This is a genomic window from Pseudomonas fluvialis (assembly GCF_002234375.1).
GTDB classification, from domain to species: Bacteria; Pseudomonadota; Gammaproteobacteria; order Pseudomonadales; family Pseudomonadaceae; genus Aquipseudomonas; species Aquipseudomonas fluvialis.
Map to the genome: position 1 here is coordinate 1 of NZ_NMQV01000022.1, position 53,351 is coordinate 53,351.

Genomic DNA, 53,351 nt, shown 5'->3' on the forward strand with positions numbered 1-53,351 from the left:
CCGGGTTTGTGTTGTGGTTGTTTTTCTGGTGGTTCCGGGCCCAGGCGGTTTGGGGTTTTTGCTCGGCGGGGTGGTGTGGGGCGAAAAGGGAAAAAGGAGGGGGGGCGGCGGAGGTTGGGGGGGGGGGGGAGGTCTGGGTAGCGGCCTGTTCGGTGGGGCCAGGCGGAGTGGAGCGGGGCATGGGCGCGTCCTGTAACAGCCAACAAAGGCGCGCATTATACGCGTAGCAATGGCTGCTGGCAGCGTATTGCCGTTGCGTCGTGCTGACGCAACGGCAAGTGCGCTTCAGTCCTGACGGCTGGTGACTTCCAGCAGGTGGTAGCCAAACTGGGTGCGCACCGGACCCTGCACAGTATTCAGCGGTGCGCTGAAAACCACGGTGTCGAACTCTTTGACCATCTGGCCGCGGCCAAAGGTGCCCAGATCGCCACCGTCACGGGACGAGGGACAGGTGGAGTGCTGACGGGCGATTTCGGCGAAGTCGGCACCGCCTTCGATGGCGGCTTTCAGTTCGTTGCAGCGTGCTTCACTGGCAACCAGGATATGACGGGCGCTGGCGCGGGCCATAAGGTTATTCCTTGAATAGTGGGTGAATGAGGGCTAACGCGCTCGCCACGTCAGAGGACGGGCGAGCCTCTGGGTCAGCGCTTGGCGACCAGGTCTTCCAGATGCTCAAGGGCATCCTGCGGCTTGAGTACCAGTACATCGCTTTCCAGGGCGTCCAGCACGACTTCCGCGGTGTTGCCGATCAGTGCACCGGACAGTCCGGTCCGCGCCACGGTGCCCAGTACGGTTACCACGGCCTTGATCTGGCTGGCTACATGGGGGATCAGTACGTCTGCCGGGCCTTCGGCGATGTGCAGTTGGCTATCGCTGAGCGCGTACTGCTCCTGGAAGCTCTTGCAGCTTTCGCGGTAGCGGCTTTCGATGGTGTCCTTGAGCTGGAAGGTCGGATCGGCTGCAGAGAGCATGGGCGAGGGGTGCGCGCATACCACGTGCAACTGGCCTTTGGCCATGTCGGCCATGTCGTTGCAGTGGCTGACAATGCTCGCATGCAAGGTACGGTGCTCGCTGTCACTGTTGCCAACATCCACGGCCGCGAGGAAGTTGCCTCCGGTCCAGGGCGTGTCGGTCTTGACCATCAATACCGGAGCTGGGCAGTAGCGCAGCAGTTTCCAGTCCTCCGGAGTCAGCAGGGCTTTCTTGAGGGGGTTATCCGGGTAGTGCTGCTTGATGACCAGTCCGCAGCCTTCGGCCTGCTGGGCGGCAATGATGGTTTGGTACTGGTTTTCCAGCCAGGACTGCTGGCTGCTCACTGAGTAGCCCTCCTCGCTCAGGCCGGCGCACAACTCGGCAAGATAGGCCGCATGGTCATGCTTCTTCTCGCAGACCAGCAAATGCAGGTGCGACTGGGTCACGCCGGCGATCAGCTTGGCACGCTTGAGCGCCAGGCCTTCCGGACGGTCGGGCTCCATTACCACCAGAATGCTGCGGATGGCATGCATATTCCTATCTCCTTAATTACGAATGGCTTATAGCTGTATCCAATATAGGCAGTGAGCATCGCAGGCAGGTTGATATATATCAAGCCAGTGAAGCTGCCGCGGCCAACTACTGACCGTATAATGCGCTGCCTTTGTGAAGCCTGCCACTTCACTGTGTTATCGAGTGTAAACGCTGGGTTTTAGTGCAACGGCCCAGTCGCTGGAGGAGACCTGCGTGATGCCCCCCGAGACAGCAGCAAGCCCCATGCTTGAGGAGATTTTGCAGTTCCTTGGCGGCCTGGCGACTCCGCCAGCCTGGATTGAACGTGCGCTGGTCGAGCAGGAAACGCTACTCCTGGATCATCGGACGCTGGAGTTCAAGGCGGCACAAACGGCCTTGAGCCTGATGGGCCGCTACCTGACGCGCAGCGAACTGGCTGCGCGGATGTCGCGTCTGGCACGCGAAGAATTGGTGCATTTCGAGCAGGTCACGCGGATTATTCGCCGGCGCGGTATTGAGTTGCGCCATGTGACGGCATCACGCTATGCGTCGGGCCTGCGTGAACAGGTACGCAAGAACGAGCCGGAGCGATTGGTGGATACGCTAATCGTCGGTGCCTTTATCGAGGCGCGTTCCTGTGAACGTTTTGCCGCGCTGGTGCCGCATCTGGATAACGAACTGGCTAAGTTCTATGCCGGGCTGCTGGAGAGCGAGGGGCGTCACTACCAGGGCTATTTGCAGCTGGCTTTGCTGTATGGCGATGCGGGTGATGTGGCGCAGCGCATCGAAGTGATCCGCCAGGTCGAAAATCACTTGATTGCCAGCGTTGATGAGCAGTTTCGTTTCCATAGCGGTTTGCCCGCCTGAACAAGAAGACTCGCTCAATAAAAAAGCCGACCTGGTTACCCAGGTCGGCTTTTTTTATAGCCGGGAGGCTATTACTTGCGGCTGGCTTTTTCCAGCATACGCAGAGCGCGCTCGTTGGCTTCGTCAGCAGTTTGCTGAGCCTTCTGAGCAGCGGCCAGAGCGTCGTCGGCCTTGCGGTAGGCTTCGTCGGCACGAGCTTGAGCGCGGGCAGCGGCGTCTTCGGTAGCGGTCAGGCGAGCTTCTGCTTCTTTGGACAGGCTGCTGCAGCCAGTAGCCAGAACGGCAGCCAGAGCCAGGGCGGACAGTTTCAGAGCGTTGTTCATCGTTTTCCCCTTAAGGTGGTCTTTCCATATGGGTAATTTCTCCATATGGAGAAATCAGCCGGCGTACATGCTACCTGTTTCTTTTAGTAAGTAAACGGAGCCAAGGCAAGCCGTGCAGGTTTTTTTCTTAAATTTCTCGATTGCCGGAGTTGACTGGCGCCAGTAAGTCGGTGTTCTACAATGGCGATAGCTCGCAGTGCGTAAAACAAGGAGATCATGACGAACATGGCAAGGCGTTTTGACATTACCCACGATCTGGCTGCCCATCAGTTTGAAACGCAGCTCGATGGTCATCGCGCTTACCTGGCCTACATGGATCTGGGTAAGGCAACACTGGATATCTACCGGACTTTTGTGCCGGATGCCTTGCGTGGTCAGGGGGTCGCCGCTGCATTGGCTGAAGCGGCGTTGAACTATGCCGAGAGCAGCGGCTATACGGTGATCCCTTCCTGTTCCTATATCGAGCGCTACCTGCAGCGGCGCCAGCGTTCGCGTCATCTCGAGTAGGGCAGGCACATCGCGCCTGCCCTGTCAGGGATCAATCACGCTGCCGCTTGGGCAGTACATCCTTCAGCTTGTGATGCATGCTGCGGATGCTCTTCTCGGTGGTGTCCCAGTCGATGCAGGCATCAGTAATCGAAACGCCGTACTTGAGTTGACAAAGATCCTTGGGAATTGACTGGTTGCCCCAGCCCAGGTGACTTTCCACCATCAGGCCGACAATCGACTGGTTGCCTTCGGCAATCTGGTTGGCCACGTTATCCATGACCAGCGGTTGCAGGGCAGGGTCCTTGTTGGAGTTGGCATGGCTGCAATCGACCATGATGTTCGGGCGAATGCCGGCCTTGGTCAGTTCCTGTTCGCACAGGGCAACGCTCACCGAATCGTAGTTGGGCTTGCCATTGCCGCCACGCAGTACCACGTGACCATAAGCGTTGCCCTTGGTGGTGACGATGGAAACACCGCCCTGCTGGTTGATGCCCAGGAAACGATGTGGGCTGGATACCGACTGCAGGGCATTGATGGCCACGGTCAGGCCGCCGTCGGTGCCGTTCTTGAAGCCGACGGCCGAAGACAGGCCGGAGGCCATTTCACGGTGGGTTTGCGATTCGGTGGTGCGTGCACCGATGGCTGACCAGCTAATCAGGTCCTGCAGGTATTGCGGGGAAATCGGGTCGAGCGCTTCGGTGGCTGTCGGCAGGCCCATTTCGGCGAGGTCGCGCAGCAGTTGGCGGCCGATGTGCAGGCCATCCTGGATTTTGAAAGAGTCATCCAGGTAGGGGTCGTTGATCAGGCCTTTCCAGCCCACGGTAGTGCGCGGCTTTTCGAAATATACGCGCATGACCAGAAAGAGCGTGTCGGCTACTTCAGCGGCCAACGCCTTGAGGCGCTCGGCATACTCATGGGCGGCCTTGATATCGTGGATCGAGCAGGGACCAATGACCACGAACAGTCGATGGTCCTTGCCATCGAGGATGTTGCGGACGACTTCACGACCATGCGCGACAGTCTGCAGGGCCGCCGGCGTGAGGGGAATCTCGCGCTTGAGCTGCTCGGGGGTGATCAGGGTTTCATTGGAGGCGACGTTCAGGTCATCTATCGGTAAATCAGCCATCGTGCTCATCATCTGGTCAGGGTCGTCGAGGGGCTCTTGCACGCGGAGGTTGTGATTGGGCAGCACTGGTAAAGGTGTTAGGGCAGGCTGGATGTTGCAGAAAACGGCATGCGCAAAACGACGTGTGGCAGTGAGGCCGATAGGACAACCCATGATGTGCAAGTAGCTCAAGCGTTGTGCTGGCACAGCGCCAGGCTGGAAGCCAGCCAAGCCTGAACCTTAGCGCGTCGCAGGCGTGCTCGACAATGACCAAAATGTACCTGGCGATGGCCTGGCAGGGCTTAGTTGAACAATGGGTCAGATAAAGCTGGCGCGGGCGAACTCAGCGGCGTGTCGAGTGATCCACTCGTGGGCCATGCTCTCGCTATCGAGTGGTTGGCCGCGTAGCTGCTCCTGCTCACGCCGATAATGTTCGATCTGGCAGATCTGCTCGACCATGCGGGCACGAAACAGGGTGTCTTCGTCGAGGAAGGCGATGCCAACCAGAAAGGCGTCAGCCTGGCGTCTGCACCAGGCTACTACGCCACGGTAGCGAGCCTGTTCGCCGAGTGCCGGAATACGTAGCTCTACGGCGCTGCCGCGTCGAAAGCGTCGCGAGCTGTTGCAGGCCAGACCGCCTAGGCTGATGTTGCAGAGTTGTTGGCGACTGATCGGTGGCAGACGCCGCAGGCGCAGTTCTACCGGCATATCGCTGGGGTGGCGCAGGTAAGTACGCATGCTCATACCCTCCCATTTGAGCCAGTTATCGGCCTGGGATGTCTGCAGTTTAGTGGATGGATGCGCAAGCGGCTGTTGCACTTTGGTCGAGCCGCCTTGGTCTGCTGTGGCAGACTAGTTGTTGCTTGCCCGCAACGCATTGCCGAGGCATGCAACGAAATGGCGAGACTGAAGGGGACACTGATGAGTGAACAGGCAGGGCCGCGCATCGGCATTGTCGGGGCAGGGGCCATTGGCGGCTTCTACGGGCTGTTATTGGCGCGTGCCGGTTTCGATGTGCACTTTTTGTTGCGCAGTGATTACCCGGTTGTGCGCGAGCAGGGATGGCATCTGGAGAGTTGCAGCCTGGGCACGCTCTGCCAGCCGGTCAAGGTGTATGAGGATGCGGCAGCCATGCCACGTTGTGACTGGCTGTTGCTGGCCTGCAAGACCACCAGCAATGCCGAACTGGCGCCGCTGCTGGCACAGGTTGCGGCGGACAATGCCCGGGTCGTCTTGCTGCAGAACGGCCTGGGTGTCGAAGAGGCTGTGCGTCCTCTGTTGCCTGATTCGTTGCACCTGTTGGGCGGGCTGTGTTTTATCTGCGTGCACCGCGCCGCTCCAGGCAAGCTGGTGCATCAGGCCCAGGGCAGCATAAGTCTGGGTTATCACAGCGGGCCGGGTGAGCAGGGTGCGGCGGTGCTTGCTGAAGGTGTGGCGCTGTTGCGTGCGGCAGGTATTGATGCGCGTGGTGTTGCTGATCTGCAGCAGGCGCGTTGGCAGAAGTTGGTCTGGAATGTGCCTTTCAATGGCCTGTCGGTGGTGCTCAATGCCCACACCGGAATGCTGCTGGGTAATCCGACAACCCGAGAACTGGTGCAGACGTTGATGGAGGAGGTCATTGCGGCCGCTGTCAGCGCCGGATGCACATTGCCTGCCGGCTATGCGCAGACGCTACTCAAGGTGACGGAGAACATGCCGGACTACTGGCCGAGCATGCACCATGATTATCGTCATGCTCGCCCGCTGGAGTTGGCGGCCATCTATGCGCAACCGCTACAGCGGGCCCGCGCCATGGCGGTGGAGATGCCCGCGACGCGCATGTTGTACCAGCAGCTGGAATTTCTTCAGGAGGGCGCCGTCGATGGCCAGCCTTGATGAGCAACTGGTGTTGGCGATTTCTTCACGGGCGCTTTTTGATCTGAGTGAAAGCCATCGGATCTATGAGTCGCAGGGCGTTGAAGCCTATCGCCAGTATCAGATCGACAACGAGGAGCAGGTATTGGCGCCCGGCGAGGCATTTCCTCTGGTGCACAAGCTCCTGGCGCTCAACAAGCGTCTTGGGCGGCAGCGTGTCGAGGTCATTCTGGTGTCGCGCAACAGTGCCGATACCGGGCTGCGTATCTTCAACTCCATCGAGCACTATGGTCTGGGGATCAGTCGGGCAGCCTTTGTGGGAGGGCGTAGCCCTTATCCCTATCTGGCGGCCTTCGGCTGTCACTTGTTTTTATCCAGTCATGCAGAGGATGTTCGCAGTGCGCTGGATGCCGGTTTTGCGGCGGCGACACTGTTGCCCGGAGGCGTACGGCGAGCCGAGAGTCATGAGTTGCGTATTGCCTTCGATGGCGACGCCGTGCTGTTTACCGATGCCTCGGAGCGCGTCTTTCAGCAGGATGGCCTGGCCGCTTTCCAGGCGCATGAGCGCACTGCGGCAAGACAGCCCCTGGAGGGCGGTCCTTTCAAGGCCTTTCTGGCGGCACTGAACCAGTTACAGCAGGAGTTTTCCGCTGAGGACTGTCCGATTCGTACGGCCTTGGTCACGGCGCGGTCCGCACCGGCCCATGAACGGGTCATTCGTACATTACGGGCCTGGGATATTCGCCTGGATGAGTCGCTGTTTCTTGGCGGCTTGGAAAAATCGGCGTTTCTCGAGGCATTTGCCGCCGATCTGTTTTTCGATGACCAGACCGGCCATTGCCTGAAGGCCAGTCAGGTGGTGGCGACGGGGCATGTACCGCATGGCGTGAGCAACCCGCCGCAACCCTGACTAAGCTATCTGACAGGCCAGTCAGGATGTCGAGGAGGCCAGATGGTTCGCTCTATTCTCTATGCCACGGACCTAGGGCTTTACGCACCCTACGTATTGCAGCATGCGCTGAGCCTGGCGCATGCCTATCGTGCCGAATTGTACGTAGTGCATGCGGTGGAGCCGATGGGGTTGTTTGCCGAGTCGGTGCTGCAGACCTACCTTGATCAGGAGCGCCTGCAGGATCTGCGTGGTGGTGGGTTGCATACCGTGATGTGCAACATCGAGCAGCGTGTGCTGGAGGCTTTCCGCGAGGAAATGGCCGAAGCGGTACAGGACATGTCGATGATCAGTGCGGTGCATGTGCTGCAGGGTGATCCACCGCAGGTGATTCTTGATGAAGCGCATAAGCTGGGCGCTGACTTGCTGGTGCTGGGCAGCCACAGCCATGGTGCGCGCCTGGATATACCGCTGGGACGTACCGCAGCGCGTGTTCTGCAGTTGTCCGAGGTGCCGGTGTATCTGGTGCCGATGTTGCAGCATCGCGGGCGTGGTGAGCTGTAAGCGTTTTGCTCAGGAACTTTGTCGGTATGTGGCTCTCCATGCAGGCATGGTTGTACGGAATCATCGCGACGATAAGGATTAAATCGTCTAAATTGTCTTTTTAAACCAATTCAAAGGTTATAAAAGAGCGGCGCCGCCAGCAGGCGGCCGCGTCCGTTCTGTTGCCGAGGGATGCACATGAAACTGCAGCAATTGCGCTATATCTGGGAAGTGGCCCATCACGACCTCAACGTGTCGGCTACAGCGCAGAGCCTGTTCACATCGCAACCGGGAATCAGCAAGCAGATTCGCCTGCTGGAAGATGAGCTGGGCGTGGAGGTTTTTGCGCGCAGTGGCAAACACTTGACCCGGGTGACCCCGGCGGGCGAGCGGATCATCACTACCGCCGGAGAAATCCTGCGCAAGGTGGAAAGTATCAAGCAGATTGCCCAGGAGTTTTCCAACGAGAAGCGCGGCACACTGTCGATCGCCACCGCGCATACCCAGGCGCGTTATGCGTTGCCTCCGGTGATCAGCAGTTTCATTCGGCAGTACCCTGAGGTGACCTTGCACATGAACCAGGGGACGCCCATGCAGATTGCCGAGATGGCTGCCGATGGCACTGTCGATTTCGCCATTGCCACCGAAGCGCTGGAGCTGTTTGGCGATCTGGTAATGATGCCTTGCTATCGCTGGAACCGCTGCGTGATCGTCCCGCAGGGACATCCACTGGCCAGTTTGCCCAAGCTGACCCTGGCTGACCTGGCTGAGCATCCTCTGGTGACGTATGTGTTTGGCTTCACCGGGCGTTCCAAGCTGGATGACGCCTTCGCCCGTGAGGGGCTTACGCCAAAGGTAGTGTTTACCGCAGCGGACGCCGACGTGATCAAGACCTACGTACGTCTGGGGCTGGGCGTGGGCATCGTGGCGGGTATGTCTGTGGATGCCAAGCTCGACAGTGACCTGGTGGTGTTGGATGCCAGTGAGTTGTTCGAGGCCAGTGTCACCAAGATTGGCTTTCGCCGTGGGACTTTCCTGCGCGGTTTCATGTATGACTTCATCGAGGCTTTTGCACCGCACCTGACGCGCGAGCGGGTGAATCAGGCGGTGCAGTGCCATAGCAAAGCGGAAGTCGACGAGTTGTTCGCGACCGTCAAGCTACCGGTGCACTGAGTGCTACAGGCACAAAAAAACCCGGCGAGCCGGGTTTTTTTGTGTTGCTGACGTCTCCCGAAGGAGACGTCGAACCTGTTCTTAGTGGAACTGGTTCATGGTGTTGTCTTTACCGCTTGCCTTCAGAGCCGCTTCGCCAGCGAAGTACTCTTTGTGGTTGTCGCCGATGTCGGAGCCAGCCATGTTCTGGTGCTTGACGCAGGCGATACCCTGACGCAGTTCCTGACGCTGAACGCCTTTCACGTAGGCCAGCATGCCCTGGTCGGCGAAGTAGCCTTTGGCCAGGTTGTCGGTCGACAGAGCGGCAGTGTGGTAGGTCGGCAGGGTGATCAGGTGGTGGAAGATGCCGGCGTGAGCAGAACCGTCACGCTGGAAGGTACGGATCTTCTCGTCAGCGATCTGAGCCAGTTCAGTCTCGTCGTACTCGACGCTCATCAGCTTGGCGCGGTCGTAGGCGGAAACGTCCTTGCCTTCGGCGACCATGGCATCGAATACCTGCTGGCGGAAGTTCAGGGTCCAGTTGAAGGACGGGCTGTTGTTGTAAACCAGCTTGGCGTTCGGGATGACTTCGCGGATGCGGTCAACCATGCCCTTGATCTGGCCAACGTGCGGCTTCTCGGTTTCGATCCACAGCAGGTCGGCACCGTTCTGCAGCGAGGTGATGCAGTCCAGTACGCAGCGGTCTTCGCCAGTGCCAGCGCGGAACTGGAACAGGTTGGACGGCAGACGCTTCGGACGCAGCAGCTTGCCACCGCGGTTGATCACGACGTCACCGTTGCCCAGGTCGGAGGCGGCAACTTCTTCGCAATCCAGGAAGGAGTTGTACAGGTCGCCCAGGTCGCCCGGCTCTTTGGTCACGGCGATCTGCTTGGTCAGGCCAGCACCCAGGGAGTCGGTACGCGCAACGATTACACCGTTGTCGATGCCCAGCTCGAGGAAGGCGTAGCGAACGGCAGCGATCTTGGCCAGGAAGTCAGCGTGCGGAACGGTGACTTTACCGTCTTGGTGACCGCACTGCTTCTCGTCGGAAACCTGGTTTTCGATCTGGATGCAGCAAGCGCCTGCTTCGATCATGCGCTTGGCCAGCAGGTAGGTGGCTTCCGGGTTACCGAAACCAGCGTCGATGTCGGCGATGATCGGGACGATGTGGGTTTCGTAGTTGTCGATCTGGTTCTGGATCTCGGCAGCCTTGGCGTTGTCGCCGGCAGCGCGGGCAGCGTCCAGAGCGGTGAACAGCAGGTCCAGTTCGCGGCTGTCAGCCTGACGCAGGAAGGTGTACAGCTCTTCGATCAGGTCGGAGACGGCAGTCTTCTCGTGCATCGACTGGTCCGGCAGCGGGCCGAAGTCGGAACGCAGCGCAGCAACCATCCAGCCGGACAGGTACAGGTAGCGCTTGTTGGTGGTGCCCAGGTGCTTCTTGATGGCGATCAGCTTCTGCTGGCCAATGAAGCCGTGCCAGCAGCCCAGCGACTGGGTGTACTTGGACGAGTCGGCGTCGTACTCGGCCATGTCCTTGCGCATGATGTCGGCGGTGTACTGAGCGATTTCCAGACCGGTCTTGAAGCGGTTCTGAGCGCGCATGCGGGCGACAGATTCCGGGTTGATAGCGCTCCAGCTGCTGCCAGCGGCTTCTTTCAGCGCGGCAACGGCCTTGATGTCGTTTTGATATGCGGACATGGTCAATCCTTCAGAAAATATGTTTGGTTGAGCACCGACTACCCAGGCACGCGGCAACAGGGCTGCTGTGTAGGGCGGCTTCCGCGGATCGAAGAGGGGACAACCTGAACCTGGCTGGCGCTGACAAGGAGGGGGACGAACAGTATCGAGCGCGGATTTTGATTGTTCAGAAAAACTTGCCGGCTCGTGGGTGCCGTTGGGTGTAGCTGAACTTTACCGTGCATCGGGCTGATACGTGATGACGCTTCCCCGTCCCTCAGGACAACTTGGTTCCAGTCGCAACCTCGTCGAACGGCCTTGTGGGCTGTGTCAGACACGAATCGGCAAACCAGTACGGCAGACCGATCTGGAGGTTCCTGACGGAAACCCCAGGCTAGCGGGAGCGGCGCAATGATGCGCCTCTGTGCGCGCTCAGTCAAACCTTTTGTAGTGCCTTTGGTCGCTGCACTACAAGTGCGCAGTGGCCGTGCCAGGGCCCTGCAGGTCAGTCGAGTGCTTCGACCTTGATGCGCAGCCCCATGTCCTGGCTGCCCTGGGTGCTGTGCTGGCGCAGGAAGGCCGAGTCATTGCCGCTGCGCTGCTCACTGATACCGCCCAGGGTGATCCACTCGCCGAGACGACCGCTGATGCGTGTGTCGGTCAGCTGCGTGTCGATGCTCCCAGGGTGTTGCTGGCTGAGGCGGTCGTTGTGACTGCTCAGGGTAATGTGCACCAGCTCGCCGCTCAGCGTTGCGGTCACGTAGATGCCGCGGGTGACATTGCGGTATTCGGTGCTTTGGTAAACCTGTCCGTAGGGGCCTGTGCCGCGTTGCTGCAGCGGCATGCTCTGGCCAGTCTGGATCAGTGCCGGATACCCCTCGCTGGCCTGGATCTGCTGCAGGCCGCCACTGCGGCTTTGCGTGCTGCGGTTGATGATACGCACCTGATCATTGCCGTGACGTTCGCCGCGCCCGCTGATGACCTCGACATCGCCGATGCGCGCGCTGCCATCGACCCGATAGCCCTGGTCGTGCTGCTGCAGGCTGTCCTGCGTATCGACGCTGATCAGCAGGCGGCGAGCCGGGCGGTCCAGTTGTTGCAGCAGACTTTTCAGCTCTTCGATGCGCTCACTGGGCGCATTGACGATCAGCTGGTTGCCGTAGGCGGTGACGCGCCCCTCATGGCCGAGTACCGAACGGGCAACTTCAATGACATCCTCGGCCATGCGGTTGTTAAGGCTGATGGCTTCGGTGGCCGCCAGACTCAGGCTGCTGGCAAAGGTCAGGAACAGGGCGAGCAGGCCAGCTTTCACAGTAGAAAACTCCGCAGTTCAGGATCGCTTTGGCTGGTGTTCCAGGCCTGCTCGAATTGCAACAGGCGCTGGCGAACACGTGCCGGTTCGTTGTATTGCACATAGCCGGTCGGCAGGTTGGGCTGAGGGCGGGTCAGCAGGCCGCAATCATCGACCAGTAGGAAGCAAATGTCTTCGGCAGGATAGTCCGGGTGCACGCGGCGAATCTGCAGGTTACTCGACAGGCGGCGTGCAAGGTTGAGCAAGCGGTGGCCTTGTTTGACGATCAGGCTGCTGTCGCGCAACAGGATGCGCAGGCTGTTCTTCGGGCTGGCCAACAGGAAGGCCTTGCAGGCTTCCTGCACGTTGCGGTGATCGTACAGCCAGGGCTCCAGATTGTGGCTGTACAGGCACAGGCGAAAACGTGCCTGCTGGAGCAGAGTCAGCGCATGCTGGCAGGCCTGCTCGGGACTGCTGAAACGTTCCAGCCCCGCTGGCAGAGCTGGCTGTGCACTACTGCCGCTGGCGGGCAGACCAGGGGGTGCCGGACTTGCAGGGTTGTGGATGCTGAAGCGTCCGGGTGATTGGAAGTCGATAGCCGGCAGTTCCGGGCTTTCGGCGTCCTGCGGGCTAGCGTCTTCTTCGTGCATGGCGGGGCCTCAGTGGCTTTCGCGCAGCATATCCACATGGGGGATGCCGGCTTCCAGGTATTCATCGCTGACTATCCGAAAGCCTAGTCGTTCGTAGAACGCTGTGGCGTGAACCTGAGCACTGAGGTGTTGCTGGCGCAGGCCGCGCTGTTCGGCCTCGGCAATGGCGGCCTGCATGAGTCGCTCGCCGACCTTGAGGCCGCGCCAGTCGCGGAGTACCGAAACCCGGCCGATATGCCCATCGCTGAGCAGGCGTGCGGTGCCTATCGGGTAGTCATCCTCAAGCGCCAGGAAATGGATGGCCTGGCTGTCCTCGCTGTCCCATTCCAGTTCGGGGGCCACACTCTGTTCGTTGATGAAGACTGCCTCGCGGATGCGTCGCAGTGCGGCATTATCCTTGTGCCAGTCGGCCAGGCGTACGTGAACTTTACTCATCGGCAAACTCCAGGCTGCCTTGCTTGATCAGTTCCAGAAGCAGGGTATGGGCTTCTTCCTGCTGCAACCATGGCGCCAGGTTGTCGGCGTGCAGCGCCGGAGCCTGACAGAGTAGCTGGAGCAGTTCGCGCAGCTCACCACCCAGCAGGCGGCCCTGGCCGCTGGCGAACAGCATCAGCTCGTCACCCAGTTCCGCCCAGGCCAGGCGCGCGCTGGGATTGCGCACCAGCATGGCGCCTTCATCCAGTGCCTGCTGCAGTTGCGAGGCTTGCAGGTCCTCGCCCTGCAGCAGTTCCGGGTAGCGCGGCTCGGTCATGAACTGGCCGAACCAGGCCATCAGCAGGCGGTCATCCTGCAAGTGCTGATTGAGCAGGCCACGCAGGCGCTGCAGTGCGTCAGCCTGGATTTTCTGGGGCTCGCCGCCAGGTTGCAGGTCGGCGTCGGCATAGCGCTCTTCGTCGGGGAGGAACTGCGCGACGAAATCGGTGAAGTGCACCAGCACTTCGCTGGCACTGGGGGCGCGGAAGCCTACCGAATAGGTCATGCAGTCATCTTCGGCGATACCGTAATGCGCCAGTCGCGGGGGTAGGTAGAGCATGTCGCCGGGCGCCAGCAGCCATTCGTCGGTTTGCTGGAAGTCGGCCAGGATGCGCAGGTCCGGATGATCGAGCAGCGCGCTGTCGCTGTCGCACATCTGGCCAATCCGCCAGCGGCGATGGCCGTGACCTTGGAGGAGGAATACGTCGTAGTTATCGAAGTGTGGTCCGACCCCGCCACCCGGTGCGGCGTAGCTGATCATCACGTCGTCGATACGCCAGCTGGGCAGGAAGCGGAAGTGCTCAAGCAGTTCGGCCACTTCCGGCACGAACTGGTCGACCGCCTGTACCAGCAGGGTCCAGTCGCGTTCGGGAAGCTGGCTGAAACTGTCTTCGGCAAACGGTCCGCGGCGCAACTCCCAGGGTTGCGCGCCATGCTCGATGATCAGGCGTGATTCGACGCAGTCTTCCAGGGACAGTCCGGCCAATTCATCGGGGCTTAACGGGCTTTCGAAGTCCGGGAACGCCTGGCGCACCAGCAGCGGCTTTTTCTGCCAGTAGTCGCGCAGGAACTGGCGAGGCGTCAGGCCGCCGAGAAGTTGCAGGGGTGTGTCGGCATTCATGTCGGTGTCCTTGAAGAAAGACGCCCGGTATTGCCGGGCGTAGCGCGTGACGACAGGCTGAGCACCTGGCCTTGTTGGTCAAGGTCAGGTGTTGTCAGGGTCACGGCAGGCTCAGATGCGCTTGGCCTGGGCGATAGCGTTGCCGATGTAGCGCGCTGGGGTGAGCTCCTTGAGCTCCTCCTTGGCAGCGGTCGGCATGTCCAGGTCGTCGATGAAGGTCAGCAGCGCGTCGGGGCTGATGCCCTTGCCACGGGTCAGTTCCTTGAGCTTCTCGTAGGGGTTCTCGATGGCGTAGCGGCGCATCACGGTCTGGATCGGCTCGGCCAGGACTTCCCAGCAGGCGTCCAGGTCTTCGGCGATGCGCGCTTCGTTCAGCTCCAGCTTGCCGATACCCTTGAGGCTGGCCTCGTAGGCAATGACGCTGTGGGCGAAGCCGACACCCAGGTTGCGCAGCACGGTGGAGTCGGTCAGGTCGCGCTGCCAGCGGGAGATCGGCAGCTTGCTGGCCAGGTGCTGGAAGATCGCGTTGGCGATGCCCAGGTTGCCTTCGGAGTTCTCGAAGTCGATCGGGTTGACCTTGTGCGGCATGGTCGAGGAGCCGATTTCACCCGCCACGGTCTTCTGCTTGAAGTAGCCGAGGGAGATGTAGCCCCACACATCACGGTCGAAGTCGATGAGGATGGTATTGAAGCGGGCGATGGCGTCGAACAGCTCGGCGATGTAGTCGTGCGGCTCGATCTGCGTGGTGTAGGGGTTCCACTGCAGGCCCAGGTCGTCCTCGATGAACTGCTTGGCGTTGGCTTCCCAGTCGATCTGCGGGTAGGCGGACAGGTGGGCGTTGTAGTTGCCTACGGCGCCGTTGATCTTGCCCAGCAGCGGTACGGCGGCTACCTGGGCGACCTGGCGCTCCAGGCGGTAGACCACGTTGGCCAGTTCCTTGCCCAGAGTGGTCGGCGAGGCCGGCTGGCCATGGGTGCGCGAGAGCATGGGGACGCTGGCGAACTTGACAGCCAATGCGCGGATGGCGTCGGCGATCTGTTTCATCAGCGGCAGCAGAACGGTGTCGCGGCCTTCGCGCAGCATCAGGGCGTGGGACAGGTTGTTGATGTCCTCGCTGGTGCAGGCGAAGTGGATAAATTCGCTGACCGCGGCCAGTTCCGGCAGTTTGGCGGCCTGCTCCTTGAGCAGGTATTCCACGGCCTTGACGTCGTGGTTGGTGGTGCGCTCGATCTCTTTCACACGCTCGGCGTGTTCGATGGCGAAGTTCTCCGCCAGCTCGTTGAGCAGGGCGTTGGCTGCGGCGGAGAAGGGCGCCACTTCGGCGATGCCTTCATGGGCGGCCAGGCGTTGCAGCCAGCGGACTTCGACCAGAACGCGATTACGGATCAGGCCGTACTCACTGAAGATCGGGCGCAACGCTGCAGTTTTGCCGGCATAGCGGCCATCGACGGGGGAAACGGCGGTGAGCGAGGAAAGCTGCATGGGTCGTTCTCGGCAGTGGGTCGGCGAAAAGGGCGCGCATTATACCTGAAACTCGAGGTGGCGAGCTTAGCGGGTGGTGCGGCTCCGCCAGAGGCTTAGCAGGCTGGCAGTGAAAATCAGTGCGGCACCGAGCAGCGAACTGCTGTCCGGTGTTTCGCCCCAGCGCCACCAGGCGATCAGCCCGGCGAAAACAATCGCCAGATAGGCGAAGGGACCTATGCGTCCGGGAGGGGCCAGCGAGTAGGCCTTGGACATGATGATCTGGCTGACCGTCGCCAACAGGCCAACGCCTAGCAGTAGCCATAGTTGCTGGGCCTGCAGGGGCTGCCAGGCCCAGGTCATGGGAATCGCGGAGAGCAGGGTGCTGAACAGAGCGAAGTAAAACACCATGCGAAAAGCCGGTTCGCTGTCGCTCATTTCACGGATCGAGACGAAGGCAAAGGCGGCCAGAATGCTGGCTGCCAGGCCGACCAGTGCCTGGCCTTGCAGTAGGGCGCCGGATGGCTTGGCGACCAGTAGTACGCCGACCAGGCCGATCAGGCTGGCCAGCAGCATGCGCGCATTGAGGGGTTCCTTCAGCCACCACCAGGCAATCAGTGGGGTAAACAGGGGGGCTGAGTAGGTGAACAGCATGGCGTCAGCCAGCGGGAGGTGGGCGATTGCATAGAAGAAGCAGTACATCGCCGCCAGGCCGTAGGTGGTGCGCCACAGATGCGACTTCAGGCGTGTGGTTCGCAGAGGGGCAAGCCCCTTGAAAAGCAGCAGGGGCAGAAAGAACAGGACGCCAATCAGATTGCGGAAGAACACCACCGACTCGTTGTTCACGCTGCTGGAGGCTTCGCGGATCAATACGCCCATCAGAGCAAACAGCAGTGCCGACAGGGTCAGCAGCGCCGCGCCATGCAAGGGGCGAACGCTGCGTGTGGTGGTTTCCTTCATGCCTGGTCGCGCAGCCGTGGGTAGATTGCCTGCAGCAGTTTCTGGCGACTGAACACCAGTTGCCAGCGATGGCCGCCGAGCTGTCGCCACAGTCGGGCGCAGCGAATGCCGGCCAGTAACAAGGCGCGAATGCGTGCGGCATTGTCCGGTTGCTGCAGGAAGCGCATATCACCGTGTACCTGGATACGCTGGCGGAATGTACTGATGGTGTCCTGATATAGACCGCCGCATGCGGCGATTACATTGGCATGGGTCAGCCCGAAGTGTCCCACCTGTTGTTCGATCTGTTGCAGGCGCTGGCCAATGATCTGCAGCAGGTCGTCACGCTTGGCCAGTTGGCGCTCCAGCATCAGCAGGGCCAGGGCGTAGCGCAGCGGTTCACGTTGCAGGCTGCTGCTGTTGCGCTCCAAAGCGCCAGCCAGGGCTTTGTAGCCTTCGCGCAGGTTGAGGTCGTCGCCGCCAAAGACTTCCAGGGTGTTTTGCGGGTCGCGTACCAGCAGGCTGCCTAGCAGGCAGCTGAGTTGTGCTTCCGGTGCCTGGCCGGTGCGCGCAATGCGATCGGCCAGTGCGGCGGCAGTAAACACCCCGCCCAGCGCGAGCAGTTGTTCGTCAAGACGATTCATGCTGGGCGCCCCGAGCCAGGCAAAGGTTCGGCATATTCGATGACGCCGCCGCCCAGGCACAGCTCGCCGTCGTAGAACACCACCGACTGGCCGGGTGTTACGGCACGCTGTGGCTGATCAAAGACTACCCGGTAACCCTCTGCGCTCTGCTGCAGTGTGCAGGCCTGGTCGGCCTGGCGGTAGCGCACCTTGGCAGTCAGGCGGCGTGGCTCGTTCAGGTGCAGCGGGTTGATCCAATAGATCTGCGAGGCAGTCAGCGCCGGCGAATACAGCCAGGGATGTTCGTTGCCCTGGCCGACGACCAGCACATTGCGCGTCAGGTCCTTGTGCAGCACGTACCAGGGCTCATCGCTGGCGTTCTTCATGCCGCCGATGCCCAGCCCCTGGCGCTGGCCGATGGTGTGGTACATCAAACCGTGGTGGCGGCCGATGACCTGGCCGTCGGTGGTTTCGATGTCGCCCGGCTGGGCCGGCAGGTATTGCTTGAGGAAGTCGCTGAAGCGTCGCTCGCCGATGAAGCAGATGCCGGTGGAGTCCTTCTTCTTGGCAGTGGCCAGTTGGTACTTCTCGGCGATGGCGCGTACCTGGGGCTTTTCCAGTTCGCCTACCGGGAATAGCGTGCGGCCGATCTGTTCGCCGCCCACTGCATGCAGGAAGTAACTCTGGTCCTTGTTCGGGTCGAGGCCTTTGAGCAGTTCACTGCGTCCTTCGACGTCGCGGCGCCGCACGTAGTGGCCGGTGGCGATCAGGTCAGCGCCGAGGCCCAGGGCATAGTCGAGGAAGGCTTTGAACTTGATCTCGCGGTTGCACAGGATGTCCGGGTTTGGTGTCCGCCCGGCCCTGTATTCGGCGAGGAAGTGTTCGAAGACGTTGTCCCAGTACTCTGCGGCGAAATTGGCGGTATGCAGCTTGATACCGATCCGCTCGCATACGGCCTGGGCGTCGGCCAGGTCATCCATGGCGGTGCAGTATTCGGTGCCGTCGTCTTCCTCCCAGTTCTTCATGAACAGGCCTTCGACCTGATAGCCCTGTTCCAGCAGGAGCAGGGCCGAGACGGAGGAGTCGACACCGCCGGACATGCCGACGATGACTCGGGTATTGGCTGGTACGGACATGGCAAGGGCACGCTTGGATCAAAGGTGCCGATTCTAACAGAAGGGGGGCGCCGGGTTGCCAGCCGCGTGCGCTCAGCGGATCAGGCTGAGCGGATGACGATGCCCGCTGAGGTAGTCATCGATGCAGCGCAGTACCAGTTCGCTACGCCAACGCTCCGCTTCGCCAAGTAGTTGTTCGCGGGTCATCCAGCACGGCCCGACAATGCCGTCGTCCAGTTGGCGTTCCGGATGGTGTCTGCGGGGTTTGGCGGCAAAACAGACGCGTTGATAGGTCACGCCATTGCTGGGTGCGGTGTACAGATAAATGCCCACTACGGCAAAGGGTTCGACTTCCCAGCCGGTTTCCTCCAGGGTTTCGCGGATGGCTGCCTGGATCAGACCTTCGTCGGCTTCCAAATGCCCGGCAGGTTGGTTTAGAACGATACGCTGGTTGGCCTGCTCTTCGACCATAAGGAACAGGCCGTCGTTTTCAACGATGGTGGCAACGGTGACGTGAGGGGTAAAGCGCATGGGTATCTCCCGAACTGGGCGCCCAGTGTGATGTATCGGGCGAGGGACGTGCGGCGATGAATTTTGCAACTATTCTGCAGGAGGCGTGGTCATCGTCAGCAGGATTTTGCTTTTCATTATCTTCAGGCTGTTGCCCGGCGACGATGACCAAAAGCAAAAAAGTCGGCCTGTATTGATGGGTTTTTGTAGGTTCTCTGTAGTTTGACTACAAAACCTTGCAAGGCCCGTTTTTCACGCAGGCGAGCAGTAGGGAGGTGGGCGTTGGCGCGTAAAAGTGCGTGACTTTCTGTAGAAAAACTACAAGAATGCAGTGCCTTTCCGAGACCCATAAATTCAGCCTTCATGCCATCCGCATGAAGGTATGTCAGACCAGAAAACAACGGAGTCCAGCATGGGATACCAAAAGATCCAGGTGCCTGCAGTCGGTGACAAAATCACCGTCAATGCCGACATGTCCTTGAACGTACCGAACAATCCGATCATTCCCTACATCGAGGGTGACGGTATCGGTGTCGACATCAGTCCGGTGATGATCAAGGTGGTCGATGCCGCCGTTGAGAAGGCCTACGCGGGCCAGCGCAAGATCGCCTGGATGGAAGTCTATGCTGGCGAGAAAGCCACCCAGGTCTATGACCAGGACACCTGGCTGCCCAAGGAAACCCTCGAAGCCGTGCGCGACTACGTGGTGTCGATCAAGGGCCCGCTGACCACGCCGGTAGGGGGTGGTATCCGTTCGCTGAACGTCGCGCTGCGTCAGGAGCTTGACCTGTATGTCTGCCAGCGTCCGGTGCGCTGGTTCACTGGCGTGCCCAGCCCGGTCAAGAAGCCGGGCGATGTCGACATGGTGATCTTCCGCGAGAACTCCGAAGATATCTACGCGGGTGTCGAGTGGAAGGCTGGCAGCCCTGAGGCCGAGAAGGTCATCAAGTTCCTCACCGAGGAAATGGGCGTCAAGAAAATTCGCTTCACCGAGAATTGCGGTATCGGCATCAAGCCGGTTTCCCTCGAGGGCACCAAGCGCCTGATGCGCAAGGCACTGCAGTATGCGGTAGATAACAACCGCAGCTCAGTGACCATCGTGCACAAAGGCAACATCATGAAGTTCACCGAAGGTGCCTTCAAAGAGTGGGGCTACGAGGTAGCGCGTGACGAGTTTGGTGCCGAGCTGCTGGATGGCGGCCCGTGGATGCAGTTCAAGAACCCCAATACCGGCAAGAATATTGTGGTTAAAGACGCGATTGCTGACGCCATGTTGCAGCAGATCCTGCTGCGTCCGGCCGAGTACGACGTGATCGCCACCCTGAACCTCAATGGTGACTACCTGTCCGACGCCCTGGCGGCTGAAGTCGGTGGTATCGGTATTGCTCCGGGTGCCAACCTCTCGGATACCGTAGCCATGTTCGAGGCTACTCATGGTACTGCGCCGAAGTATGCCGGTCTCGACAAGGTCAACCCGGGTTCGCTGATTCTTTCTGCCGAGATGATGCTGCGTCACATGGGCTGGACCGAAGCGGCTGATCTGATCATCAAGGGCACCGAAGGCGCCATCGCGGCCAAGACCGTGACCTACGACTTCGAGCGTCTGATGGAAGATGCCAAGCTGCTGTCCTGCTCCGAATTCGGTGATGCGACCATCGCGCACATGTAATTCGCTTGCTGGTAAACAACAAGGCCGCTGATTTCAGCGGCCTTGTTGTTTATGCGTTACTTCAGGCTTCGGCGGTATGGCGCAAAGGTGCGGTGGTCTGTGCTTCGCCGCTGCTGGTAACGGCGCGGATATTGACCGCATGCAGGCCCTTGGGGCCCTGAATGATTTCGAACTGAACCGGCTGTCCGGCCTTGAGGGTCTTGTATCCGTCCATTTCGATGGCGGAATAGTGTGCGAACAGGTCCTCATCGCGACCTTCGGCGAGGACGAAGCCATAGCCTTTGGCGTTGTTGAACCACTTGACCTTACCACTGAGCATGCTGTCATCCCTCTGCAAAGGACCCCATGGCTGGGGTATCATCCACCCTGAATCCGATCTGGCGTGGTCACGCTGTGCCTGGATCGAACCCTGCACTACCCGGTCACGGGTATGCACTGTTTTTATCATTCTTTTGACGTTAGTCAAGGCGCTATGCTGTGCCTGTGCGCAGGCGCGCAAACCTGACGGCCATTCGCAGGCGGTTTTCTCGAAATGAGTACAACCTTTCAATTTCGCCCATTGCGCGCGCAGGGGCCGCAACAGCCGGCCGAGCATGACGCCGACGACCTGTTGCTGGAGGAGGCTCGGCCGAGCCTGCAAGCGCCCCCCATGTACAAGGTGGTCATGCTCAACGATGACTACACGCCAATGGATTTTGTCGTGGAAGTTCTCGAAACATTTTTTGGCCTGCAGCGTGAGGCGGCAACGCGCATCATGCTGGCAGTGCATACCGAAGGGCGGGCGGTATGCGGACTGTTTACCCGCGATGTGGCAGAAACCAAGGCCATGCTGGTGAATCAGTACGCGCGCGAATGCCAGCATCCGCTACTCTGTGAAATAGAGAAAGACGGCTAGCAGCGGCCTGTGGTCAGGCTGAGCTGATGGTCGAGCAGGCTTGGGTCGGGACGATGAGGTGAAGTTATGTTGAATCGTGAGCTGGAAGTCACCCTCAATCTCGCTTTCAAGGCGGCGCGTGCCAAGCGCCATGAATTCATGACGGTCGAGCATTTGCTCCTGGCGTTGCTCGACAATGATGCCGCGATGCACGTACTGCGTGCCTGTGGGGTCAATCTGGAGCGCCTGCGTCGTGAGTTGCAGGAGTTCATCGACTCCACGACGCCGTTGATTCCCACGCAGGATGAAGAGCGCGAAACGCAGCCCACCTTGGGTTTCCAGCGCGTGCTGCAGCGCGCGGTGTTTCATGTACAGAGTTCGGGCAAGCGGGAGGTGACCGGCGCCAATGTGCTGGTGGCCATCTTCAGCGAGCAGGAGAGCCAGGCGGTATTTCTGCTCAAGCAGCAGAACGTGGCGCGTATCGATGTGGTCAATTTCATTGCTCATGGCATTTCCAAGGTGCAGGGGCCTCATGAGCAGCCGGATGCCGAACAGGAAAGCCAGGATGAAGAGGGTGGTGAGGCGGTCAGCGCGAGTAATCCGCTGGAAGCCTATGCGTCCAACCTCAATGAGCAAGCGCGTCAGGGGCGGATTGATCCGTTGGTTGGCCGTGAGCCTGAAGTGGAGCGCGTAGCGCAGATCCTGGCGCGTCGGCGTAAGAACAACCCATTGCTGGTGGGAGAGGCCGGTGTGGGTAAGACGGCCATCGCCGAAGGCCTGGCCAAGCGCATTGTCGATAGTCAGGTGCCGGACTTGCTGACTGACAGCGTGGTCTATTCCCTTGATCTCGGCGCTTTGTTGGCGGGCACCAAGTACCGTGGTGACTTCGAGAAGCGCTTCAAGGCCTTGCTCAACGAGTTGCGCAAGCGCCCACAGGCCATCCTGTTCATCGACGAGATCCACACCATCATTGGTGCTGGTGCTGCGTCCGGGGGCGTCATGGATGCCTCCAACCTGCTCAAGCCACTGCTCTCCTCGGGGGAGATTCGCTGCATTGGTTCGACGACCTTTCAGGAGTTTCGTGGGATTTTCGAGAAGGATCGTGCCTTGGCGCGGCGCTTCCAGAAGGTCGATGTGGTTGAGCCGTCGGTCGAGGATACGGTGGGCATCCTGCGCGGCCTGAAGGCGCGTTTCGAGGAGCATCACCATATCCAGTACAGCGACGAAGCCCTGCGTGCGGCTGCTGAGCTGGCGGCGCGCTATATCAATGACCGGCATATGCCGGACAAGGCGATCGACGTGATTGACGAGGCGGGCGCCTATCAGCGCCTGCAGCCGGAAGACAAGCGAGCCAAGTGCATCGATGTCGCTCAGGTCGAGGATATCGTGGCGAAGATCGCGCGAATTCCGCCGAAGCATGTCAGCAGCTCGGACAAGGAGTTGCTGCGCAATCTGGAGCGTGACTTGCGCCTGACGGTGTTTGGTCAGGACGAGGCGATCGACTCGCTGGCTACCGCCATCAAGTTGTCGCGGGCTGGGCTCAAGTCGCCTGACAAGCCGGTGGGTTCTTTCCTGTTTGCCGGCCCCACCGGGGTGGGCAAGACCGAGGTGGCGCGGCAGCTAGCCAAGTCACTGGGTGTGGAGTTGCTGCGCTTCGACATGTCTGAATACATGGAGCGGCATACGGTGTCGCGGTTGATTGGTGCGCCGCCTGGCTACGTTGGCTTCGACCAGGGTGGCTTGCTTACCGAGGCAATCAGCAAACAGCCGCATTGTGTATTGCTGCTCGATGAGATCGAGAAGGCTCATCCCGAAGTCTTCAACCTGTTGCTGCAGGTAATGGATCACGGCACCTTGACCGATAACAACGGGCGTAAGGCCGACTTGCGCAACGTGATTCTGGTGATGACCACCAATGCCGGGGCAGAAACCGCCGCACGTGCTTCCATGGGCTTTACCCAGCAGGATCACTCCTCGGATGCCATGGAGGTGATCAAGAAGGGGTTCACTCCAGAGTTTCGCAACCGCCTGGATGCAATCATCCAGTTTGGTCGCCTGAGCCACCAGGTTATCAAGAACATCGTCGACAAGTTCCTGGTGGAGCTGCAGGCGCAGCTTGAGGATAAGCATGTGCAGCTGGATGTCAGCGAAGCGGCGCGTGACTGGCTGGCCGAACACGGTTATGACCCGCAGATGGGGGCGCGGCCGATGGCACGACTGATCCAGGACAAGATCAAGCGGCCCTTGGCCGAGGAGATCCTGTTTGGTGAGTTGGCAGAAGGCGGCGGGTTGGTGCGGTTCGAGCTGGAGGGCGAGAGCCTGGCCTTTCATATCGAAAGCACGCTGCCACAGCCAGCCTGAGGTTGTTGTACGCAACGCAAAACGCCCGGCTTGACCGGGCGTTTTGTTGACTGCCTGAGATCAGCGGGCGCGGTAGGTAATGCGGCCTTTGCTCAGGTCATAGGGCGTCAGCTCCACGCGGACCTTGTCGCCAGTCAGAATGCGGATGTAGTTCTTGCGCATCTTTCCGGAGATATGCGCGGTAACGACGTGCCCGTTTTCCAACTCCACGCGGAACATGGTGTTGGGCAGGGTGTCGACGACAGTGCCTTCCATTTCGAAGCTGTCTTCTTTCGACATGCAGTAAAGCCCTCGGTAACCAATGAGTGGCCTGGCGCATGGCGCGACAGGCAAAAACGGCGTGCATTGTGCACGAAATAAGGGTAGGACGCCAAGGGGCATCAGTTGGCTTGCAGCCATTGCTGGCGAATCAGCAATTGCAGCGGGCGGTATTCGCTCTTGTAGTTCATCTTGCGGCAGTTCTTGATCCAGTAGCCCAGGTACAGGGCTTCCAGGCCCAGGCGGCGGCACTCTTCGATCTGCCAGAGAATGGCAAAGCGTCCCAGGCTGCGTGCTGCCTGGTCGGGGTCGAAAAAGGTATAGACCGCTGAGAGGCCGTTGGGCAGGACGTCGGTTACGGCTAGGGCCAGTAACTCGCCTTGCAGACGAAACTCATAAAAACGCAGGAAATCCAGGTTGCGAACCAGGAAGCTATGGAACTGCTCGGGGCTTGGGGGGTACATGTCACCGTCGGCGTGTCGGCTGTCGATGTAGCGTGCATACAGGCGGTAATACTCCTCGCTGAAGATGGGGAGTGCTGCTTGTACCTGCAGGTCGCGATTGCGTTGCAGGATTCTCCGCTGGCTGCGGTTGGCGCGAAACTGGGCGGCCGGGATACGTGCCGCCACGCAAGCCTGGCAGTGTTGGCAGTGAGGGCGATACAGGTGATCGCCGCTGCGCCGGAAACCTCGCTCGGAGAGCGCCGCATAGAGTTCGGCAGACATTGGCAGGCTGGGGTCAAGGAAAAGCGTAGTGGCCTGTTGCTCCGGCAGGTAGCTGCAGGGGTGTGGCTGGGTGGCGTAGAACTTCAGTTCGCTCAGCTCGGTCATGCGCGCCTCGTACATGGCGGGTGGCCGGTGGGTCAGGTGGCCTGCGAGGGCCTGTGTTCAGTGTATGTCAGTGACTGTTGTTTGTCGGCGTGGCCTGCCAGCAATCCGGCTGATCGAGACAATCCTGTAGGTGCTGGGCGAAGCGCTGCCGGGAAATTTCTTCGGCGCCGAGGCTGTGCAGGTGTGCCGTGCTCATCTGACAGTCGATCAGCTGGCAACCGCCCGCGGCAAGGCGCTGCACCAGATGGACAAAGGCAATCTTGGACGCGTTGGTGCAGTGGCTGAACATCGATTCGCCGAAGAACAGCTGTCCCATGGCCAGGCCATACAGACCGCCGACCAGTTGGTCGTCCAGGCGCACTTCCACGGAGTGGGCAATGCCGCGCTGGTGCAGTTGCAGGTAGGCGGCCTGCATGCGCTCGGTAATCCAGGTGCCGTCGGCGTCGCGCCGTGGCCCCGCGCAAGCGCTGAGTACGGCGGCGAAGTCCTGGTCGAAGGTCACGCGGAAACGCTGTTGGCGGAGCAGCTTGGCCAGGCTGCGCGAAACGTGCAGATGCTGGGGGAGCAGCACGCAGCGCGGGTCGGGCGACCACCAGAGGAGCGGCTGGCCCTGCTGGTACCAGGGAAAGCAGCCGTGCCGGTAGGCGGCAATCAGCCGTTCCACCGAGAGATCACCGCCCGCTGCCAGCAGGCCGTTGGGCTCGCGCCAGGCCTGCGACAGGGGAGGGAAGTGCAGTGACTCGCGATCGAGCCAGGTCAGGGTCGGCACTGATCAGTGATCGTCGAGGTACTTTTCGGCATCCAGTGCGGCCATGCAGCCGGCTCCGGCGGAAGTGATCGCCTGGCGATAGACCTGGTCAGCCACGTCGCCGGCGGCAAACACGCCTTCGATACTGGTGGCGGTGGCGTTGCCCTGATTGCCGCCCTGGATCAGCAGGTAACCGTCGTTCATCTCCAGTTGGCCCTTGAACAGATCGGTATTGGGTTTGTGGCCGATGGCGATGAATACGCCGGCCAGGGCCAGCTCGCTGAGGCTGTTGTCCTGGGTGCTTTTCAAGCGTACCCCGGTCACCCCGCTGGCATCACCCAGCACCTCATCGAGGGTGGTGTTCCAGTGCAGGCGTACATTGCCGTTGGCGGCGCGCTCAAGCAGCTTGTCCTGGAGGATTTTCTCGCAGCGCAGCTTGTCGCGACGGTGGATCAGGTGCACTTCCTTGGCGATGTTGGCCAGGTAGAGCGCTTCTTCGACGGCGGTGTTGCCGCCGCCGACCACGCAGACCACCTGGTTGCGGTAGAAGAATCCATCGCAGGTAGCGCAAGCGGATACGCCCTTGCCCATGAAGGCTTCTTCGGAAGGTAGGCCCAGGTACTGAGCGCTGGCGCCGGTGGCGATGATCAGCGCGTCGCAGCTATAGCTGCCGCTGTCACCCTTGAGCAGGAACGGCTTGCTGCCCAGTTCGGCGGTATGGATGTGATCGAAGAGGATCTCGGTATCGAAGCGCTCGGCGTGCTTTTGCATGCGTTCCATCAGCGCCGGACCGGTCAGGCCTTCGACATCACCAGGCCAGTTATCGACTTCGGTGGTGGTGGTCAGCTGGCCGCCGGGCTGAATGCCGGTGATCACCAGCGGCTTGAGGTTGGCGCGCGCAGCATACACGGCAGCGGTGTAGCCCGCGGGGCCGGAGCCCAGGATGATCAGACGTGAATGCTTGACTTCGCTCATAGAAAAACCTCATAAGTCTTTGTCGCAAAAGGAAAAGCGTGCGCGTATCGCGCGCCGCGCGAAAAACTGTCGGGTATGCTACACCGAAGCGGCCGAGCTGCGGGAGCTTGTCTGGAACTGCGCGTGGCGCTGCTGGTCGAACGGCAGCGCATGGCAAGCGTCCGGCAAACCCGTACAATGCCGGCCAGGTATTGTGTTTCAGGCGTCCCTGCGCACCCAAGGAATCGTTGCGTTTTGAAGAGCACCCCGAAAACCCAGGCGCTGCCGCAATGGCGGCAACAGTTGCACTACCGGCTCAAGGAGGGCGCCTTGATCGCCTTCGTCGCCTTGTGCCTGTTCCTCTTGATGACCTTGATGACCTACAGCATCAATGATCCGGGCTGGGATCATAATGTGCGTGTGGCGCAGATCCAGAATGCCGGTGGCGCCATCGGTGCGTGGATTTCCAGCATCCTGTTCATGGCGCTGGGCTATTTTGCCTTTCTCTTTCCGCTGCTGCTGGGGATCAAGGCTTGGCAGGTATTTCGCCAGCGCCACCAGCCGTTCCAATGGAGTGGCTGGCTGATTTCCTGGCGGGGCATTGGCCTGGTGCTGTTGGTGATTTCCGGCTCGGCGCTGGCCTATATCCATTTCCAGAGCAACAGTGAATTGCCGGCTTCGGCGGGGGGGGCGCTGGGGGAAAGCATTGGCCAGCTGGGCATCCAGATGCTCAACGTGCAGGGCAGTACGTTGCTGTTCCTCGCGGTGTTCCTGTTCGGCTTGACCGTGTTTGCCGATTTCTCCTGGTTTCGCCTGATGGACCTGACCGGCAAAATCACCCTCGACCTGATCGAGCTGGTACACAGCCTGATTACCCGCTGGTGGGAGGCGCGTCTGGAACGCAAGGCGCAGCAGGCCCAGTTGCGTGAGCTGGACTCGGTAGTCGCCGAGGTGGCCGCGCCGGTACTCAGCGACAAGCGTGAGCAGGCTCGGGTCAAGGAACGCCTGCTGGAACGCGAGGAAGCCCTGACCAAGCACATGCACAGCCAGGAAAGCCGCGCACCGGTGGTGATTGCCCCGCCCGTGGAAAGCAAGCCGGCGGCGCCGAGCAAGCGTGTGCTCAAGGAAAAGCAGGCCCCGCTGTTTGTCGACAGCGCCGTCGAAGGTACCCTGCCGCCGATTTCCATCCTCGATCGTGCCGAGAAAAAGCAAAAGAGCTTCTCGCCTGAGTCGCTGGAGGCCATGTCGCGCCTGCTGGAGATCAAGCTCAAGGAGTTCGGCGTTGAGGTGGTGGTCGAGTCGGTGCATCCGGGGCCGGTGATCACCCGCTTCGAGATCCAGCCGGGCGTGGGCGTCAAGGTCAGCCGGATTTCCAACCTGGCCAAGGATCTGGCGCGTTCGCTGGCGGTGATCAGTGTGCGCGTGGTTGAGGTGATTCCCGGCAAAACCACGGTGGGCATCGAGATTCCCAACGAGGACCGGCAGATCGTCCGCTTCTCCGAAGTGCTGGAGTCCAGCGAGTACGACGATGCCAAATCGCCGGTGACCCTGGCACTGGGTCACGATATCGGCGGGCGTCCGGTGATTGCCGACCTGGCGCGTATGCCGCACCTGCTGGTGGCCGGTACCACCGGCTCCGGAAAGTCGGTGGGGGTCAATGCGATGATCCTGTCGATCCTCTTCAAGTCCACGCCGGAAGAGGCGCGGCTGATCATGATCGACCCGAAGATGCTTGAACTGTCCATCTACGAGGGCATTCCCCACCTGTTGTGTCCGGTGGTGACTGATATGAAGGAGGCCGCCAACGCCCTGCGCTGGTCGGTGGCCGAGATGGAACGGCGCTACAAGCTGATGGCAGCAATGGGCGTGCGTAACCTGGCCGGCTTCAACCGCAAGGTCAAGGATGCCCAGGAGGCCGGTCAGCCGCTGCATGACCCGCTGTACAAGCGCGAATCGATGGATGACGAGCCGCCTTACCTGAAGACCTTGCCGACCATCGTGGTGGTGGTGGATGAATTCGCCGACATGATGATGATCGTCGGCAAGAAGGTCGAAGAGCTGATCGCGCGCATCGCCCAGAAGGCACGTGCCGCCGGTATCCACCTGATCCTCGCCACCCAGCGCCCGTCGGTGGATGTGATCACCGGCCTGATCAAGGCCAACATCCCCACGCGCATGGCGTTCCAGGTGTCGAGCAAGATCGACTCACGAACCATCCTCGACCAGGGCGGTGCCGAACAGCTGCTTGGCCACGGCGACATGCTTTACCTGCCGCCGGGCACCGGCCTGCCGATCCGCGTACACGGCGCCTTCGTCTCCGACGACGAGGTGCACCGCGTGGTGGAAGCCTGGAAACTGCGCGGCGCGCCGGACTATATCGAGGACATCCTCGCCGGGGTCGAAGAGGCTGGCAGCGGCTTTGAAGCCGGCAGTGGCGAGGGCAGCGAAGGCAGCGAGGAAGATCCGCTGTATGACGAGGCGGTGGCATTCGTCCTGGAAAGCCGCCGCGCGTCCATTTCGGCCGTGCAGCGCAAGCTGAAGATCGGCTACAACCGGGCGGCACGCATGATCGAGGCCATGGAAATGGCCGGCGTGGTCAGCTCGATGAATACCAACGGCTCGCGCGAGGTGCTGGCACCCGCGTCGATGCGTGACTGATGTGCTGACGAGGAAGCCCATGCGCCTGATCCTGACTGCTGTTGTTGCCCTGACCTGGCTGTTTGCCGGCCAGGCTTATGCCGATGCGGCGAGTGCCCGTCTCAGCGATCTGCTTGGCAAGGCAGAAACCCTCAGCGGGCGCTTTTCCCAGTTGACCCTGGATGCCTCGGGCACCCACCTGCAGGAGGCCACCGGGCAGATGGAGCTCAAGCGCCCCGGACTGTTCCGTTGGCACACCGATGCGCCGCTGGAGCAGTTACTGGTCAGCAACGGCCAGCAGGTCTGGCTGTATGACCCGGATCTGGAGCAGGTAACCATTCAGCAGCTCGATCAGCGCCTGACCCATACCCCGGCGCTGCTGCTGTCCGGCGATGTGTCGAAGATTGGTGAGAACTTCACCATCGAGTTCAAGGAAGCCGGCGATGTGGTGGACTTCATCCTGCGTCCGAAAGCCCGCGATACGCTGTTCGACACGCTGCGTCTGTCGTTTCGCGGTGGGCTGATCAACGACATGCAGCTGATCGACAGCGTAGGGCAGCGCACCAATATCCTGTTCATGGGCGTGCAGCTGAATCAGCCGCTGGCTGCCGAGCGTTTCACCTTCGAGATCCCGGCCGGGGTCGATGTGATCCAGCAGTAAGCCATGCAGCTGTTTGCCCCGGCCGCGCCGCCACAGCCCCTGGCTGCGCGCATGCGCGCCAGCTGCCTGGATGAATATGTCGGCCAGCAGCACCTGCTGGCGCCGGGCAAGCCGCTGCGCGAAGCGCTGGAACACGGCGCGCTGCACTCGATGATCTTCTGGGGGCCGCCCGGGGTGGGCAAGACCACCCTGGCGCGCCTGCTTGCACAGGTCAGTGATGCGCACTTCGAAACGCTCTCGGCGGTGCTGGCCGGGGTCAAGGAAATCCGCCAGGCCGTGGAAGTGGCTCGCCAGCAGGCGGCCATGGGGCGGCGCACCATCCTCTTCGTCGATGAAGTGCACCGTTTCAACAAGAGCCAGCAGGATGCCTTTCTGCCCTACGTGGAAGACGGCACCGTGCTGTTCATCGGCGCGACCACGGAAAACCCTTCGTTCGAGTTGAACAATGCCTTGCTCTCGCGGGCGCGGGTCTATGTGTTGCAGAGCCTGGATGAGGCCGCGATGCAGCAGCTATTGCAGCGTGCACTCAGTGAGTCGCGTGGGCTGGGCGATCGCCATTTGCGCCTGGGCGATGCGGCTGCGCAGTTGTTGATCAGCGCGGCCGATGGCGATGGCCGTCGCCTGCTCAACCTTTTGGAAAATGCCGCCGACCTGCTGGAGGACGGTGGGGAAATCGACCCGGCGCTGTTGCAGGGCCTGCTGGGCGATGGCCGGCGACGCTTCGACAAGGGTGGCGAGGCCTTCTACGACCAGATTTCCGCGTTGCACAAGTCGGTGCGTGGCTCCAATCCCGATGCGGCGTTGTATTGGTACGCGCGCATGCTCGATGGCGGCTGCGATCCGCTGTACCTGGCGCGGCGTGTGGTGCGTATGGCCAGCGAGGACATCGGTAATGCCGATCCGCGTGCGCTGACCCTGTGCCTGAATGCCTGGGATGTACAGGAGCGCCTGGGCAGCCCCGAGGGCGAGTTGGCGGTGGCGCAGGCGATTGTCTACCTGGCCTGTGCGCCAAAGAGCAATGCCGTGTACATGGCCTTCAAGGCAGCGATGCGCGATGCTGCCGACTTGGGCTCGCTGGAAGTGCCGCTGCACCTGCGTAACGCCCCCACCAAGCTGATGCGAGAACTGGGTTACGGCGAGGAATACCGCTACGCGCATGACGAACCGGACGCCTATGCCGCGGGTGAGGATTATTTCCCCGAAACGATGGCACCGCGTCGTTACTACGCACCTGTGCCGCGCGGATTGGAAGTGAAGATCCGCGACAAATTGGCCCACCTGGCTGCGCTGGATGCGGCAAGTGTGCGACAAAGGAGAAAACCGTGATCAAGGTTCTGCTGGCGGTCGCGGCAGGTGGCGCGTTGGGTTCCAGCCTGCGCTTCCTGGTCAGTGCCTGGGTGGTGGCGAACTGGCCGCGGCACTATTACCTGGCGACCCTGGGGGTCAATCTGCTCGGCTGTTTTGCCATCGGTTTTCTGGCCACCCTGTTTGTCCTGCGTAGCGACCTGCCACTGCCTTTGCGCACGGGCCTGCTGGCCGGGGTGCTGGGTGGCCTGACGACGTTTTCCAGCTTCAGCCTGGAGTTGCTCAAGCTGGCCGAGAGCGGCCAGTACGCAGTGGCTGCCGGCTATTTGCTGGGTAGTGTGGCGGGGGGCTTGCTGGCCGCCTGGCTGGGCATGTGCCTGGCACGCTGCTGAGGAAAAACGCTGGCTTGCGCCGGCAGACTCCGTAAACTGCCGGGCATGGCGCCTGGCGCGCATTTATCTGATTGACCTGTTTTGAGATAGCCAACCATGCTCGATTCCAAACTCGTACGTTCGCAGCTCTCTGATGTGGCCGCACGCCTGGCCACCCGTGGCTTCCAGCTCGACGTCGCGCGTTTCGAAGCGCTCGAGGCGCAGCGCAAGACCGTGCAGACCCGCACCGAACAACTGCAGGCCGAGCGCAATACTCGCTCCAAGGCCATTGGTCAGGCCAAGGCGCGTGGCGAAGATATCGCCCCGTTGCTCGCCGAAGTCGACCAGATGGGCAGTGACCTGGAATCTGCCAAGCGCGAGCTGGAAACCATCCAGGCCGAACTGGACAACCTGCTGCTGAACATCCCCAACCTGCCGCACGAGTCGGTGCCGGTCGGCGAGGATGAAGACGGCAATGTCGAGATCTCGCGCTGGGGCACCCCGCGTAACTTCGACTTTGCGATCAAGGATCACGTTGCCCTCGGCGAGCAGCACGGCTGGCTGGACTTCGAGACGGCCGCCAAGCTCTCCGGCGCGCGTTTCGCTCTGCTGCGTGGGCCGATTGCCCGCCTGCACCGCGCCCTCGCGCAGTTCATGATCAACCTGCACACCGGCGAGCATGGCTATGAAGAAGCCTACACGCCTTACCTGGTGCAGGCCCCGGCCCTGCAGGGTACCGGCCAGCTGCCGAAGTTCGAGGAAGACCTGTTCAAGATCAGCCGCGAAGGCGAGGCGGACTTCTACTTGATCCCGACCGCCGAAGTGTCGCTGACCAACATCGTTTCCGGCGAGATCCTCGACGCCAAGCAACTGCCGCTGAAGTTCGTCGCCCATACCCCGTGCTTCCGTAGCGAAGCCGGTGCCTCCGGTCGCGACACCCGCGGGATGATCCGCCAGCACCAGTTCGACAAGGTCGAGATGGTGCAGATTGTCGAGCCGAGCAAGTCCTTCGAGGCGCTGGAGAGCATGACCGGCAACGCCGAGCGCGTGCTGCAGTTGCTCGAACTGCCGTACCGCAAACTGGCCCTGTGCACCGGCGACATGGGTTTCTCCGCCGTGAAGACCTACGACCTGGAAGTCTGGGTGCCGAGCCAGGACAAGTACCGGGAGATTTCCTCCTGTTCCAACTGTGGCGACTTCCAGGCGCGGCGCATGCAGGCGCGCTACCGCAACCCGGAAACCGGCAAGCCGGAGCTGGTGCACACCCTGAATGGCTCGGGACTGGCCGTGGGCCGCACCCTGGTTGCCGTGCTGGAAAACTATCAGCAGGCCGATGGGCGCATTCGCGTGCCGGAGGTGCTCAAGCCCTACATGGGCGGTGTGGAGTTGATCTGAGTTGCTCGCGGAATGCTGTGCATGACGCGCGCCATGCGCCATCAGCCCGCCAAGTCCGTAGCAGGTACGTCGTCGGCGTGGCTCGCCGGTATCGAATTCGTTAACTGAGGCTGTCGTCATGGATTACCTTCCGCTGTTTCACAATCTGCGCGGGCGCACCGTTTTGGTGGTCGGCGGTGGCGAAGTCGCGCTACGCAAGGCGCGTCTGCTCGCCGATGCGGGTGCCTGCCTGCGTGTGGTGGCACCCGAGGTGCGTGAGGAGCTGCAACAGTTGGCCGCCGAGAAGGGTGGTCAGGTGCTGTTGCGCGGCTACGCCGACGAAGACCTGGCGGATATCGGCCTGATCATTGCGGCGACCGATGACGAGCCGCTGAATGCGCGGATTTCCGCCCAGGCGCAGGCGTGTGGCATCCCGGTCAATGTGGTGGATGCCCCGGCGCTGTGTAGCGTGATTTTCCCGGCGATCGTCGATCGTTCGCCGTTGATTGTCGCGGTGACCAGCGGCGGCGATGCACCGGTGCTGGCACGCCTGATCCGCGCCAAGATCGAAACCTGGATTCCCTCGACCTATGGTCAGCTGGCCGGCCTGGCCAAGCGTTTCCGTCAGCAGGTCAAGGCGCTGTTCCCCGATGTGCAGCAGCGTCGCATGTTCTGGGAAGATGTGTTCCAGGGGCCGATTGCCGAGAGTGTGTTTGCCGGCAAGCAGCAAGAAGCGGAACGCCTGCTGGCCGAACGCGTGGCCGGTGCCACGGCGCAGCAGGTCGGTGAGGTCTACCTGGTGGGCGCTGGCCCGGGCGACCCCGACTTGCTGACCTTCCGCGCCCTGCGCCTGATGCAGCAGGCTGACGTGGTGCTTTACGACCGCCTGGTGGCACCGCCGATCATCGAGCTATGCCGACGCGATGCCGAGCGTATCTATGTCGGCAAGCAACGTTCCGATCACACCCTGCCGCAGCAGCAGATCAACCAGTTGCTGGTCGAGCTGGCCCGCGAGGGTAAGCGCGTGTTGCGCCTGAAAGGCGGCGACCCGTTCATTTTCGGGCGGGGTGGTGAAGAAATCGAAGAGCTGGCGGCACAGGGTATTCCCTTCCAAGTGGTGCCGGGGATTACCGCGGCTTCTGGCTGCGCGGCCTATGCCGGTATTCCGCTGACCCACCGTGATCATGCGCAATCGGTGCGTTTCGTTACCGGGCACCTCAAGGAAGGGCATTGCGACCTGCCCTGGGCAGAACTGGTCGCACCCGGTCAGACGCTGGTGTTCTACATGGGGCTGGTGGCCCTGGAGCAGATTTGCAGCCAGTTGATCGCCCATGGCCGTGCCGCCGATACGCCGGTGGCGCTGGTGCAGCAAGGCACTACGGCCGAGCAGCGCGTCTATAGCGGTACATTGGCCGACTTGCCGCAGCGTTTGCAGGGTCAGCCGGTGAAGGCGCCTACCCTGGTGATCGTCGGTGAGGTGGTTAGCCTGCGCGACAAGCTGGCCTGGTTCGAAGGTGCCGATGGCTGAAAAAAACCGGCAGCGCTGGGTTATTCAGCCGTCTGGGCGCCCCGCAAGGTACAGGCGGGGCGCATTGCTGCGTGGGTTAGCGCGGGCGTTGCTGCCATAGCTCGGCGGCACGTTGCAGCGCCTCTTCACGTTGCATGCCGAGACCACGCAGGGCCAGCGCCATGCTGCCGAGCACCGCTTGCTCGCCGTAGTCATTGTGCTGTTCACCCCGCCAGAAACTAACTAACTGGCTGACCTCCAGGTGTGCGGGCTTGACATGCCGCTGGCTGGCCATGGCCGGCCACTGCTCATCCCAGGCCAGACCGTCGGTGGTGCCGAACAGCTGGCAGGGGCTGTCCGGGTTCACTTCGATCTCGCCGCCTTCGCCCTTGATCACCAGTGCACAATCGCCAAGCAGGCGGCTGGCCTCGCGGTGGCTCTCCTGGTAACCCGGATGAAAGATGCTTTGCAGGCCACAGCGTGCGCCCAGCGGGTTGATCAACCGGGCCAGCGAGTGAATCGGCGAGCGCAGGCCGAGAATATTGCGCAAGTCGATCATCTGCTGCAGCGGTGCACACCAGTCGCCCAGCGGCATGAAGGCCGGCTGGCGGTTGTCCAGCGCCTGCGCTACGGCCTGCCAGTCATGGCACAGGGGAATTTCCAGCAGTTCCAGCAGCTGTTCGCTGTACAGGCGTCCGGCGGTATGCATGCCGCCACCGTGCATGAACAGGCGCACGCCACCGGCCGCCAGGGCCTTGGCGGCCAGCAGGTACCAGGGCAGGTGGCGTTTCTTGCCGGCATAGCTGGGCCAGTCGATGTCCACCTGCAGGTCGGGTACGTTCAGGCTGGCGCGCACCGCTTCGGTAAAGCCGGCGAGTTCCGCCGGGCTTTCTTCCTTGTGGCGCAGCAGCATGAGAAAGGCGCCCAGCTGGCTGTCCAGCGCCTGCCCGCTGAGCAGCAGGTGCATCGCCTCACGGGCTTCCTCGCGGGTCAGGTCGCGGGCGCCTTGCTTGCCCTTGCCGAGAATGCGCACGAAGGGGGCGAAGGGATGTTCCACCGGCATGGCAGGTTTCATAGGCAGTTACTCGGTTTGGGCAGGCCGGCCAGCTTGGCGGCCAGTTTGGCGGGCGTGCCCTTGAACAGGCGGTTGAGATACAGGCTGTTGCCTTTGTCCGGGCCCAGCTGCTGGGCCACGTAGCGCACCAGCGCACGGTTGGCCGGCGACAGTTGAAACTGGGCGTAGAAGGCCCGCAGCAGATTGAGGATTTCCCAATGCGCCTCACTGAGCTGGAGGTCTTCGCGGGCGGCCAGTTGTTCGGCGACGGTGCACGACCAGTCGTCCAGATTGCACAGGTAACCGTCCTGATCCAGCGGCGGCATGCTCATAACCAGCTGTTGCTCCGCGCATAGTCGAGGGTCAGCGCCACGAAGGCCGGGTAGTCGACCACCTGCAGACGGGCCGGCCAGTCGTGCAGGCCGCGTGCGTCGAGGTCTTCCTGCAACGCGTAGAGGGCGATCTGTTCCGGCATCAGCTCGAGGGCCTGGCGGGGCGCGCAGTCGGGGTTGAGGGCGTATACCGCATCGCCACACAGCAACAGGCCGTCACCTGGGCTGAGCAGGCGCAGGCAACTGGCCAGGCGCTGGTCGGCAAACGGCGAAGTACTGAGGATATGCAAGGTCGTCACAGGGTCACCAGCAGGTCATGGCTCGCCAACAGCTGGCGTACCTCGTCGTCATCCAGTCGCTGTACCGGCAGGCCGAGTTCAGCGTGTTGCAGACCGCGCTCGGTGAGGCTGCGCTGGCTGGCATACAACTGCTCGATGCCGAACAGCGGCAAGGCCTGCAGGTTGGCGCCGAGGTCTTTTTGCTGAAGCTGCTGCGGCTGCTGGCCGCTGGTCAGTTGCAGCACGCCGTCATCGAGAAATAGCAGGCTAAGCGGCAGGTCGAACGCTCCGCCAGCCAGTGCCAGGTCGAGCGCCTCGCGCGCGGCGGGGCCAGCCCAGGGCGCCTGGCGGCTGATCAGTAGCATGGAACGGGCCATCAGTCGCCTCCAAAACAGACCAGGCGGTCGGCCTGCTGCGCCGCTTCATGCAGCTGGCCCAAACCGGACAGGCAATAGCCGGATGCCAGCGTGGCAGCCGGGCGCCCATAGCGCTGGGCTTCCTGGCTGTCCAGCAAACCGCGGCGCAGCGCGGCGGCAATGCACACCACGGCATCCAGCTGGTGGCGTTCGATGAACTCGCGCCAGGCGGCCGGCAGGTCGAATTCGTCCTGGGCCTGCACCTGGCTGTTATTGGCGATGCTCACGGCATCCTGATAGAAAAACAGCCGGTTGATCTGGTGGCCGCCGGCCAGTGCCGCCTCGGCAAAGCGCAGGGCACGCCGGGCGCTGGGCTGGTGGCTGGCAGCAAAAAGGGCTATCACGAACTGCATGGTGGCTCCCGCGAAATCAGCTGGCAATCATACCCAGACAGGCATGAAAAAGCCCGCGCTGCAGGGCAGGGCGGGCTTTGCCAGCGGTGGGCTGATCAGTCGTCGCCACCGGCCAGGCCGACCAGTTGCAGCAGGCTGACGAACAGGTTGTAGATCGATACATACAGGCTGATGGTGGCCATGATGTAGTTGCGCTCGCCGCCGTGGATGATCGCGCTGGTCTGGTAGAGGATGCACACCGAGGAAAACAGCACGAAGCCGGCGCTGATGGCCAGTTGCAGACCGCTGATCTGGAAGAAGAAGCTGGCCACCACGGCACCCAGCAGGACAAAGAAACCCGCGGTGATGAAGCCGGAGAGGAAGCTCATGTCCTTGCGGGTGGTCAGTACGTAGGCCGACAGACTGCAGAATACCAGGGCAGTCATGGCAAATGCCGCGCTGATCACTTCGCCGCCGTTGGCCATGCCCAGGTAGCGGTTGAGGATCGGGCCGAGGGTGTAGCCCATGAAGCCGGTCAGGGCGAAGGTGGACAGCAGGCCCCAGGCCGAATCACGCAGCTTGACGGTGAGGAAGAACAAGCCATAGAAGCCGATCAACACCACGAAGATGCTCGGATAGGCGACCTGCATTTGCTGGGCGATGAACGCCACCAGGCCGCTGAAAGCCAGGGTCATGGCCAGCAGGGCATAGGTGTTGCGCAGCACACGGCTGACATCCTGTTGTTCGACCAGTGCCTGGTCGAGAGTAAATTCGCGTTCTTGCATGGTGGGCATCTCCTTGTCAGTGCTCAGGCCTGGCGGCCGGGCAGGGGCCGGCGGCAAGGGTTGCAGCGATCATAGCAAAGCCTGCTGACAGGCCAATGCCGAGTGTTTGTCGATGTGTTGCATATCGCGCTCAGTCAAGCCTTTGCCGCGCCACAAGTTTGCGGTAGGATTGCGCCCCGTTCGCGACAGCGTCGCAACGACCTACCTATTGGAAGCGTGGCCGAGTGGTTTAAGGCAGCGGTCTTGAAAACCGCCGACGGGCAACTGTCCTAGAGTTCGAATCTCTACGCTTCCGCCATTTACAAAAAAGCCCTGCACATGCAGGGCTTTTTTATTCAGTGCTGTTTTTCGCAAGTCAGGCAGGCTGGCGCGGCAAGCTGACACGGACTTGCAAGCCACCCAGCGGGGAGTCGAGCAGTGCGATGTCGGCGCCGTGCAGTTCGGCGATTCGCGCGACAATCGACAGGCCCAGGCCGGCCCCTTGTCCTGTACCGAGGCGGAAGAAACGCTCAAACAGTTGCGCGCGGCTTTCGGCGGGAATTCCCGGCCCGCTGTCGGCCACCTCCAGAATCAGGCGGTCTTCAAGGGCCTGCAGGCGGACCATGATCTGTCCGTCGGCGGGTGTGTACTGCAGGGCATTGCCCACCAGGTTTTGCAGCAATATCGCCAGGCTGGCGACATCTGCATAAAGCTGCATGTCGGCCTGCTCGTCAGCTTCCAGTGACAGTTCCTGGCCTTGCGAGAGGGCCAGGGGGATGAGCTCGGCGAGTGTTTCCCGGGTCAGGGTCAGCAGGTTGCACGGTGCCGCATGATGTTGCTGGGCGTTGGGTTCCAGGCGCGCCAGGGTGAGCAGTTGCGAGACGATCCGCGTAGCGCGGTCTACGCCATGCAGCAACTGGTCCAGCGCTTCATCGCGCACGTTGCTGCTGGTGGCTTGCAAGGCGTTCTGTGCGTGGATGCGCAAGACCGCCAGGGGCGTGCGTAGCTCATGAGCCGCATCGGCGATGAAGCGTTTTTCCCGGTCTAGCAACTGATTGACCTGCAGCAGCAGGCGGTTGAGCGAGGCCGCGACCGGCTCCAGTTCCAGGGGCAGCGGCGGCAGGCGCAGCGGTGCCAGGTTGTCAGGATCACGCTGCTTGAGCAGGCGTGCCATGTCGGCCAGTGGGCGCAGTCCCCAGCCGACCGCCAGCCAGATCAATAGGGCCAGCAGCGGCAAGCCCAGCAAGTCAGGAAGCAGACTGCGCCGGGCAATCTTGCTGACCAGCTCGCCACGCACATCCTCCCGTTCACTGACCAGAATCCACAGGTCGTCAACGGCGTCGTGCAACACGAACAGGCGCCAGCCCCGGCCATCCAGCATGACATTGTGATAGCCGTCAGCCAGGGACGTGGCGTGCCTAGCCTGGCCGGCACGGCGCAGTGCTGACAGGGCGCCGGCAGGGGCGCCGGCAGATTGCAGCAGCGTACCGGCGCTGAGGCTGACTACCTGAAAGCCCAGCTTGCTTTCGTAATCGTGCCCGGGCATGTCGTGGCGACGCTGCGTATGCACGGCCTGGTCGAGTGCCGCCTGCAGCGCCTGGCGGGTGGGCTGATCCATGTCGTGGCCTACCAGGCCTTGCACCAGGCGTGCGCTTTGCGCCAGCTGTGCATCAAACAGTTCCTCGATCTCATGCTGGGCGTCCTGGTAGCTGCGCCAGGACATCAGCCCCAGAGAGATCAGCAGGATGCTCAGCAGCAGGGCCAGGGTACGCTGGCGTATGGAGCGCATCAGCATTTGTCCACCAGATAGCCGACACCGCGCACCGTGCGAATCAGCTCGGGGAAGAACTTCTTGCGCAGATGGTGGATGTGCACTTCGAGGGCATTGCTTTCGACTTCTTCTTCCCAGCCATAGAGCGCCTGTTGCAGGCGGTCACGGGTCATGACCCGCCCGGGCTGGGCAAGCAACTCGTGGAGCAGGGCAAACTCCTTGCGGGGCAGGGGGACAGGGGTGCCCTGGTAGCTAACCTGCTGGTTGGCCGGATCAAGCACGATACCGCGGTATTCTAGGGTGGGTTCGGGTCGATTGAAGCGCCGCCTGAGCAAGGCACGCAGGCGCGCCTTGAGTTCGTCGACATCGAACGGCTTGACCAGATAATCGTCCGCTCCGGCATCCAGCCCGGCAATGCGGTCTGTGGTGGCATCGCGGGCGGTCAGTACCAGAACAGGTACGGCATTGGCAGCGGCGCGCAGGCGCTTGAGCACTTCCAGACCATCCAGTCTGGGCAGGCCGAGGTCGAGAATGGCCAGGTCGAAGCTCTCATGGCTGAGTGCATGCAGGGCACTGGCGCCATCCTGCAGCCAGTCAACCGTATAGCCTTCAGGCTTGAGTGCGGTACGGATGCCTTCGCCCAGCGGGCGATCATCCTCAACCAGCAAAATGCGCATAGGTGACCTCGTGGCCTGTCTGGCCGCCGTAACAGGCGGCGGTTATTTCATTTTTTCCTGGACTTGTGCAAGCAGCGCGCGTGCTTCGGCACGGCGTCCGGCATCAGCCAGCTGCCGTCCTGGTCGGTCGGCGGCTGCCAGTGCCTTGCTCAGTGCAGCGTGGGCTGCTGCGTAGCGCTTCTGGCGCAGCAGGAAGTCACCGTAAAAATAGTTGGGATCCAGCCCTTGGGGATTGATGCGCAGCGCATGCTGGAACAGTTCGGCAGCACGTTGCTCATCACCAAAGCCAATCGGCCAGCCCGGCACCTGGTAGTACAGGCTGGCCAGACTGGTATAGGCCGAACCCTGCAGTGCCTGGTCATCTTCCTGCAGCGCTTGCTCCAGTTCCCCCTTGGCCTGTTTGACCAGGCTCAGCGCACCCAGCCCACCCTTGGCCCCGGCCCAGGTGCTCAGCACGATGGCATGCCAGATGCGCAGTTCAGTGGCCGCGGGGCTGGCCTGCAGCGCACGTTCAGTGTCGCTTGCCAGCCGGGCAAACGCCTGCTCACGTTGCGCGGCCGGCAACTGGTAGTTGATCTCTGCCCAGCGCGTCTGGATCTGTTGCAGTTGTGCCTGTTGCTCTGCGCTTAGAGCGAAAACGGGCAGGGTAAGCAGCGCGAGCAGCAGGCCGCTCAGTAAACGGAGGCTTTTCATCGGTTTCTCCTCGGTAAGACAGGATTGGGGCGGATTCAGGTGCGGCCCGCAAAGCGTTTGATGGTCATCAGTTGGCCGCGCACGGCCTTGTCAACCAGCCTCGGCAACAGGCTGTTGAGGCGCACGAAGAGTTTTTCCGGCCAGCCCAGGTAGCGTTCAGGCTGTTCATGAATGATCGCCTGGCAGATCTGTCGGGCGACCTGCTGGGGCTCATCCATGCTGACCTGCAAGGCTTCATTCATGGCCTGTACCCGGGCACTGTTCATGGTTGTGCGTGTGGCGCGTGGCGCCAGGTAGAGGACCCTGACAGGGCTGTCCGCGAGTTCACGACGCAAGGCTTCAGAAAAACCGCGCAAGGCGAACTTGCTGGCGCAATAGGTGCTAAACCCGGCGTGGCCGATGGAGCCAAAAATGGAGCCCAGGTTGACGATCAGCGCCTGCGGCTGGGCCTGCAGCAGCGGTAACAGTTGCCGGGTCAGTTGCAAGGGAGCGCTGACATTGAGCGTAATCAAGCGATCGATGGCCTGTTCATCCTGCTCGGCAAAGAGGCAGAACTGGTTGATCCCGGCGGCATTGATCAGGCAGTTGAGGGGGGCAAACGCCCGGGCGGCATGCACCACCTGGGCACGGCCGTCAGCCTGCGACAGATCGGCACAGACCAGGCTGATCTGCGTGGGAAAGCGTTGCTGCAAGGCCTCCAGTGCGGCCTGGTCGCGACCTGTCAGGAGGAGCTGGGCGCCGCCGGCGCAGAGTTGCTCGACCAGCGCCTGGCCAATCCCGCCACTGGCTCCGCTGATCAGGGCACGACACGCTGTGAGTTGCATGGCGTGGCTCCTCAGGCGGGCAGGCTGCGGAACATGTCGCCATACAGGCGGTAGACCACGCGCGCGGTGTGCACGATGGCGGCCTGGTCGTGCTCATCATCGAGACGATTCATCAGGCCTTTGAAGAATTCGATGTGTTCGCGATCCAGGCTGCCGTGGGAAGTCAGGTAGCTGAATGCCTGCGCCGGCAAGCCCAGACGATCCTGCAGTACGTTGGCGGCCTGGGTGGCCAGGGCGATGCTGGTGCCTTCGAGCACGTTGACCATGCCGAAGAAGCTGACCGGGTTGTGGCGTGCGATGCGGTCGTAGACATAAGCCACCATCAGCTCGGTGGGCAAGGCCGGTTGCGCCTGGCGAAAGGCTTCGGCATCGCCACCACAGGCGCGGATATCGTTGAGGATCCATTCCTGGTGGCCAAGCTCTTCCTCGATGTATTCGGCGGTGGCCTCGCGCAACCACTCCAGACGCTCGGGCAGCCGTGCACCGCAGGCCATCAGGAGCGGTGTGGTGTGTTTGACGTGGTGGTAGGCCTGGGCAAGAAAGGCCAGGTACTGCTCGCGGCTTGCCGTGCCGGTCAGCGCGGCATGGATGACGGGAGCGCCGAGCAGGTATTCGCGGGCGTCGCTGGTCTGATATTGCAGTTGATCAAAGAATTGCATGGTGTACCTCGACGTTAGTGCGAGAGGGCCTGAATGGCCGATTGGTAATGTTTCAGCAAGGCGCTACGGCGAAGCCTGCCGTTGGCTGTGGCCAGGCCGTTATCGACATGGAAGGGCTGACTGGCGCGTATCCAGTGGTGCACCCGGGCGTAGTCCGGCAGGTCGGCATTGACCCGGGCAACGGCTTCGGCAAGCGCCGTGTCGCTACAACCCGGCTGGCGCGGCACCAGCACGGCCAGGTTGCCGGGGAGGGCCTCGCCATACAGCCAGGCCTGGGCGATGGAGGGCTGCTGGATCAGCTCCGCCTCGACCCATTCGGGATTGACGTTACGACCATAGGCGGTAATGAACTGATGCTTTTTGCGACCGTAGAGGGTGAGGAATCCCTCGTGCAGTTGCCCCAGGTCACCTGTGCCCAGCCATTCTCCGTGGTGTTCAGGCTCGCCGAGATAACCGAGCATCTGTGCGCCGCGAACCAGGACCTCGCCGTCTTCGGCGATGCGCAGTTCGACATGCGCCAGTGGCCGTCCCACGCTGCCAGGGCGCCTGGCGCCGGGGCTGTTCAGGCAGACCACCGAAGCACATTCCGACAGGCCGTAGCCTTCGAATACCGGGAGTCCCAGCTGCTCGGCGCGTCTTAGAACCTGCGGCGCGACACGGCCGCCGCCGACGGCAATGAAGCGCAGCTCCGCGGCGTGGGTCAGGCCCTGTTCGGCGGCGCTGACCAAGGCCAGCAGCAGTTGGGGCAGGAGGATCAGGCTGTGCGGGCGCACGGCGTGCAAGGTTTCGATAAAGCGTGGCAGATCGAAGCCGCTTGCCCCTTGCAGGCCAATCTGCGCGACTGGGCGCAATTCGATACAGGCGCCTGCCAGCAGTGGCGCGTAGATCCCGGCGATATTTTCCAGCAGTGTCGCCAGAGGCAAGACACACAGATGACGTTGCACCTGACAGCTACGACTGGCCTGATGCAGGCTGTCGGCGACGGCCAGCTGCGTTTGCGCGCTCAGGCATACGCCCTTGGGCTGCCCGGTGGTGCCTGAGGTGTAGGTGATCTTTGCAGTACCTGCGGGTAGCCGCGGGCGTTGTGCGGGGGTGCGCAGCAACAGCCCGTCGCCATGCGGCTGAAAGCCGTGGGTCTGGCTCAGGGCCCCCTCGTTACCGAGCAGGCAGTCAACCCCGGCATCCTGCAGGACATGCGCCTGCTGGCTGGCGGAGAAAAAGCCCGGCAAGGGTACGCAGACCAGCCCCGCCTGCAGCAGTGCCAGATCCCAGATGACCCAGTCGAGGCTGTTATCCAGGGCCAGGGCTGCCCTTTGTACCTTGTGGCGCTGCAGCAGACCGGCCCGCTTGCTGACTTGCTCCGCGAGCTGGGCATAGCTCAGCGAGCGTCGGCCATCACTCAGCGCGATGCCCTGGTGTTGCGCCAGGCAACGCCATAACGGTTCAGCTGCAGGCAGCATGGGCCACCTCGTCAAGGCTGAACAACGGCTGGTAGGCCAGGCGTGCATAAAGGCCCTGGCGCAGCAACTGCTGATGGCCGGGCAGAATGGCTCCGCCCATCAGTTGCGGCTGCCCTGCATAGTAGTTGCCCCAGTCAGCCAGCTCGGCCCCCATGCGCTGCGGGTCGGCAGGGCCAAGGGGCAGAGGACAGAGCCCCAGCCGCGTGAAGCTGTTGAGCAACATCGCCGTCCCGGTAAACACCACCCACTGGAAACCCTGAGCGACCAGCAGATCGGTCAGCGCCACGATCAGCAGGCGCGCAGATGCTCTGCCGCCTACCGCCAGGTTGCCGACTTCGATAATCGTTTCGCGGGGCACTGCCGCGCCGTGGCGCGTGGCCAGGCGCTGTTCGATGGGCTGATCCAGGTAGCGCTCGAGAAACAGCGGCTGTCCCTGGGCGCTACGCAGGCCAACGGTGGCCTGGACATCTCCCCGGGCGTCATGCAGGCCCAGCAGGCAGGGCATGAAGTGGCGAACCCGGGCGGCGTGCTGTACGGCAAAACGCTGCTGGATAAAGTGCTCCAGCGCCTGACGCCGCTCACCCTGTCCGGCCAGCGCCAGTTGCAGGGTGTAGGCCGGCTCACGGCCGATACGGGCCAGTACGTGCATCTGATCAATCCAGGGCAGTTCCATCATGAAGTCTCAATGACTGGTGGGCTGGACTGGATTGTTGGCCGGCAAACTTAAGGCAGCCTTAACGTGCCTGATGTTCAATCAAAACCAATGGGTGTCGCTCTTCCGGGCATTCACCGACGTTGCACAACGCGCCATACCGAGGGCAGGCCTTTTCCATGCGTATTCTGGTGATCGAAGACAACCGCGATATCCTCGCCAACGTGCTGGACTATCTGCAACTCAAGGGCTACAGCGTCGATTGCGCCCAGGATGGCCTTGGCGGGCTGCACCTGGCCTGCAGTGCGCACTACGACCTGATCGTGCTGGATGTCATGCTGCCTGGTATCGACGGCTATCAGCTGTGCAGACGCCTGCGCGAAGAGGCCCGCAACGAGGTGCCGATCCTCATGCTGACGGCGCGGGATGCGCTGGCTGATCGACTGCAAGGACTCAACGCGGGTGCCGATGACTACCTGATCAAGCCCTTTGCGCTCTCCGAGCTGGTGGCGCGTATCGAAGCCATCCTGCGGCGCAGCCAGGGTAGCCGTCAGCGGCGGCTACAGGTCGGCGACCTGTGCTACGACCTCGATACCCTGCAGGTCAGTCGCGCCGGCCAGTTGCTCAGGCTCAATCCGCTGGGGCTCAAGCTGCTGGCGATTCTGATGCAGAAAAGCCCGGCGGTGGTTCGCCGTGAGGTACTGGAAGAAGCCCTGTGGGGCGATGACTGCCCGGACAGCGACAGCTTGCGCAGCCATGTTCATCAGCTGCGCCAGGTGCTCGACAAGCCTTTCACTAGCGCGCTTGTGCAGACGGTGCATGGCGTGGGCTATCGCCTCGCGGAGCAGCAGCATGCACGCTAAGCAACCGTTTGCGCGGCGCATCCTGCTCGCCTTCGTGCTGATGACCATCGTGGTCAGCGGCCTGTTTTCCCTGAGCATCGTCGCCGTGGTGCATCTCGTCGAGGAGCATCTGGTGTCTCAGGAAATGCACCGCGAACTGCGTGAAGTGCTCACTGTGGACTTACGCAAGGATAAGGCGCCGCGCCTGGATGCCGGCATGTACTTCTTCTCCTCCCAGTACCCTGGGTACGCCATACCCGAGGAGTACAGTCGTCTGCCAGAGGGCTTCACCGAGCTTGTCGACGCTGACCAGGCGTTCTATGTCTACAAGATCAACAGCGCGGGTCACACCCATATGCTGGTGCAGAAACAGGATGAGTTCGAAGCGCGTGAAAACATCCTGTTTGGTGTGGTGCTGGCAGGTTTTCTGCTTGCGGTGCTCGGAGCCTGGGGGCTGGGTTTAGGCATGGCCCGCAAGGTCATGGCGCCGGTCCGTCGCCTGGCGCAGCAGGTGCGCCACCGTGATCAGTTGCATGCGCTGGCCCCGGCGTTGGCGCCGGACTATCCGGACGATGAAATTGGCCAGCTGGCAGCCGCCTTCGACAGTACGCTGGGCCAGGTGCGCGACTCGCTGGAGCGCGAGCGCCTGTTCACCAGCGATGTCAGTCATGAGCTGCGCACTCCGCTGATGATCATCGCCAGTTCCTGCGAGCTGCTTGCCGAGGCGCCGCTGGCTGCCCGCGAGCAAGAGCAGCTGGCGCGTATCGCCCGTGCCAGTGAGGAAATGCGCGAGTTGGTGCAGACCTTTCTGCAGCTGGCGCGGGACAAGCGTCATGCCATGGCCGGTGCTGAGGCGCCGCTGGCCAGCGTTGCAGCCCAGCAGATGCAGCGCTGGGCCGCGTTCATGGCGGCAAAGGGGCTGGATTTTCAGTGTATCCAGGAGGGTACGGACAGCGGACTGTACAACGCCACATTGCTGGGCGCGGTGATGAGCAACCTGCTGCGCAATGCCCTGCACTACACGGAAAAGGGTGGGGTCAGGCTGATTCTCGAGTCTGGCGGTTTTCGTGTCGAGGACAGCGGCGCAGGTATCCCTGCCGGGCAGCAGGAAAGGGTTTTCCAGGCCTTTGTGCGCGGGGTGCAGGCCCGTGGTGAAGGGCTCGGTCTGGGTTTGTCGCTGGTCAAGCGTATCTGCACGCAGCAAGGCTGGCATATCGCGTTGCACAGTGAGGAGGGCCTGGGCACGTGCATGAGGGTCACGCTGAAGCAGTCCGTTTGACGAAATTTTCACAGGGCTTTGACATCCCGTTGATGAGCAGGAGATTAGCCTGGCAGGCATACCCACAGACGGATGTTTGCCATGTCAGAGCCAAGTCCCATCGAGCTGGAGTTTTCCCGCAAGTACGATTTCGATCATGCCCAGCAGTATCTGCAAAAGCATCAGGATGGCCTGGCCAGGCGCTTGTCGCATTGGCGTGATCTGCAGTTGGCGCGCCGCGCGCTGCAACTGGCCGATCAGCCCAACCTGGTCCTGGATTTGCCCTGCGGGGCTGGGCGTTTCTGGCCGATGCTCTGCGAGCAGCCCAACCGGGTGATTCTGGCCGCCGACAATTCTGCCGATATGCTTGCCACGGCACGTGCCGCCCAGCCGCCCGAGGTGGTGGCGCGCGTCAGCAGCTTGCAAACCTCGGCGTTCGCCATCGATCTGGCTGCCAATGCGGTGGACTGCATTTTCTGCATTCGCCTGCTGCACCATATCGAATCTGCCGAGCATCGCCTGGCCATCCTCCGCGAGTTCCACCGGGTAAGCCGCGATACGGTCATCGTCTCGCTGTGGGTCGATGGCAACTACAAGGCCTGGAGGCGTCGTCGCCTGGAGGCCCGCCGTGCGGCTCAGGGCAGGGCTGCACAGAATCGCAATCGCTTTATTGTTGATCGCTCTACCATCGAGGCTGAGTTTCGCCAGGCGGGATTTGACATCATCCAGCACCTCGACTTCCTGCCGGGCTACGCCCTGTGGCGGGTATATGTGCTGCGTAAGCGGGGGTGAGCATGCACAACTTGTCTGCCCTTGCTTCTGCACAGAGGCTCAGTAGCTTCCAGGACTGGTGGAATACCCAGGGCGACTGGGTCGAGGCACCCAATCAGCGGCGGTCAGGGGAAAGCGGCGTGCAGCGCGTGCAGTTGGGTGATGCGGGGCTGCCACTGCTGTATTGCAAACGGCAGATCGGCCACCTGTATCGCTCGTTCGCCCATCCCTTCGGTCAGCCCACCGTCTTGCGTGAACAACGTGCGTTGCAGGCTTTCCGCGCAGCAGGCGTGCGCGTGCCACAGGTGATTTACTGCGGTACACGGCAACAGGACGGGCAATGGCAGGCCTTGCTGATCACCCTGGAACTGGAAGGTTTCATCAGCCTGGAAGACTGGTACGGGAACGGTGGGGGCGCGCGCTACGGCATGCCGCTTCATCAGCATATGCTGGCCGCCGTGGGGGTTACCTTGAGCCGCATCCACCGGGCGCGCTGGCAACACGGCTGCTGTTATGCCAAGCACATCTTTCTGCGTGTGGCGGGTGAAAGCGAGGCGGCCTGTGTCGAGGTTGCCCTGCTTGATCTGGAAAAGAGCCGGCGGCGCTGGCGGCGCAGCGCCGCGGCGCGCCACGACCTGAGTCAGCTCAGGCGACATTGCCGGTCAATGCCTGTCGCAGACTGGCTGCAGTTGCTGGCCGCGCATGGCGCAGCCAGCAAAGCCGATCATCCGGTCATCTGAACCCTGCCAGGGGGCAGGGTGTAGCGGGGCAGGTTGCAGTACGCCAGGGCATCAGTGTTGCAGCGGCTTGAGGTTGTCGTCGGCGAAGTGACTGGCGTAGTCACCCAGCGCACCAACCACCCGCACAGCACCGTCTCGCTGGCCGTTCGCGGTACCACTCATGGCGTCGGCGCCGGCGAGCAGTTGCGCAATGATCAGGTGCAGCTGTGCATCGGCCGCGGCGCTCAGCTGGCAGTTTTCTACCATGTAGGCGACCTGATGGCGTACCAGTTCCGCCAGCTCGCTGTAGCGCTCGGTCGGCAGGCGGTTTTCATGGATGGCCGGCAGCGCTTCGTGCATGCCGTCGTTGATCGTGCCCATTGCCTGACGCAATGCCGCATCGGTTGTCCAGCGCTTGCCGGCATTGAGCTGCAGGGTCTGGGTGGCTTCGCCATGAGCATGTTGATGGTCGCTGGCTGCGAGGCTGCTGCCAATGCTCCCCAGGCTGCTGGCGAGTATGGCAGCGAGGGTGAGGACGCGGGTTGTAGGACGCATTGCTAAGGCTCCATGGGGTATCTGCTGAAAACAGGCAGCGCCGCCTATAGGCTGCGGTGCAACTGTTCGATGCTCGCCGGACTGAGCGACTGTTTGCTCAGTATGTCGGCGAGACGTTTACGTTGCGGCGCTTCGAGGATAGCGCGTTCCGCTATCCACTGGTCGATGAGCAGGCGCTGTTGTTCATACTGCAGCTGGGCAATCTTCGCCTGTTCGCTGTCGATCAGCGCACGATCCATGGGTTCGCTGAAAATCGCCTGGATCAGGCGCCTGCGATGTTCGTCGAGGCTGGCGTTGCTGGCACGCAGATAAGCCAGAAACGGGGCTTTGCTATTGTGCCAGCGTTGTAGCTGCTTGCTGTTCAGTTGCAGCTGGCGCGACAGTTCGGTCGCTGCGCCGGAGGGCATCGGTAAACCGTCATGGCGGAGTTTTTGCCAGCCGACGGCACCGAGCAGAGCGATGTTGAGCAGTACGGAGAGAAGCAGGGCATTGCGCAGCAGGTGGGTGTTCATTGCAGGATAATCTCCAGGGGGTGAAAGGGCTGTCTTTGCGGTTTTGCTGCAGCGCCGTGCGGGCGGGCCAGCGCCTCATGCCGGTCTTGAAACAGGCGGCTGCTGCACCGGGCCAGGCTGTTGGGCATGCGTGTCAGCGTGGAATCTTTACGCGGTCTTCGTCGAAGTCGCCGCGTTCGGCACCATGGTGGCAGGCCACACAGTTGGCTCGGCTGCCCACGGCGGCGCGCTGAAACGTGGCGGCACTGACCTCGTCGTGCTTGTGTGCGAACCAGCGCGTCTGGCTGATGCGCGGCGGTTCGCCGGCGGTCGCTGAGGGTTCGACCGGCAGGCGGTTGGCCGCCGAGCTGCGCAGCAGAAAATCGAGGATTTCCCGCGCCTGCTGTGCATCCAGGCTGGCGTTGCTGCCGTAGTGTTGCTCGAGCGTCTGCATCTGCTGGCGCCAGGCCTCAGCTGGCAGCAGGGCGGGGACATACAACATGTGGCAGGCCGCGCATTCCTCCTTCCAAAGCAATGGTGCGTCGCTCGGCAGGGCAAGGCGTTTAGGGCGTTTGTAGCCGTTATGGTTGTCGTCATCGGCAACACTGCTAGTGGCCACTAGCAGGGTCAGGCTTAGCCCGCCAACAGCAGCAAGGGCGAGGGTCTTCATGGTGGGTTCCTATCGGATGCTGTCGATCCAGCTGATGAAATCGCCTTTTTCCTGCGCGGTGCAGGCTCGGGCATAGACGTCGTCGCAGTTGCGGCGAAACCACTTCTCGACCTTCTGCAGATCGGTAAAGCGTTCAGGGTTGACTGAGGGCGCCAGGGGCGCAACGTTGCGATGGGCGGGTGTCTTGCCTGGCTGGCGCGGGTCGGCGGTGTGGCAGGTCGTGCAGCTCATGGTTTTGCCGTTACGCGGCACCTCGGCGAAATACAGCGCCTTGCCGCGCTCGGCAGAAAAACCGGCGAACTGCGGGGCCTGCTGGCGTGCCTGAACGGCGTAGCCCGCCAGCAGGGGATGTGTGCTTTCTGCCAGGGCTGGTAGGCTCAAACAGCAGGTCAGGGCAACAATCCAGTGGGTAGACATGGTGCGTTCTCCGATGGGCAGTGTGCGCAGCCTAGGCGTGCAACCTGACGCCAAACTGAATCGGGCCAAGGGTGGCCATTCAGTTTGACTTCAGCGGGCAGCTCTATAAGGGGGTTATCTACTCCAGAGGACTGCCGGCATGGCTGCTTTCAATCGTTTTCGCCTCTTTCACTGGCTACTGGCCGGTTTTTTCCTGGGCGCCTACCTCAGCGGTGACGACGCCGAGACCCTGCATATCTGGCTGGGCTACGGCCTGCTGGTGCTGCTGGTGTGGCGTTTGCTGATCGTGCCGCTGCGCTTGCGTGGTTTTCCGCAGTTGCTGCCGCCGAAGGGACAGCTCAAAACGCCCTCACGCCTGGCTGTCGGCAAGTGGCTGACCGCCGCGGCGCTGGGCAGTTTTGCCATGGCCAGCCTGATTGGTTTGGGCATGGTCGATAATGGCGATGTGCTGGCCGTTCTGCCGGGTGTCGGGCCCGACGTATTTGGCGCTGCCAGCGATATCAATTTCGTGGGCTGGATGGGCGATGCCGAAGAGGTGCACGAGTTCTTTGCCAACCTGGGCCTCTGGCTGATTGGCCTGCATGTTCTTTATGTACTGCTGTTTCGCCGCCCGCTGGTCTGGCCGATGCTGCGTGGCGTATCCCGCCCGGGCGCGGCAGCTGAACCTGCCGCGCCGCGCCTGAGCGGGGCACCTGCTGCAGCGCAGTCCCTGACACGCCTGCGGGTGGTGGCGCGTCATGAAGAAACCGCCGACAGCTGCTCGCTGCTCTTGCAGGTGCCGCAGGAGCAGCGCAGCCGTTTTGTTGCCAAGCCAGGGCAGTTTCTGACCGTGCAGGTGCCGGGCGAGGAGGGCCCCGTTCGTCGCTGCTATTCGTTGTCACAGTTGCCCGATAGCGAGGGTGTGCTGCGTGTGACGATCAAACGCGCCCGGGCCGGCAAGGTATCCAACTGGCTGCTGGACAACCTCAAGGCCGGTGACTGGCTGGAGGCGCTGCCGCCCGCAGGCCGCTTCGTTCCGAGCAGTTTGGATCAGGATGTACTGTTACTGGGCGCAGGAAGCGGCATTACACCGTTGCGCGCCATTCTCCAGGCGGTTCTGCAACAAGGCACAGGCCAGGTATTGCTGTTCTACGCCTGCAGAGATGGCGACTCGGTGATTTTTGCCGATGAGCTGACCCGTCTTGCGGCGGCTTACCCGGAGCGCTTCACGCTGTGTATCTGGCTTGATGCGCAGCAGGGCATCCCGGACAGTCAGGCAATGGCCAGGCAGTTGGCTGACTGGCCGGTAGCCGAGGCTTTTATCTGCGGTCCTGAGGCTTTTATGGGTAACGCCAAGGCGGCGCTGCGCCTGCGCGGTGTCGCCGAGTCGGCCATCCATCAGGAGTCTTTTGCCCTGACGAGCACGCGGCGTGATGTGCCTGGCACGGCGAGCCGGCTGAAAGTGACCCTTGCTGGCCGTCAACATAGTGTGCCGGTGGCTGGTCAGCAGGTGGTTCTGCAGGCTATGGAGCAGGCAGGTCTTGAGCCGCCTCAGGCCTGTCGTGCGGGGGTGTGCGGTGTGTGCCGTTGCCGGGTGGTGACAGGGCAGGCCAGCATGCTCAGCAACCAGGTACTTTCCGAGGAGGAGCAGCGTCAGGGCTGGATTCTCGCTTGCCAGGCGGTGGTTGGCAGCCCGTTCGTGGAGTTGCAGTACTGAGCGGATAGCCCGGTACCGCAGCGATAGGAGGTTGTCCGCTGATTGTGTTGCGGGTTTTTACATCGGCCTGTATAGGGTTGCCAGCTCTTTAGTCTAGATGTACAAGTTGCGTACAACCTTTGTGGAATGAGTTCGACGCATTCCGGAGGTGTTGCGTGATACCAATTCGTGCGCTGCTGGCCGGCTGTCTGTTGCTGTTGTGCTGGAGCCAGTCGGCCCCGCTGCTGGCTGCCGAGTGGAAAAGCAACCTGCCGCAGGCGCGTTTGCTCGGGCAGGGCAGTTTCAGCTGGTTTGGCCTGCCGATCTATTCGGCCAATCTGTGGGCAGTTTCCGGCGAGGATGTGTTCGCCCGGCCCTTTGCGCTGGAGTTGACCTATCAGCGGCAGATCAGCCGCGAACGCCTGGTGCAGACCAGCCTGGAGGAAATTCGCCGTATGCAGGGCGCGGCCGTGGATGAGTCGCGCATGCAGCGCTGGGCGCAGGAGATGCACCAGGCATTCGTTGATGTGCAGGCCGGCCGGCAGATCACCGGGGTGTACCTGCCGGGGCAGGGCGCGCGTTTCTATGTCGACGGCGAACTGCGCCACAGCGTCGCGGATGAGCCGTTTGCCCGGGCGTTCTTTTCCATCTGGCTGGGGCCGCAAACGCGTAGCCCCGCGTTGCGCCTGGCGTTGCTGGGGCAGGATCAATGAGGTGCACGATGAAGCGTTGGTTGTGTGTGCTGGCCTGTGTCTGGCTGGCGGGGTGTACGGGTGTGCAGGTGGAAGACTATGCCGACCAGCAGCCGCGGCTCGATCTGCAGCAGTTCTTTGACGGGCCGGTGGAAGCCTGGGGGATGTTCCAGAACCGCTCGGGCAAGGTCATCAAGCGCTTCCATGTGCAGATCGACAGCCGCCGTGACGGCGAGCGGCTGATTCTTGATGAGCGTTTTACCTACAGCGATGGCAGCACTGACCGGCGTGTCTGGACGCTGACGCCGGATGGCCAGCAGGCATGGCGCGGGACGGCGGCGGACGTGGCCGGCGAAGCGCGTGGCGAACTGGCCGGCAATGCCTTTCGCTGGCGCTACAGCCTCAACCTGCCGGTTGATGACCAGGTGTATGTGGTCCACTTCGATGACTGGATGTACCTGATTGATGAGCACACCCTGGTCAACCGTGCCAGCATGCGCAAGTTCGGTATCGAGTGGGGGCAGGTCACCCTGTTCTTTCGGCGGCAAGTGCAATGAGCAGCCTGCGCTCACTGGGGCCAGCCTACCGGGCACTGGTGATTGGCAGTAGTGGTGCGCTGGGCCAGGCCTTCTGTGCAGCCCTGCGCGCTGACGAGCAGTGTGTACTGCTCCGTGAGCTGTCGCGGCACAGCGATCCGCCGCTCGACTTGCAGGATGCGCCAGGTATTGCCGAGGCGGCCCGCCGGCTGGCCGAGGAAGCGCCCTATCAACTGATCCTGGTAGCCAGTGGCGTGCTGCACGACGCGACCATTCGCCCGGAAAAGTCACTGGCGGCGCTGGATGCCGAGGCGTTGCAGACGGTGTTCCAGATCAATGCGCTGGGTCCGGCGCTGTTGCTCAAGCACTTTCTGCCCCTGCTTGATCCACAGGGTGCCATGGCGCTGCTCTCGGCACGGGTGGGCAGTATCGCCGACAACCGCCTGGGTGGCTGGTATGCCTATCGCGCCTCCAAGGTGGCGCTGAACATGCTGGTGAAAACCGCGGCCATCGAGCTGGCCCGTCGCAAGCCGCGGGCACGCCTGCTCAGCCTGCATCCGGGCACGGTGCAGTCGAAACTGTCGCAGCCGTTCAGTGGCAGTGCGGCGGCTCGTCCGGCCGCGCAGGCGGCAGCACAGTTGCTGGCGTTGATCGATCGCAGCGAGCCGGCCGACAGCGGTGGTTTCTTTGCCTATGA

At 61.9% G+C, this 53,351-nt stretch carries 61 protein-coding genes and 1 tRNA gene (1 of these 62 running past the window's edge); 24 read left to right on the plus strand and 38 right to left on the minus strand.

From position 1 onward, the window contains the following. Positions 1 to 285: 285 nt before the first annotated feature. Both CFY91_RS11715 and CFY91_RS11720 read right to left on the minus strand, forming a co-directional pair. The gene (locus CFY91_RS11715) at positions 286 to 567 is read right to left on the minus strand and encodes a peptidylprolyl isomerase (RefSeq protein WP_093986560.1); all 282 of its coding nucleotides are present in this window, start codon (positions 565 to 567) and stop codon (positions 286 to 288) included. A 74-nt stretch (positions 568 to 641) separates the two neighbouring features. Beyond that, positions 642 to 1,505: a universal stress protein gene (locus CFY91_RS11720; RefSeq protein ID WP_093986561.1), complete on the minus strand. Its 864-nt coding sequence runs from the start codon at positions 1,503 to 1,505 to the stop codon at positions 642 to 644. 244 nt (positions 1,506 to 1,749) lie between these two features. Between CFY91_RS11720 and CFY91_RS11725 the strand changes: the two genes are divergently transcribed. Beyond that, entirely contained in the window at positions 1,750 to 2,352 is a 603-nt protein-coding gene (locus CFY91_RS11725; RefSeq protein WP_093986562.1) for a MiaE family protein, read from the plus strand. 71 nt (positions 2,353 to 2,423) lie between these two features. Here the strand turns inward: CFY91_RS11725 and CFY91_RS11730 are convergent, their stop codons facing one another. Then, positions 2,424 to 2,675 (minus strand): Lpp/OprI family alanine-zipper lipoprotein, encoded by a 252-nt coding sequence (locus CFY91_RS11730; protein ID WP_093986563.1) that lies wholly within the window; start codon positions 2,673 to 2,675, stop codon positions 2,424 to 2,426. Between the two features lie 225 nt (positions 2,676 to 2,900). Between CFY91_RS11730 and CFY91_RS11735 the strand changes: the two genes are divergently transcribed. Then, the gene (locus CFY91_RS11735; RefSeq protein ID WP_093986564.1) at positions 2,901 to 3,182 is read left to right on the plus strand and encodes a GNAT family N-acetyltransferase; all 282 of its coding nucleotides are present in this window, start codon (positions 2,901 to 2,903) and stop codon (positions 3,180 to 3,182) included. A gap of 31 nt (positions 3,183 to 3,213) precedes the next feature. Here CFY91_RS11735 and CFY91_RS11740 read toward each other — a convergent pair whose 3' ends face one another. Together CFY91_RS11740 and CFY91_RS11745 are read right to left on the minus strand one after the other, a co-directional pair. Then, on the minus strand, positions 3,214 to 4,290 hold the full coding sequence (locus CFY91_RS11740; RefSeq protein WP_093986565.1) for a 3-deoxy-7-phosphoheptulonate synthase: 1,077 nt from the start codon (positions 4,288 to 4,290) through the stop codon (positions 3,214 to 3,216). 297 nt (positions 4,291 to 4,587) lie between these two features. Next, on the minus strand, positions 4,588 to 5,007 hold the full coding sequence (locus CFY91_RS11745) for a PilZ domain-containing protein (protein ID WP_093986652.1): 420 nt from the start codon (positions 5,005 to 5,007) through the stop codon (positions 4,588 to 4,590). A 183-nt stretch (positions 5,008 to 5,190) separates the two neighbouring features. Between CFY91_RS11745 and CFY91_RS11750 the strand changes: the two genes are divergently transcribed. The 4 genes from CFY91_RS11750 (at position 5,191) to cysB (ending at position 8,728) form a co-directional block, all read left to right on the plus strand. After that, complete coding sequence (locus CFY91_RS11750) at positions 5,191 to 6,144, plus strand: putative 2-dehydropantoate 2-reductase (protein ID WP_093986566.1); 954 nt, start codon at positions 5,191 to 5,193, stop codon at positions 6,142 to 6,144. Continuing rightward, positions 6,131 to 7,033 carry a 5'-nucleotidase gene (locus tag CFY91_RS11755; protein WP_093986567.1) on the plus strand — a complete coding sequence of 301 codons (903 nt, stop codon included), beginning with the start codon at positions 6,131 to 6,133 and terminating at the stop codon, positions 7,031 to 7,033. Before CFY91_RS11750 ends, CFY91_RS11755 begins: the two co-directional genes overlap by 14 nt. Positions 7,034 to 7,075: 42 nt before the next feature. Next, on the plus strand, positions 7,076 to 7,576 hold the full coding sequence (locus CFY91_RS11760; protein ID WP_093986568.1) for a universal stress protein: 501 nt from the start codon (positions 7,076 to 7,078) through the stop codon (positions 7,574 to 7,576). Positions 7,577 to 7,753: 177 nt separating this feature from the next. Beyond that, the gene (gene cysB, locus CFY91_RS11765; protein WP_093986569.1) at positions 7,754 to 8,728 is read left to right on the plus strand and encodes an HTH-type transcriptional regulator CysB; all 975 of its coding nucleotides are present in this window, start codon (positions 7,754 to 7,756) and stop codon (positions 8,726 to 8,728) included. Positions 8,729 to 8,809: 81 nt separating this feature from the next. Here cysB and CFY91_RS11770 read toward each other — a convergent pair whose 3' ends face one another. The 11 genes from CFY91_RS11770 to CFY91_RS15910 all read right to left on the minus strand — a co-directional run bounded on the left by CFY91_RS11770 (position 8,810) and on the right by CFY91_RS15910 (position 18,932). Then, complete coding sequence (locus CFY91_RS11770) at positions 8,810 to 10,405, minus strand: isocitrate lyase (protein ID WP_093986570.1); 1,596 nt, start codon at positions 10,403 to 10,405, stop codon at positions 8,810 to 8,812. A gap of 484 nt (positions 10,406 to 10,889) precedes the next feature. Then, entirely contained in the window at positions 10,890 to 11,696 is an 807-nt protein-coding gene (locus tag CFY91_RS11775; RefSeq protein ID WP_093986571.1) for a secretin N-terminal domain-containing protein, read from the minus strand. Further along, positions 11,693 to 12,325, minus strand: coding sequence for a DUF7931 domain-containing protein (locus CFY91_RS11780; protein ID WP_093986572.1), 633 nt, complete (start codon positions 12,323 to 12,325; stop codon positions 11,693 to 11,695). The genes CFY91_RS11775 and CFY91_RS11780 overlap by 4 nt, the downstream gene beginning before the upstream one ends. Positions 12,326 to 12,334: 9 nt before the next feature. Continuing rightward, positions 12,335 to 12,760 (minus strand): GNAT family N-acetyltransferase, encoded by a 426-nt coding sequence (locus tag CFY91_RS11785; protein WP_093986573.1) that lies wholly within the window; start codon positions 12,758 to 12,760, stop codon positions 12,335 to 12,337. After that, positions 12,753 to 13,919 (minus strand): ribosomal protein uL16 3-hydroxylase, encoded by a 1,167-nt coding sequence (locus CFY91_RS11790; protein WP_093986574.1) that lies wholly within the window; start codon positions 13,917 to 13,919, stop codon positions 12,753 to 12,755. Before CFY91_RS11790 ends, CFY91_RS11785 begins: the two co-directional genes overlap by 8 nt. A gap of 111 nt (positions 13,920 to 14,030) precedes the next feature. Beyond that, positions 14,031 to 15,401 carry an adenylosuccinate lyase gene (gene purB / locus CFY91_RS11795; protein ID WP_093986575.1) on the minus strand — a complete coding sequence of 457 codons (1,371 nt, stop codon included), beginning with the start codon at positions 15,399 to 15,401 and terminating at the stop codon, positions 14,031 to 14,033. A gap of 66 nt (positions 15,402 to 15,467) precedes the next feature. Beyond that, on the minus strand, positions 15,468 to 16,340 hold the full coding sequence (locus CFY91_RS11800; protein ID WP_093986576.1) for a DMT family transporter: 873 nt from the start codon (positions 16,338 to 16,340) through the stop codon (positions 15,468 to 15,470). After that, the gene (gene hflD, locus CFY91_RS11805) at positions 16,337 to 16,963 is read right to left on the minus strand and encodes a high frequency lysogenization protein HflD (protein WP_093986577.1); all 627 of its coding nucleotides are present in this window, start codon (positions 16,961 to 16,963) and stop codon (positions 16,337 to 16,339) included. Before hflD ends, CFY91_RS11800 begins: the two co-directional genes overlap by 4 nt. Next, on the minus strand, positions 16,960 to 18,078 hold the full coding sequence (mnmA, locus tag CFY91_RS11810; protein ID WP_093986578.1) for a tRNA 2-thiouridine(34) synthase MnmA: 1,119 nt from the start codon (positions 18,076 to 18,078) through the stop codon (positions 16,960 to 16,962). The genes hflD and mnmA overlap by 4 nt, the downstream gene beginning before the upstream one ends. Positions 18,079 to 18,150: 72 nt before the next feature. Further along, the gene (locus tag CFY91_RS11815; RefSeq protein WP_093986579.1) at positions 18,151 to 18,588 is read right to left on the minus strand and encodes an NUDIX hydrolase; all 438 of its coding nucleotides are present in this window, start codon (positions 18,586 to 18,588) and stop codon (positions 18,151 to 18,153) included. 122 nt (positions 18,589 to 18,710) lie between these two features. Beyond that, complete coding sequence (locus tag CFY91_RS15910) at positions 18,711 to 18,932, minus strand: hypothetical protein (RefSeq protein WP_133063687.1); 222 nt, start codon at positions 18,930 to 18,932, stop codon at positions 18,711 to 18,713. 47 nt (positions 18,933 to 18,979) lie between these two features. On the opposite strand from CFY91_RS15910, the gene icd reads away from it, so the two are divergent. Next, positions 18,980 to 20,236 (plus strand): NADP-dependent isocitrate dehydrogenase, encoded by a 1,257-nt coding sequence (gene icd / locus CFY91_RS11820; RefSeq protein WP_093986580.1) that lies wholly within the window; start codon positions 18,980 to 18,982, stop codon positions 20,234 to 20,236. Positions 20,237 to 20,297: 61 nt separating this feature from the next. Here icd and cspD read toward each other — a convergent pair whose 3' ends face one another. After that, a complete protein-coding gene (gene cspD, locus CFY91_RS11825) occupies positions 20,298 to 20,555 on the minus strand; it encodes a cold shock domain-containing protein CspD (RefSeq protein WP_093986581.1) in 258 nt (85 codons plus the stop codon). 213 nt (positions 20,556 to 20,768) lie between these two features. Between cspD and clpS the strand changes: the two genes are divergently transcribed. Further along, a complete protein-coding gene (gene clpS / locus CFY91_RS11830) occupies positions 20,769 to 21,131 on the plus strand; it encodes an ATP-dependent Clp protease adapter ClpS (protein WP_093986582.1) in 363 nt (120 codons plus the stop codon). Positions 21,132 to 21,197: 66 nt separating this feature from the next. Next, positions 21,198 to 23,471, plus strand: coding sequence for an ATP-dependent Clp protease ATP-binding subunit ClpA (gene clpA / locus CFY91_RS11835; RefSeq protein WP_093986583.1), 2,274 nt, complete (start codon positions 21,198 to 21,200; stop codon positions 23,469 to 23,471). Positions 23,472 to 23,531: 60 nt separating this feature from the next. On the opposite strand, the gene infA is transcribed toward clpA, so the two are convergent. The 4 genes from infA to trxB all read right to left on the minus strand — a co-directional run bounded on the left by infA (position 23,532) and on the right by trxB (position 26,282). Further along, positions 23,532 to 23,750, minus strand: coding sequence for a translation initiation factor IF-1 (gene infA, locus CFY91_RS11840; RefSeq protein ID WP_002553999.1), 219 nt, complete (start codon positions 23,748 to 23,750; stop codon positions 23,532 to 23,534). A gap of 101 nt (positions 23,751 to 23,851) precedes the next feature. Then, a complete protein-coding gene (locus tag CFY91_RS11845) occupies positions 23,852 to 24,559 on the minus strand; it encodes an arginyltransferase (protein ID WP_093986653.1) in 708 nt (235 codons plus the stop codon). Positions 24,560 to 24,626: 67 nt separating this feature from the next. After that, the gene (aat, locus tag CFY91_RS11850) at positions 24,627 to 25,328 is read right to left on the minus strand and encodes a leucyl/phenylalanyl-tRNA--protein transferase (RefSeq protein WP_093986584.1); all 702 of its coding nucleotides are present in this window, start codon (positions 25,326 to 25,328) and stop codon (positions 24,627 to 24,629) included. A gap of 3 nt (positions 25,329 to 25,331) precedes the next feature. Beyond that, positions 25,332 to 26,282 (minus strand): thioredoxin-disulfide reductase, encoded by a 951-nt coding sequence (trxB, locus tag CFY91_RS11855; protein WP_093986585.1) that lies wholly within the window; start codon positions 26,280 to 26,282, stop codon positions 25,332 to 25,334. Positions 26,283 to 26,516: 234 nt separating this feature from the next. Here trxB and CFY91_RS11860 point away from each other — a divergent pair, with 234 nt between their 5' ends. The 6 genes from CFY91_RS11860 (at position 26,517) to cysG (ending at position 34,137) form a co-directional block, all read left to right on the plus strand. Next, positions 26,517 to 28,919: a DNA translocase FtsK gene (locus CFY91_RS11860; protein WP_268237299.1), complete on the plus strand. Its 2,403-nt coding sequence runs from the start codon at positions 26,517 to 26,519 to the stop codon at positions 28,917 to 28,919. 19 nt (positions 28,920 to 28,938) lie between these two features. Further along, positions 28,939 to 29,559 carry an outer membrane lipoprotein periplasmic chaperone LolA gene (gene lolA / locus CFY91_RS11865; protein WP_093986586.1) on the plus strand — a complete coding sequence of 207 codons (621 nt, stop codon included), beginning with the start codon at positions 28,939 to 28,941 and terminating at the stop codon, positions 29,557 to 29,559. A 3-nt stretch (positions 29,560 to 29,562) separates the two neighbouring features. After that, on the plus strand, positions 29,563 to 30,885 hold the full coding sequence (locus tag CFY91_RS11870) for a replication-associated recombination protein A (RefSeq protein WP_093986587.1): 1,323 nt from the start codon (positions 29,563 to 29,565) through the stop codon (positions 30,883 to 30,885). Then, on the plus strand, positions 30,882 to 31,256 hold the full coding sequence (gene crcB, locus CFY91_RS11875) for a fluoride efflux transporter CrcB (RefSeq protein WP_093986588.1): 375 nt from the start codon (positions 30,882 to 30,884) through the stop codon (positions 31,254 to 31,256). The genes CFY91_RS11870 and crcB overlap by 4 nt, the downstream gene beginning before the upstream one ends. A 96-nt stretch (positions 31,257 to 31,352) precedes the next feature. Beyond that, the gene (gene serS / locus CFY91_RS11880) at positions 31,353 to 32,630 is read left to right on the plus strand and encodes a serine--tRNA ligase (protein WP_093986589.1); all 1,278 of its coding nucleotides are present in this window, start codon (positions 31,353 to 31,355) and stop codon (positions 32,628 to 32,630) included. Positions 32,631 to 32,748: 118 nt separating this feature from the next. Continuing rightward, complete coding sequence (cysG, locus tag CFY91_RS11885) at positions 32,749 to 34,137, plus strand: siroheme synthase CysG (protein WP_093986590.1); 1,389 nt, start codon at positions 32,749 to 32,751, stop codon at positions 34,135 to 34,137. A 76-nt stretch (positions 34,138 to 34,213) separates the two neighbouring features. On the opposite strand, the gene CFY91_RS11890 is transcribed toward cysG, so the two are convergent. The 6 genes from CFY91_RS11890 to CFY91_RS11915 all read right to left on the minus strand — a co-directional run bounded on the left by CFY91_RS11890 (position 34,214) and on the right by CFY91_RS11915 (position 37,313). After that, the gene (locus CFY91_RS11890; protein ID WP_093986591.1) at positions 34,214 to 35,191 is read right to left on the minus strand and encodes a glycosyl transferase family protein; all 978 of its coding nucleotides are present in this window, start codon (positions 35,189 to 35,191) and stop codon (positions 34,214 to 34,216) included. Further along, positions 35,188 to 35,502 carry a TusE/DsrC/DsvC family sulfur relay protein gene (locus CFY91_RS11895; protein WP_093986592.1) on the minus strand — a complete coding sequence of 105 codons (315 nt, stop codon included), beginning with the start codon at positions 35,500 to 35,502 and terminating at the stop codon, positions 35,188 to 35,190. The genes CFY91_RS11890 and CFY91_RS11895 overlap by 4 nt, the downstream gene beginning before the upstream one ends. After that, entirely contained in the window at positions 35,499 to 35,801 is a 303-nt protein-coding gene (gene tusB / locus CFY91_RS11900; protein WP_093986593.1) for a sulfurtransferase complex subunit TusB, read from the minus strand. Before tusB ends, CFY91_RS11895 begins: the two co-directional genes overlap by 4 nt. Continuing rightward, complete coding sequence (gene tusC, locus CFY91_RS11905; protein WP_093986594.1) at positions 35,798 to 36,157, minus strand: sulfurtransferase complex subunit TusC; 360 nt, start codon at positions 36,155 to 36,157, stop codon at positions 35,798 to 35,800. Before tusC ends, tusB begins: the two co-directional genes overlap by 4 nt. Continuing rightward, the gene (tusD, locus tag CFY91_RS11910; RefSeq protein ID WP_093986595.1) at positions 36,157 to 36,549 is read right to left on the minus strand and encodes a sulfurtransferase complex subunit TusD; all 393 of its coding nucleotides are present in this window, start codon (positions 36,547 to 36,549) and stop codon (positions 36,157 to 36,159) included. The genes tusC and tusD overlap by 1 nt, the downstream gene beginning before the upstream one ends. A gap of 95 nt (positions 36,550 to 36,644) precedes the next feature. Then, positions 36,645 to 37,313 carry a Bax inhibitor-1/YccA family protein gene (locus CFY91_RS11915; protein WP_093986596.1) on the minus strand — a complete coding sequence of 223 codons (669 nt, stop codon included), beginning with the start codon at positions 37,311 to 37,313 and terminating at the stop codon, positions 36,645 to 36,647. 210 nt (positions 37,314 to 37,523) lie between these two features. Between CFY91_RS11915 and CFY91_RS11920 the strand changes: the two genes are divergently transcribed. Beyond that, a tRNA-Ser gene (locus tag CFY91_RS11920) sits at positions 37,524 to 37,611 on the plus strand. Between the two features lie 57 nt (positions 37,612 to 37,668). Here CFY91_RS11920 and CFY91_RS11925 read toward each other — a convergent pair. From CFY91_RS11925 to CFY91_RS11955, 7 genes are read right to left on the minus strand one after another with little or no spacing between them, the layout of a single operon-like run. Beyond that, a complete protein-coding gene (locus CFY91_RS11925; protein WP_093986597.1) occupies positions 37,669 to 39,087 on the minus strand; it encodes a sensor histidine kinase in 1,419 nt (472 codons plus the stop codon). Then, positions 39,081 to 39,740, minus strand: a complete 660-nt coding sequence (locus CFY91_RS11930) for a response regulator transcription factor (protein ID WP_093986598.1) — start codon at positions 39,738 to 39,740, stop codon at positions 39,081 to 39,083. The genes CFY91_RS11925 and CFY91_RS11930 overlap by 7 nt, the downstream gene beginning before the upstream one ends. Positions 39,741 to 39,782: 42 nt before the next feature. Continuing rightward, positions 39,783 to 40,433, minus strand: a complete 651-nt coding sequence (locus CFY91_RS11935; RefSeq protein ID WP_093986599.1) for a tetratricopeptide repeat protein — start codon at positions 40,431 to 40,433, stop codon at positions 39,783 to 39,785. Positions 40,434 to 40,468: 35 nt separating this feature from the next. Continuing rightward, positions 40,469 to 41,257: an SDR family oxidoreductase gene (locus tag CFY91_RS11940; RefSeq protein ID WP_093986600.1), complete on the minus strand. Its 789-nt coding sequence runs from the start codon at positions 41,255 to 41,257 to the stop codon at positions 40,469 to 40,471. 11 nt (positions 41,258 to 41,268) lie between these two features. Continuing rightward, entirely contained in the window at positions 41,269 to 41,916 is a 648-nt protein-coding gene (locus CFY91_RS11945) for an iron-containing redox enzyme family protein (RefSeq protein WP_093986601.1), read from the minus strand. A 14-nt stretch (positions 41,917 to 41,930) separates the two neighbouring features. Next, the gene (locus CFY91_RS11950; protein ID WP_093986602.1) at positions 41,931 to 43,376 is read right to left on the minus strand and encodes an AMP-binding protein; all 1,446 of its coding nucleotides are present in this window, start codon (positions 43,374 to 43,376) and stop codon (positions 41,931 to 41,933) included. Next, positions 43,360 to 44,049, minus strand: coding sequence for a thermostable hemolysin (locus CFY91_RS11955; protein ID WP_093986655.1), 690 nt, complete (start codon positions 44,047 to 44,049; stop codon positions 43,360 to 43,362). Before CFY91_RS11955 ends, CFY91_RS11950 begins: the two co-directional genes overlap by 17 nt. Before the next feature lie 158 nt (positions 44,050 to 44,207). Here CFY91_RS11955 and CFY91_RS11960 point away from each other — a divergent pair, with 158 nt between their 5' ends. The 4 genes from CFY91_RS11960 to CFY91_RS11975 all read left to right on the plus strand — a co-directional run bounded on the left by CFY91_RS11960 (position 44,208) and on the right by CFY91_RS11975 (position 47,639). After that, the gene (locus CFY91_RS11960; protein ID WP_093986603.1) at positions 44,208 to 44,891 is read left to right on the plus strand and encodes a response regulator transcription factor; all 684 of its coding nucleotides are present in this window, start codon (positions 44,208 to 44,210) and stop codon (positions 44,889 to 44,891) included. Then, the gene (locus CFY91_RS11965) at positions 44,881 to 46,149 is read left to right on the plus strand and encodes a sensor histidine kinase (RefSeq protein ID WP_093986604.1); all 1,269 of its coding nucleotides are present in this window, start codon (positions 44,881 to 44,883) and stop codon (positions 46,147 to 46,149) included. Before CFY91_RS11960 ends, CFY91_RS11965 begins: the two co-directional genes overlap by 11 nt. Positions 46,150 to 46,230: 81 nt before the next feature. Further along, on the plus strand, positions 46,231 to 46,920 hold the full coding sequence (locus CFY91_RS11970; RefSeq protein ID WP_093986656.1) for a class I SAM-dependent methyltransferase: 690 nt from the start codon (positions 46,231 to 46,233) through the stop codon (positions 46,918 to 46,920). Between the two features lie 2 nt (positions 46,921 to 46,922). Then, on the plus strand, positions 46,923 to 47,639 hold the full coding sequence (locus CFY91_RS11975; protein ID WP_093986605.1) for a lipopolysaccharide kinase InaA family protein: 717 nt from the start codon (positions 46,923 to 46,925) through the stop codon (positions 47,637 to 47,639). Between the two features lie 51 nt (positions 47,640 to 47,690). Here the strand turns inward: CFY91_RS11975 and CFY91_RS11980 are convergent, their stop codons facing one another. From CFY91_RS11980 to CFY91_RS11995, 4 genes are all read right to left on the minus strand, one after another. Beyond that, on the minus strand, positions 47,691 to 48,173 hold the full coding sequence (locus CFY91_RS11980) for a hypothetical protein (RefSeq protein ID WP_093986606.1): 483 nt from the start codon (positions 48,171 to 48,173) through the stop codon (positions 47,691 to 47,693). Between the two features lie 44 nt (positions 48,174 to 48,217). Continuing rightward, positions 48,218 to 48,685, minus strand: coding sequence for a periplasmic heavy metal sensor (locus tag CFY91_RS11985; protein WP_093986607.1), 468 nt, complete (start codon positions 48,683 to 48,685; stop codon positions 48,218 to 48,220). A gap of 133 nt (positions 48,686 to 48,818) precedes the next feature. Continuing rightward, on the minus strand, positions 48,819 to 49,334 hold the full coding sequence (locus CFY91_RS11990; protein ID WP_093986608.1) for a diheme cytochrome c: 516 nt from the start codon (positions 49,332 to 49,334) through the stop codon (positions 48,819 to 48,821). Between the two features lie 9 nt (positions 49,335 to 49,343). Continuing rightward, the gene (locus tag CFY91_RS11995) at positions 49,344 to 49,751 is read right to left on the minus strand and encodes a DUF1924 domain-containing protein (protein ID WP_093986609.1); all 408 of its coding nucleotides are present in this window, start codon (positions 49,749 to 49,751) and stop codon (positions 49,344 to 49,346) included. Positions 49,752 to 49,890: 139 nt separating this feature from the next. On the opposite strand from CFY91_RS11995, the gene CFY91_RS12000 reads away from it, so the two are divergent. The 4 genes from CFY91_RS12000 to CFY91_RS12015 all read left to right on the plus strand — a co-directional run. Further along, on the plus strand, positions 49,891 to 51,447 hold the full coding sequence (locus CFY91_RS12000) for a 2Fe-2S iron-sulfur cluster-binding protein (protein WP_093986610.1): 1,557 nt from the start codon (positions 49,891 to 49,893) through the stop codon (positions 51,445 to 51,447). 155 nt (positions 51,448 to 51,602) lie between these two features. Continuing rightward, positions 51,603 to 52,139 (plus strand): chalcone isomerase family protein, encoded by a 537-nt coding sequence (locus CFY91_RS12005; protein WP_371870521.1) that lies wholly within the window; start codon positions 51,603 to 51,605, stop codon positions 52,137 to 52,139. Between the two features lie 8 nt (positions 52,140 to 52,147). After that, positions 52,148 to 52,675 carry a DUF3833 domain-containing protein gene (locus tag CFY91_RS12010; protein WP_093986611.1) on the plus strand — a complete coding sequence of 176 codons (528 nt, stop codon included), beginning with the start codon at positions 52,148 to 52,150 and terminating at the stop codon, positions 52,673 to 52,675. Beyond that, positions 52,672 to 53,351, plus strand: partial view of an SDR family oxidoreductase gene (locus tag CFY91_RS12015; protein ID WP_093986612.1) — the 5' portion only. The gene runs 22 nt beyond the window's last position; only the first 680 of its 702 coding nucleotides appear in the window; its start codon is at positions 52,672 to 52,674; its stop codon lies off the right edge, out of view. Before CFY91_RS12010 ends, CFY91_RS12015 begins: the two co-directional genes overlap by 4 nt.

Bases quoted from the DNA above. Each gene is read 5' to 3' on its own strand.
- CFY91_RS11720 (WP_093986561.1), bottom strand. From the start codon at position 1,505: ATGCATGCCATCCGCAGCATTCTGGTGGTAATGGAGCCCGACCGTCCG.
- CFY91_RS11895 (WP_093986592.1), bottom strand. From the start codon at position 35,502: ATGAGCATGCCGCCGCTGGATCAGGACGGTTACCTGTGCAATCTGGAC.
- serS (WP_093986589.1), top strand. From the start codon at position 31,353: ATGCTCGATTCCAAACTCGTACGTTCGCAGCTCTCTGATGTGGCCGCA.
- mnmA (WP_093986578.1), bottom strand. From the start codon at position 18,078: ATGTCCGTACCAGCCAATACCCGAGTCATCGTCGGCATGTCCGGCGGT.
- CFY91_RS11915 (WP_093986596.1), bottom strand. From the start codon at position 37,313: ATGCAAGAACGCGAATTTACTCTCGACCAGGCACTGGTCGAACAACAG.
- icd (WP_093986580.1), top strand. From the start codon at position 18,980: ATGGGATACCAAAAGATCCAGGTGCCTGCAGTCGGTGACAAAATCACC.
- CFY91_RS11995 (WP_093986609.1), bottom strand. From the start codon at position 49,751: ATGTCTACCCACTGGATTGTTGCCCTGACCTGCTGTTTGAGCCTACCA.
- tusD (WP_093986595.1), bottom strand. From the start codon at position 36,549: ATGCAGTTCGTGATAGCCCTTTTTGCTGCCAGCCACCAGCCCAGCGCC.
- CFY91_RS11780 (WP_093986572.1), bottom strand. From the start codon at position 12,325: ATGCACGAAGAAGACGCTAGCCCGCAGGACGCCGAAAGCCCGGAACTG.
- CFY91_RS11770 (WP_093986570.1), bottom strand. From the start codon at position 10,405: ATGTCCGCATATCAAAACGACATCAAGGCCGTTGCCGCGCTGAAAGAA.
- CFY91_RS11960 (WP_093986603.1), top strand. From the start codon at position 44,208: ATGCGTATTCTGGTGATCGAAGACAACCGCGATATCCTCGCCAACGTG.
- tusC (WP_093986594.1), bottom strand. From the start codon at position 36,157: ATGGCCCGTTCCATGCTACTGATCAGCCGCCAGGCGCCCTGGGCTGGC.
- CFY91_RS11730 (WP_093986563.1), bottom strand. From the start codon at position 2,675: ATGAACAACGCTCTGAAACTGTCCGCCCTGGCTCTGGCTGCCGTTCTG.
- CFY91_RS11965 (WP_093986604.1), top strand. From the start codon at position 44,881: ATGCACGCTAAGCAACCGTTTGCGCGGCGCATCCTGCTCGCCTTCGTG.
- CFY91_RS11930 (WP_093986598.1), bottom strand. From the start codon at position 39,740: ATGCGCATTTTGCTGGTTGAGGATGATCGCCCGCTGGGCGAAGGCATC.
- CFY91_RS11970 (WP_093986656.1), top strand. From the start codon at position 46,231: ATGTCAGAGCCAAGTCCCATCGAGCTGGAGTTTTCCCGCAAGTACGAT.
- cspD (WP_093986581.1), bottom strand. From the start codon at position 20,555: ATGCTCAGTGGTAAGGTCAAGTGGTTCAACAACGCCAAAGGCTATGGC.
- CFY91_RS11950 (WP_093986602.1), bottom strand. From the start codon at position 43,376: ATGCTGCCTGCAGCTGAACCGTTATGGCGTTGCCTGGCGCAACACCAG.
- CFY91_RS11815 (WP_093986579.1), bottom strand. From the start codon at position 18,588: ATGCGCTTTACCCCTCACGTCACCGTTGCCACCATCGTTGAAAACGAC.
- CFY91_RS11755 (WP_093986567.1), top strand. From the start codon at position 6,131: ATGGCCAGCCTTGATGAGCAACTGGTGTTGGCGATTTCTTCACGGGCG.
- cysG (WP_093986590.1), top strand. From the start codon at position 32,749: ATGGATTACCTTCCGCTGTTTCACAATCTGCGCGGGCGCACCGTTTTG.
- CFY91_RS11975 (WP_093986605.1), top strand. From the start codon at position 46,923: ATGCACAACTTGTCTGCCCTTGCTTCTGCACAGAGGCTCAGTAGCTTC.
- CFY91_RS11980 (WP_093986606.1), bottom strand. From the start codon at position 48,173: ATGCGTCCTACAACCCGCGTCCTCACCCTCGCTGCCATACTCGCCAGC.
- CFY91_RS11735 (WP_093986564.1), top strand. From the start codon at position 2,901: ATGGCAAGGCGTTTTGACATTACCCACGATCTGGCTGCCCATCAGTTT.
- CFY91_RS11750 (WP_093986566.1), top strand. From the start codon at position 5,191: ATGAGTGAACAGGCAGGGCCGCGCATCGGCATTGTCGGGGCAGGGGCC.
- hflD (WP_093986577.1), bottom strand. From the start codon at position 16,963: ATGAATCGTCTTGACGAACAACTGCTCGCGCTGGGCGGGGTGTTTACT.
- CFY91_RS11925 (WP_093986597.1), bottom strand. From the start codon at position 39,087: ATGCTGATGCGCTCCATACGCCAGCGTACCCTGGCCCTGCTGCTGAGC.
- CFY91_RS11940 (WP_093986600.1), bottom strand. From the start codon at position 41,257: ATGCAACTCACAGCGTGTCGTGCCCTGATCAGCGGAGCCAGTGGCGGG.
- CFY91_RS11955 (WP_093986655.1), bottom strand. From the start codon at position 44,049: ATGGAACTGCCCTGGATTGATCAGATGCACGTACTGGCCCGTATCGGC.
- clpS (WP_093986582.1), top strand. From the start codon at position 20,769: ATGAGTACAACCTTTCAATTTCGCCCATTGCGCGCGCAGGGGCCGCAA.
- CFY91_RS11985 (WP_093986607.1), bottom strand. From the start codon at position 48,685: ATGAACACCCACCTGCTGCGCAATGCCCTGCTTCTCTCCGTACTGCTC.
- CFY91_RS12010 (WP_093986611.1), top strand. From the start codon at position 52,148: ATGAAGCGTTGGTTGTGTGTGCTGGCCTGTGTCTGGCTGGCGGGGTGT.
- CFY91_RS11800 (WP_093986576.1), bottom strand. From the start codon at position 16,340: ATGAAGGAAACCACCACACGCAGCGTTCGCCCCTTGCATGGCGCGGCG.
- cysB (WP_093986569.1), top strand. From the start codon at position 7,754: ATGAAACTGCAGCAATTGCGCTATATCTGGGAAGTGGCCCATCACGAC.
- infA (WP_002553999.1), bottom strand. From the start codon at position 23,750: ATGTCGAAAGAAGACAGCTTCGAAATGGAAGGCACTGTCGTCGACACC.
- CFY91_RS11845 (WP_093986653.1), bottom strand. From the start codon at position 24,559: ATGACCGAGCTGAGCGAACTGAAGTTCTACGCCACCCAGCCACACCCC.
- lolA (WP_093986586.1), top strand. From the start codon at position 28,939: ATGCGCCTGATCCTGACTGCTGTTGTTGCCCTGACCTGGCTGTTTGCC.
- CFY91_RS11740 (WP_093986565.1), bottom strand. From the start codon at position 4,290: ATGGCTGATTTACCGATAGATGACCTGAACGTCGCCTCCAATGAAACC.
- CFY91_RS11945 (WP_093986601.1), bottom strand. From the start codon at position 41,916: ATGCAATTCTTTGATCAACTGCAATATCAGACCAGCGACGCCCGCGAA.
- CFY91_RS11785 (WP_093986573.1), bottom strand. From the start codon at position 12,760: ATGAGTAAAGTTCACGTACGCCTGGCCGACTGGCACAAGGATAATGCC.
- CFY91_RS11715 (WP_093986560.1), bottom strand. From the start codon at position 567: ATGGCCCGCGCCAGCGCCCGTCATATCCTGGTTGCCAGTGAAGCACGC.
- CFY91_RS11790 (WP_093986574.1), bottom strand. From the start codon at position 13,919: ATGAATGCCGACACACCCCTGCAACTTCTCGGCGGCCTGACGCCTCGC.
- CFY91_RS11760 (WP_093986568.1), top strand. From the start codon at position 7,076: ATGGTTCGCTCTATTCTCTATGCCACGGACCTAGGGCTTTACGCACCC.
- CFY91_RS11745 (WP_093986652.1), bottom strand. From the start codon at position 5,007: ATGCGTACTTACCTGCGCCACCCCAGCGATATGCCGGTAGAACTGCGC.
- CFY91_RS11990 (WP_093986608.1), bottom strand. From the start codon at position 49,334: ATGAAGACCCTCGCCCTTGCTGCTGTTGGCGGGCTAAGCCTGACCCTG.
- CFY91_RS11890 (WP_093986591.1), bottom strand. From the start codon at position 35,191: ATGAAACCTGCCATGCCGGTGGAACATCCCTTCGCCCCCTTCGTGCGC.
- CFY91_RS11870 (WP_093986587.1), top strand. From the start codon at position 29,563: ATGCAGCTGTTTGCCCCGGCCGCGCCGCCACAGCCCCTGGCTGCGCGC.
- purB (WP_093986575.1), bottom strand. From the start codon at position 15,401: ATGCAGCTTTCCTCGCTCACCGCCGTTTCCCCCGTCGATGGCCGCTAT.
- CFY91_RS15910 (WP_133063687.1), bottom strand. From the start codon at position 18,932: ATGAAGGCTGAATTTATGGGTCTCGGAAAGGCACTGCATTCTTGTAGT.
- CFY91_RS11725 (WP_093986562.1), top strand. From the start codon at position 1,750: ATGCTTGAGGAGATTTTGCAGTTCCTTGGCGGCCTGGCGACTCCGCCA.
- clpA (WP_093986583.1), top strand. From the start codon at position 21,198: ATGTTGAATCGTGAGCTGGAAGTCACCCTCAATCTCGCTTTCAAGGCG.
- CFY91_RS11935 (WP_093986599.1), bottom strand. From the start codon at position 40,433: ATGAAAAGCCTCCGTTTACTGAGCGGCCTGCTGCTCGCGCTGCTTACC.
- CFY91_RS12000 (WP_093986610.1), top strand. From the start codon at position 49,891: ATGGCTGCTTTCAATCGTTTTCGCCTCTTTCACTGGCTACTGGCCGGT.
- trxB (WP_093986585.1), bottom strand. From the start codon at position 26,282: ATGAGCGAAGTCAAGCATTCACGTCTGATCATCCTGGGCTCCGGCCCC.